At 34.3% G+C, this 57,671-nt stretch carries 54 protein-coding genes (2 of these 54 cut by a window edge); 28 read left to right on the forward strand and 26 right to left on the reverse strand.

Features of this window, described 5'->3' with window-relative positions; translation table 11 throughout:
- The 7 genes from AC2A1D_RS05590 to bglX form a co-directional block, all read left to right on the forward strand.
- Window positions 1-2,759, forward strand: partial view of a SusC/RagA family TonB-linked outer membrane protein gene (locus AC2A1D_RS05590; RefSeq protein WP_484042643.1) — the 3' portion only. Its footprint begins 70 nt before the window's first position; only the last 2,759 of its 2,829 coding nucleotides appear in the window; its start codon lies beyond the left edge, outside the window; its stop codon occupies window positions 2,757-2,759.
- Between the two features lie 49 nt (window positions 2,760-2,808).
- Window positions 2,809-4,260, forward strand: a complete 1,452-nt coding sequence (locus AC2A1D_RS05595) for a RagB/SusD family nutrient uptake outer membrane protein (protein ID WP_484042644.1) — start codon at window positions 2,809-2,811, stop codon at window positions 4,258-4,260.
- A 13-nt stretch (window positions 4,261-4,273) separates the two neighbouring features.
- Complete coding sequence (locus AC2A1D_RS05600) at window positions 4,274-5,107, forward strand: LamG domain-containing protein (protein WP_484042645.1); 834 nt, start codon at window positions 4,274-4,276, stop codon at window positions 5,105-5,107.
- Window positions 5,107-6,495, forward strand: a complete 1,389-nt coding sequence (locus AC2A1D_RS05605; protein WP_484042646.1) for a glucoamylase family protein — start codon at window positions 5,107-5,109, stop codon at window positions 6,493-6,495. The genes AC2A1D_RS05600 and AC2A1D_RS05605 overlap by 1 nt, the downstream gene beginning before the upstream one ends.
- A 68-nt stretch (window positions 6,496-6,563) precedes the next feature.
- Window positions 6,564-7,940 carry a glucoamylase family protein gene (locus AC2A1D_RS05610; protein ID WP_484042647.1) on the forward strand — a complete coding sequence of 459 codons (1,377 nt, stop codon included), beginning with the start codon at window positions 6,564-6,566 and terminating at the stop codon, window positions 7,938-7,940.
- Between the two features lie 201 nt (window positions 7,941-8,141).
- A complete protein-coding gene (locus tag AC2A1D_RS05615; protein ID WP_484042648.1) occupies window positions 8,142-8,843 on the forward strand; it encodes a carboxylesterase family protein in 702 nt (233 codons plus the stop codon).
- Between the two features lie 64 nt (window positions 8,844-8,907).
- Window positions 8,908-11,232, forward strand: a complete 2,325-nt coding sequence (bglX, locus tag AC2A1D_RS05620; protein WP_484042649.1) for a beta-glucosidase BglX — start codon at window positions 8,908-8,910, stop codon at window positions 11,230-11,232.
- A gap of 99 nt (window positions 11,233-11,331) precedes the next feature.
- Here the strand turns inward: bglX and AC2A1D_RS05625 are convergent, their stop codons facing one another.
- The 15 genes from AC2A1D_RS05625 to AC2A1D_RS05695 form a co-directional block, all read right to left on the reverse strand.
- Entirely contained in the window at window positions 11,332-11,760 is a 429-nt protein-coding gene (locus tag AC2A1D_RS05625) for a DUF1801 domain-containing protein (protein ID WP_484042650.1), read from the reverse strand.
- A gap of 187 nt (window positions 11,761-11,947) precedes the next feature.
- Window positions 11,948-12,370 carry an organic hydroperoxide resistance protein gene (locus tag AC2A1D_RS05630; RefSeq protein ID WP_484042651.1) on the reverse strand — a complete coding sequence of 141 codons (423 nt, stop codon included), beginning with the start codon at window positions 12,368-12,370 and terminating at the stop codon, window positions 11,948-11,950.
- Between the two features lies 1 nt (window position 12,371).
- Entirely contained in the window at window positions 12,372-12,806 is a 435-nt protein-coding gene (locus AC2A1D_RS05635) for a MarR family winged helix-turn-helix transcriptional regulator (RefSeq protein ID WP_484042652.1), read from the reverse strand.
- Between the two features lie 307 nt (window positions 12,807-13,113).
- A complete protein-coding gene (locus AC2A1D_RS05640; RefSeq protein ID WP_484042653.1) occupies window positions 13,114-13,746 on the reverse strand; it encodes an NAD(P)H-dependent oxidoreductase in 633 nt (210 codons plus the stop codon).
- Between the two features lie 174 nt (window positions 13,747-13,920).
- Entirely contained in the window at window positions 13,921-14,967 is a 1,047-nt protein-coding gene (locus AC2A1D_RS05645) for a DUF2971 domain-containing protein (RefSeq protein WP_484042654.1), read from the reverse strand.
- A 177-nt stretch (window positions 14,968-15,144) separates the two neighbouring features.
- Window positions 15,145-15,876, reverse strand: coding sequence for a lipoyl(octanoyl) transferase LipB (gene lipB / locus AC2A1D_RS05650; protein WP_484042655.1), 732 nt, complete (start codon window positions 15,874-15,876; stop codon window positions 15,145-15,147).
- 32 nt (window positions 15,877-15,908) lie between these two features.
- Entirely contained in the window at window positions 15,909-16,643 is a 735-nt protein-coding gene (trpA, locus tag AC2A1D_RS05655) for a tryptophan synthase subunit alpha (RefSeq protein WP_484042656.1), read from the reverse strand.
- An 80-nt stretch (window positions 16,644-16,723) separates the two neighbouring features.
- A complete protein-coding gene (gene trpB, locus AC2A1D_RS05660; protein ID WP_484042657.1) occupies window positions 16,724-17,911 on the reverse strand; it encodes a tryptophan synthase subunit beta in 1,188 nt (395 codons plus the stop codon).
- Window positions 17,912-17,986: 75 nt separating this feature from the next.
- The gene (gene tnpA / locus AC2A1D_RS05665; RefSeq protein WP_484042658.1) at window positions 17,987-18,439 is read right to left on the reverse strand and encodes an IS200/IS605 family transposase; all 453 of its coding nucleotides are present in this window, start codon (window positions 18,437-18,439) and stop codon (window positions 17,987-17,989) included.
- Window positions 18,440-18,496: 57 nt separating this feature from the next.
- Window positions 18,497-19,228, reverse strand: coding sequence for a phosphoribosylanthranilate isomerase (locus AC2A1D_RS05670; protein ID WP_484042659.1), 732 nt, complete (start codon window positions 19,226-19,228; stop codon window positions 18,497-18,499).
- Window positions 19,229-19,246: 18 nt separating this feature from the next.
- Window positions 19,247-20,014 carry an indole-3-glycerol phosphate synthase TrpC gene (trpC, locus tag AC2A1D_RS05675; RefSeq protein WP_484042660.1) on the reverse strand — a complete coding sequence of 256 codons (768 nt, stop codon included), beginning with the start codon at window positions 20,012-20,014 and terminating at the stop codon, window positions 19,247-19,249.
- 72 nt (window positions 20,015-20,086) lie between these two features.
- The gene (gene trpD, locus AC2A1D_RS05680) at window positions 20,087-21,076 is read right to left on the reverse strand and encodes an anthranilate phosphoribosyltransferase (protein WP_484042661.1); all 990 of its coding nucleotides are present in this window, start codon (window positions 21,074-21,076) and stop codon (window positions 20,087-20,089) included.
- A gap of 293 nt (window positions 21,077-21,369) precedes the next feature.
- Window positions 21,370-21,936, reverse strand: a complete 567-nt coding sequence (locus AC2A1D_RS05685; protein WP_484042662.1) for an anthranilate synthase component II — start codon at window positions 21,934-21,936, stop codon at window positions 21,370-21,372.
- Between the two features lie 19 nt (window positions 21,937-21,955).
- A complete protein-coding gene (locus tag AC2A1D_RS05690) occupies window positions 21,956-22,312 on the reverse strand; it encodes a four helix bundle protein (protein WP_484042663.1) in 357 nt (118 codons plus the stop codon).
- Window positions 22,313-22,329: 17 nt separating this feature from the next.
- Window positions 22,330-23,754 (reverse strand): anthranilate synthase component I family protein, encoded by a 1,425-nt coding sequence (locus AC2A1D_RS05695; RefSeq protein ID WP_484042664.1) that lies wholly within the window; start codon window positions 23,752-23,754, stop codon window positions 22,330-22,332.
- A gap of 313 nt (window positions 23,755-24,067) precedes the next feature.
- On the opposite strand from AC2A1D_RS05695, the gene AC2A1D_RS05700 reads away from it, so the two are divergent.
- The 6 genes from AC2A1D_RS05700 (at window position 24,068) to AC2A1D_RS05725 (ending at window position 29,542) form a co-directional block, all read left to right on the forward strand.
- Complete coding sequence (locus tag AC2A1D_RS05700) at window positions 24,068-24,271, forward strand: hypothetical protein (RefSeq protein WP_484042665.1); 204 nt, start codon at window positions 24,068-24,070, stop codon at window positions 24,269-24,271.
- On the forward strand, window positions 24,271-24,663 hold the full coding sequence (locus AC2A1D_RS05705; RefSeq protein WP_484042666.1) for a c-type cytochrome: 393 nt from the start codon (window positions 24,271-24,273) through the stop codon (window positions 24,661-24,663). Before AC2A1D_RS05700 ends, AC2A1D_RS05705 begins: the two co-directional genes overlap by 1 nt.
- Window positions 24,664-24,672: 9 nt before the next feature.
- Window positions 24,673-25,596 carry a 23S rRNA (adenine(1618)-N(6))-methyltransferase RlmF gene (rlmF, locus tag AC2A1D_RS05710; protein ID WP_484042667.1) on the forward strand — a complete coding sequence of 308 codons (924 nt, stop codon included), beginning with the start codon at window positions 24,673-24,675 and terminating at the stop codon, window positions 25,594-25,596.
- A gap of 292 nt (window positions 25,597-25,888) precedes the next feature.
- Entirely contained in the window at window positions 25,889-27,586 is a 1,698-nt protein-coding gene (gene lysS / locus AC2A1D_RS05715) for a lysine--tRNA ligase (RefSeq protein ID WP_484042668.1), read from the forward strand.
- Between the two features lie 218 nt (window positions 27,587-27,804).
- The gene (locus tag AC2A1D_RS05720; protein ID WP_484042669.1) at window positions 27,805-28,623 is read left to right on the forward strand and encodes an OmpA family protein; all 819 of its coding nucleotides are present in this window, start codon (window positions 27,805-27,807) and stop codon (window positions 28,621-28,623) included.
- 52 nt (window positions 28,624-28,675) lie between these two features.
- Window positions 28,676-29,542, forward strand: coding sequence for a mechanosensitive ion channel family protein (locus AC2A1D_RS05725; RefSeq protein WP_484042670.1), 867 nt, complete (start codon window positions 28,676-28,678; stop codon window positions 29,540-29,542).
- A gap of 13 nt (window positions 29,543-29,555) precedes the next feature.
- Here the strand turns inward: AC2A1D_RS05725 and AC2A1D_RS05730 are convergent, their stop codons facing one another.
- On the reverse strand, window positions 29,556-30,560 hold the full coding sequence (locus AC2A1D_RS05730; protein WP_484042671.1) for a cytochrome d ubiquinol oxidase subunit II: 1,005 nt from the start codon (window positions 30,558-30,560) through the stop codon (window positions 29,556-29,558).
- Entirely contained in the window at window positions 30,557-31,900 is a 1,344-nt protein-coding gene (locus tag AC2A1D_RS05735) for a cytochrome ubiquinol oxidase subunit I (protein WP_484042672.1), read from the reverse strand. The genes AC2A1D_RS05730 and AC2A1D_RS05735 overlap by 4 nt, the downstream gene beginning before the upstream one ends.
- Before the next feature lie 264 nt (window positions 31,901-32,164).
- On the opposite strand from AC2A1D_RS05735, the gene gyrB reads away from it, so the two are divergent.
- From gyrB to AC2A1D_RS05765, 6 genes are all read left to right on the forward strand, one after another.
- Complete coding sequence (gene gyrB, locus AC2A1D_RS05740) at window positions 32,165-34,099, forward strand: DNA topoisomerase (ATP-hydrolyzing) subunit B (protein WP_484042673.1); 1,935 nt, start codon at window positions 32,165-32,167, stop codon at window positions 34,097-34,099.
- Window positions 34,100-34,220: 121 nt separating this feature from the next.
- The gene (locus tag AC2A1D_RS05745) at window positions 34,221-36,113 is read left to right on the forward strand and encodes a DUF3857 domain-containing protein (RefSeq protein ID WP_484042674.1); all 1,893 of its coding nucleotides are present in this window, start codon (window positions 34,221-34,223) and stop codon (window positions 36,111-36,113) included.
- 2 nt (window positions 36,114-36,115) lie between these two features.
- The gene (locus AC2A1D_RS05750; RefSeq protein WP_484042675.1) at window positions 36,116-38,053 is read left to right on the forward strand and encodes a transglutaminase-like domain-containing protein; all 1,938 of its coding nucleotides are present in this window, start codon (window positions 36,116-36,118) and stop codon (window positions 38,051-38,053) included.
- 2 nt (window positions 38,054-38,055) lie between these two features.
- Window positions 38,056-39,960 (forward strand): hypothetical protein, encoded by a 1,905-nt coding sequence (locus tag AC2A1D_RS05755; protein WP_484042676.1) that lies wholly within the window; start codon window positions 38,056-38,058, stop codon window positions 39,958-39,960.
- A gap of 58 nt (window positions 39,961-40,018) precedes the next feature.
- Window positions 40,019-40,840, forward strand: coding sequence for an RsiV family protein (locus tag AC2A1D_RS05760; protein WP_484042677.1), 822 nt, complete (start codon window positions 40,019-40,021; stop codon window positions 40,838-40,840).
- 5 nt (window positions 40,841-40,845) lie between these two features.
- A complete protein-coding gene (locus AC2A1D_RS05765; RefSeq protein ID WP_484042678.1) occupies window positions 40,846-41,736 on the forward strand; it encodes a diacylglycerol/lipid kinase family protein in 891 nt (296 codons plus the stop codon).
- 288 nt (window positions 41,737-42,024) lie between these two features.
- Here AC2A1D_RS05765 and AC2A1D_RS05770 read toward each other — a convergent pair whose 3' ends face one another.
- From AC2A1D_RS05770 to ggt, 4 genes are all read right to left on the reverse strand, one after another.
- On the reverse strand, window positions 42,025-42,372 hold the full coding sequence (locus AC2A1D_RS05770; RefSeq protein WP_484042679.1) for a cyclic nucleotide-binding domain-containing protein: 348 nt from the start codon (window positions 42,370-42,372) through the stop codon (window positions 42,025-42,027).
- Window positions 42,373-42,393: 21 nt separating this feature from the next.
- Window positions 42,394-42,606: a hypothetical protein gene (locus AC2A1D_RS05775; protein ID WP_484042680.1), complete on the reverse strand. Its 213-nt coding sequence runs from the start codon at window positions 42,604-42,606 to the stop codon at window positions 42,394-42,396.
- Window positions 42,607-42,671: 65 nt separating this feature from the next.
- On the reverse strand, window positions 42,672-43,949 hold the full coding sequence (locus AC2A1D_RS05780; RefSeq protein ID WP_484042681.1) for a dicarboxylate/amino acid:cation symporter: 1,278 nt from the start codon (window positions 43,947-43,949) through the stop codon (window positions 42,672-42,674).
- A gap of 134 nt (window positions 43,950-44,083) precedes the next feature.
- Window positions 44,084-45,769, reverse strand: coding sequence for a gamma-glutamyltransferase (ggt, locus tag AC2A1D_RS05785; protein WP_484042859.1), 1,686 nt, complete (start codon window positions 45,767-45,769; stop codon window positions 44,084-44,086).
- A gap of 93 nt (window positions 45,770-45,862) precedes the next feature.
- Between ggt and AC2A1D_RS05790 the strand changes: the two genes are divergently transcribed.
- Both AC2A1D_RS05790 and AC2A1D_RS05795 read left to right on the forward strand, forming a co-directional pair.
- Window positions 45,863-46,825 (forward strand): NAD-dependent epimerase/dehydratase family protein, encoded by a 963-nt coding sequence (locus AC2A1D_RS05790; RefSeq protein ID WP_484042682.1) that lies wholly within the window; start codon window positions 45,863-45,865, stop codon window positions 46,823-46,825.
- An 86-nt stretch (window positions 46,826-46,911) separates the two neighbouring features.
- The gene (locus AC2A1D_RS05795; protein ID WP_484042683.1) at window positions 46,912-47,664 is read left to right on the forward strand and encodes a polysaccharide deacetylase family protein; all 753 of its coding nucleotides are present in this window, start codon (window positions 46,912-46,914) and stop codon (window positions 47,662-47,664) included.
- 152 nt (window positions 47,665-47,816) lie between these two features.
- Here AC2A1D_RS05795 and AC2A1D_RS05800 read toward each other — a convergent pair whose 3' ends face one another.
- Window positions 47,817-49,022, reverse strand: a complete 1,206-nt coding sequence (locus AC2A1D_RS05800; RefSeq protein WP_484042684.1) for a metallophosphoesterase — start codon at window positions 49,020-49,022, stop codon at window positions 47,817-47,819.
- 64 nt (window positions 49,023-49,086) lie between these two features.
- Entirely contained in the window at window positions 49,087-50,154 is a 1,068-nt protein-coding gene (locus AC2A1D_RS05805; RefSeq protein WP_484042685.1) for a 3-oxoacyl-ACP synthase III family protein, read from the reverse strand.
- Window positions 50,155-50,255: 101 nt separating this feature from the next.
- On the opposite strand from AC2A1D_RS05805, the gene AC2A1D_RS05810 reads away from it, so the two are divergent.
- The 6 genes from AC2A1D_RS05810 to rny all read left to right on the forward strand — a co-directional run bounded on the left by AC2A1D_RS05810 (window position 50,256) and on the right by rny (window position 54,848).
- Window positions 50,256-50,825 carry a hypothetical protein gene (locus AC2A1D_RS05810; RefSeq protein WP_484042686.1) on the forward strand — a complete coding sequence of 190 codons (570 nt, stop codon included), beginning with the start codon at window positions 50,256-50,258 and terminating at the stop codon, window positions 50,823-50,825.
- On the forward strand, window positions 50,822-51,553 hold the full coding sequence (gene ubiE, locus AC2A1D_RS05815; RefSeq protein ID WP_484042687.1) for a bifunctional demethylmenaquinone methyltransferase/2-methoxy-6-polyprenyl-1,4-benzoquinol methylase UbiE: 732 nt from the start codon (window positions 50,822-50,824) through the stop codon (window positions 51,551-51,553). Before AC2A1D_RS05810 ends, ubiE begins: the two co-directional genes overlap by 4 nt.
- 3 nt (window positions 51,554-51,556) lie before the next feature.
- Window positions 51,557-52,339 carry a type IX secretion/gliding motility protein PorT/SprT gene (gene porT, locus AC2A1D_RS05820; protein ID WP_484042688.1) on the forward strand — a complete coding sequence of 261 codons (783 nt, stop codon included), beginning with the start codon at window positions 51,557-51,559 and terminating at the stop codon, window positions 52,337-52,339.
- A gap of 123 nt (window positions 52,340-52,462) precedes the next feature.
- Window positions 52,463-52,765 (forward strand): hypothetical protein, encoded by a 303-nt coding sequence (locus AC2A1D_RS05825; RefSeq protein ID WP_484042689.1) that lies wholly within the window; start codon window positions 52,463-52,465, stop codon window positions 52,763-52,765.
- Window positions 52,765-53,052, forward strand: coding sequence for a cell division protein ZapA (locus AC2A1D_RS05830; protein WP_484042690.1), 288 nt, complete (start codon window positions 52,765-52,767; stop codon window positions 53,050-53,052). Before AC2A1D_RS05825 ends, AC2A1D_RS05830 begins: the two co-directional genes overlap by 1 nt.
- Window positions 53,053-53,276: 224 nt before the next feature.
- The gene (gene rny, locus AC2A1D_RS05835; RefSeq protein ID WP_484042691.1) at window positions 53,277-54,848 is read left to right on the forward strand and encodes a ribonuclease Y; all 1,572 of its coding nucleotides are present in this window, start codon (window positions 53,277-53,279) and stop codon (window positions 54,846-54,848) included.
- A 96-nt stretch (window positions 54,849-54,944) separates the two neighbouring features.
- On the opposite strand, the gene AC2A1D_RS05840 is transcribed toward rny, so the two are convergent.
- Both AC2A1D_RS05840 and AC2A1D_RS05845 read right to left on the reverse strand, forming a co-directional pair.
- Window positions 54,945-55,736, reverse strand: a complete 792-nt coding sequence (locus AC2A1D_RS05840; RefSeq protein WP_484042692.1) for a sugar phosphate isomerase/epimerase family protein — start codon at window positions 55,734-55,736, stop codon at window positions 54,945-54,947.
- Window positions 55,737-55,816: 80 nt separating this feature from the next.
- Window positions 55,817-56,284 (reverse strand): acyl-CoA thioesterase, encoded by a 468-nt coding sequence (locus AC2A1D_RS05845; RefSeq protein WP_484042693.1) that lies wholly within the window; start codon window positions 56,282-56,284, stop codon window positions 55,817-55,819.
- Between the two features lie 109 nt (window positions 56,285-56,393).
- On the opposite strand from AC2A1D_RS05845, the gene AC2A1D_RS05850 reads away from it, so the two are divergent.
- Window positions 56,394-56,747 (forward strand): arsenate reductase family protein, encoded by a 354-nt coding sequence (locus tag AC2A1D_RS05850; protein WP_484042694.1) that lies wholly within the window; start codon window positions 56,394-56,396, stop codon window positions 56,745-56,747.
- Window positions 56,748-57,025: 278 nt separating this feature from the next.
- Here AC2A1D_RS05850 and gcvT read toward each other — a convergent pair whose 3' ends face one another.
- Window positions 57,026-57,671, reverse strand: the 3' portion of a protein-coding gene (gene gcvT / locus AC2A1D_RS05855; protein WP_484042695.1) for a glycine cleavage system aminomethyltransferase GcvT. It continues 428 nt past the right edge of the window; the window shows 646 of its 1,074 coding nt (coding positions 429-1,074); the start codon falls outside the window, past its right edge; its stop codon occupies window positions 57,026-57,028.

The raw sequence follows: 57,671 nt of genomic DNA on the forward strand, positions 1-57,671 counted from the left end.
AGACTGCTCCGAAAGACACTCTTGCAAAAGAGCAAAAAATTGAGGAAGTAGTAATGATTGGGTATGGTACCGCTAAGAAAAGAGATCTTACGGGATCGATTGTAAAAGTAGATGGAGCAGAAGTTGCAGACAAGCCAGCATCTAACCCAGTAAACTCTTTGCAAGGTAAAGTAGCCGGTTTGTCGGTTGTAAACTCTGGTCAACCAGGTTCGCAGGCTGATGTTAGAATTAGAGGTACAGTAACTATTAATGGTGTTAACCCGGTTTACATTGTAGATGGGGTTTTTGCAAATAATATTGACTTTCTAAACCCTGCAGATATAGAGTCGATGGAGATTTTGAAAGATCCTTCATCACTTGCAATTTTTGGTAGCCGTGGTGCAAATGGAGCAATCATCGTTACTACCAAAAGAGGAAAAGCGGGTAGAACTAGTGTGAGTTTATCTTCATCAGTTGGAGTAAAATCTTTAGATAACCGTCCAAATATTACCAATGCAGAGCAATTTAGAACTTTGTATAATGAAGATTTGATTAATCAAGGGTTGCCTGCTTACAATTTATTTAATGTTTTCAATGCAGATACAAATTGGGTAGATGTTATTCGCAATAAAGGCGGGATGATGCAACAGCACAATATTACCATCGCAAACGGTAGTGAAAATAATAGAGTGAGTTTTTCATTCGGGTATCAAACGGAAGAGGGGTCTATTAAGTATGAAGATTACGAAAGACTTACGATGAAGTTTAATGATGATTTGAAAATTAGCAAAGGTTTAAGAGCAGGTTTTGGTTTTACTGGTGCTTACGGAAAACTTCCTCAACTAAGAGGTTTCACATCTTCTCTAAATGCTACGCCAGTAGTCGCTCCTATCAATTTGAATCCAGGTCAATACTATGGTTTATATAACTCTTTACCACAACAGATTGGAGCTGCACAAATTGGAAACCCTTTAGCTCTTGTTGAAGGACACAAGTATACTCAATTAAATAAAGACTTTCAATTTAACCCTAATGCTTATTTAGAATTCGATTTCTTTAAACATTTTACGTTTAGATCTAATTATTTTTTAACTTATAGAAACGGAACTGGAAGGGGGTACGAGCCAATTTTCAATGTCTATATTTCTGAAACCAATAGTGTTTCACCTTATTCAGGTAGATTACTTACATCGATCAATCAATTTGAAAACAGAGACTTATCTTTCCAACAAAACCAGTTATTGACTTATAAGAACAAGTTTGGAGGTCATGATTTGACAGTAATGGCAGGTTTCGAAACTATCAATCGTGAATATAACAGCATGTCTGGAAGTGCAAGAAGTAGTCTTTCTAATCCGTTGGGGCAAATACCTAATAATCCAAGGTTTTGGTATTTAAATTCGGATTTTGTTGATTCTACCACTAGAACTGTCAACAGCAGCCAATATAAGCAAAAACAAGTTTCTTATTTCGGAAGAGCGTTATATAGCTTCAATAATAAATATATGTTGAATGCATCATTAAGAAATGATGGTTCTTCAATGTTAGCACCTGGTAACAGATTCGATTGGTTCTGGTCAGTTGGAGGAGCTTGGGAAGTTACAAAAGAAGATTTTATGAAAAATGTTTCAGGTATTAATTTATTAAAACTTAAAGCATCATACGGAGATTTAGGTAATCAATTTACACCTTATAGTTATTTTGGTTATCCAGTTTATGTAGAAGGAGGTACAGGAGTATTTAATGGAAACTTATATCCTGCATTTGTTAAGCAGTTTGAGGAAGCTACAGATCTTACATGGGAACATTTAAAATCTTATGAATTTGGTTTAGAGTCTATGTTCTTCAATAGAAAATTATCATTTGAAGCAGCGTATTATAACAAAAAAACAGAAGATCTGTTGAATTATGTTATTGGAAACCCTAATTATTTTATGAATGCTGGTTCTATTGAAGCCAAAGGTTTCGAATTTACTGCAGGATGGAAAGATAGTTTAAAGGGAGGTGATTTTTCTTACTATATTAACGGAAATTTAACTACTACAAAAACTAAAGTTTTAAATACGCTTGAAGATGGTTACCAAACTTTCTATGGACCTGCTATTTACAAAGCTGGTTTACCTGTAGGAGCTTTCTATGGGTATGTTGTTGAGGGAATTTATCAGACGAAAGCAGATATTTTATTGTCACCTACATCAACGATTGGAAATCCTGCTCCTGGTGATTTTAAATATAAAGACGTAAATGGAGATGGACAAATTACACCAGCTGATAGAACGATGATTGGTAATCCTACTCCTGATTTTACGTACGGATTTAGTGTAGGAGCTGATTATAAAGGTTTCTTCTTGAATGCTGATTTCTATGGTGTTTATGGTAATGAAGTATTTAGAGATTGGGGTAATGGAAACTCTTTTGCTCCTTTTAATTATAGAACAGAAAGATTAGATCGTTGGACTGGTGCGGGAACTTCGAATTGGGAACCAAGAAGTTATTCAGCTTCTGCATATAACAGAGAAAACTCTACATATATGATTGAAGATGGAAGCTTTTTTAGAATTAGAAATGTTCAGTTAGGATATAATTTTGATAGGGAAATGGTATCAAGATATAAACTACAAGGATTAAAAATCTACTTTAACGTACAGAACCTGAAAACATGGGATAATGTAAATGGTTTTACTCCTGAATTTGGAGGTTCAGCTACACAATTTGGTGTTAATACCAGTGGTTATCCAAACCCTAGAATTACAAGTTTAGGAATCAACGCAACTTTTTAAATGAATCATAATGAAAATTAATTATAAAAAAATTGCCATAATTGGCGCAATGTCTGTCGCAGCACTTTCTTTTAATAGCTGTGGTGATGATTGGTTAGATGAAAAACCTGAAGGAAGACCGGTTCTTGATGAAGTACCCGTTGGAGGTTTTGAAGCTCTAGCTTTCGGTTTGTATGCTAGTTTTAGAACTGAGGGAGGCGTGAGTGATTTTAGTTATGTTTGGACCCACTGTATTAGGGCTGACGATAACGAAAAAGGTAGTACAGCCTCGGATGCATCCGCAGATGGAAATGTTTTTAACAACTTTGGATATGTAGCAACTAATGGGCACATTAAAAATGATTGGAATGGTCATTACAAAATTATTTATGATTGTAATGAATTAATAAATACTGCTGTTGCTAGTGGGGATACATCTCAAGGAACCTTAACAAATATTGCAGAAGCAAAAGCATTAAGAGCATTTTGTTATTTCGAATTAAGAAGAGATTTTGGAGAGGTGCCAATAAATCTTAAGACAATTGATATTCCTCAGGATGAGATTGCAGCAAAAAATACAATTGCCCAGGTAGATGCACAGATTTTGAAAGATTTAACTGAAGCAGAACCTTATTTACCAACGCAGTGGGCAAGTGTTTATCTTGGACGTGCCACAAAAGGAATGGTAAATACATTAATGGCTAAGCTATATTTATATCAAGGTAACTGGGCAAAAGCTTTACAACATGCTGAAATTGTTATCAATTCTGGCGCTTATACCTTAAATTCATCTTACGATAATGAGTTTACTAAGGCAGGCAATAATTCAAAAGAATCAATTTTTGAAATTCAGAAAACTTATGATTATCCAACTAAATATAGTAACAATTTTTATGAATGTCAAGGTGTAAGAGGTTCGGGAACTTGGGATTTAGGATGGGGATTCAACGTTCCTTCAACAAATTTAGTAAGTGCTTATGAAACAGGGGATTTAAGAAAACAAACAACAATACTAGTTTCAGGAGGACCAGATATTTACAATACATCAGGATACACTTTACCTGCGGGTCCAAATAATACAAATCCTGTTTTAGCACAACAATATTGGAATGGGAAAGCATATACTTTACCTGCAGAAAGAATCCAATATGCTCAGAATAAAAATCACTGGGAAAATATCAAGATTTTGCGTTACGCAGATGTAATTTTAATTGCAGCAGAAGCAGCAAATGAATTAGGCCAAACAGCAACAGCAACTACTTATCTTAATAGAATAAGAACTCGTGCAGGATTAAGTGGTACGACTGCAACTACTCAGGCAAACATTAGAACTGCAATTAAACAAGAAAGAAGAGTAGAATTTGGGATGGAATTTGAAAGATTTTATGATCTAGTAAGATGGAATGATGCAACAACAGTTCTAGCATCTTACGGTTATGCTGATCGAAATAAGCATTTCCCTATTCCTCAAGAAGCTATAGATAAGGCTCAGGGAGTTTTAGTTCAAAATCCTAACTATTAATATTTAATTTAAAATGAAAAGAAATATTTTAAAATTTTCAGGATTGGTTGCGCTTTTATTTGCGTTTTCTGCTTGTCAGGAGTTAGACCAACCAGAGTTGGGAGAATATCCCTTAGATAATGCGGTTTTGCCAGCAGGAAGTTTGAGGTTTTACGTACCATTCGATAAAGAAGATACAAGACTAAGGTATCAATTTGCTGAAGAGTTATCTACCTACCCGTCTTTCACTCCAGATAAATCAATTACTTCTGAAGCGGGAATTACTGGAAAAAGTTATAAGGGGTCTGCTACTGCATTTTTGAAGTATCTTAATCCAAATGATTTTGTACAAAAAGCACAAAGTTTTACTATTTCATATTGGTTTAAGCATGGTGCTACTACTACTAGTGCAGAACATATTTTTAGCATACCTTCATCAAATGGTCACTGGACAAAAGGATCGATGATGTTAATGAATGAAGCTACTACAAATGGAATAGCAGTAAAAATGATTATTGTAGATAAAAATAAAGCAGATACTTGGCTAACTTGGGAAGGTGCTGCAAATGCAGTTCCAGTTGCAGGTTTTTTTGATAACCAATGGCATCATTGTGCTTTCGTTTACAATGCTAGTAACTCTTCATTAACATTCTATAAAGATGGAGTACAATTTGGTACACCAAAAACATGGGGTACACACGGAGGCGTAAATATGGATGATACCAAAGTAACTGGTTTTAACTTAGGAGGACAGTCTGGTACTGATAGCTGGATGAAACCATGGAAAGGAAACTTAGATCAATTTAGAATGTATGATTCTGCTTTAACACTTGCAGAAATTACTGATTTATATACAAATAAAAAATAGTGTTAAAGAAATCATCAATATTAACTATTACAACTGCCATATTTTTATGTGGCAGTTGTTCTTCTGATACTACTCAAGTTTCAGAACCTGTTATAGACACTCCTACGCCCACACAAAACAACTACACAGATACGCAGTTGTTGGAAATGGTACAAAAAGATGCGCTCAAATATTTTTGGGATTATGCAGAAACTAACTCAAAATTAGCTAGAGAAAGATATCATACCGAAAATCCGGGACAAGATGCTCAAGTGGTTTCCGCGGGAGGATCTGGTTTTGGATTAATGACAATTTTGGTAGGTATCAAAAATGGTTATGTGAGTAGAAGCGAAGCCGTTTCAAAATTATCTACCGCACTCAACTTTTTGCAAACAGCCAACCGATTCCATGGAGCATGGCCCCATTGGATGAACGGAACTAATGGTCAAGTTATCCCTTTTAGTACAATGGATAACGGTGGCGACCTTGTAGAAACGGCTTTTTTAGCACAGGGATTAATCTGTGTGAGAGAATATTTTAAAACATCTACAGATAATACAGAATTAGCTTTATCTCAAAAAGCAGATACGCTTTGGAAAGGAATCGAATGGAATTGGTACACACAAAACCAAAACGTTTTGTATTGGCACTGGTCGCCTAACTATAATTTCCAGATGAATCATCAATTAAAAGGATTTGATGAAACATTAATAACCTACGTTTTGGCAGCTGCTTCTCCCGATTATTCGATAGCAAAATCGGTATACACACAAGGTTGGGCAAGAAACGGAAGTATTGCCACAGGGGGAAGTTTATATGGGAATCCACTCGTTGTCGCTCATAACGGTGCATCAGGAAGTGTGGGGCCAATGTTTTGGTCACATTATTCTTTCTTAGGTTTAGACCCGAGAGGTTTAACGGATGACTATGTGAACTACGGAAATGCAACAACCAACCACGCGAAAATAATGTATCAATATTGTTTAGCAAATCCAAAAGGTTGGCAAGGGTATAACTCTAAAAGTTGGGGGCTTACTGCAAGTTACACAAGAAACTCAGATGGAACTACGGGATATGCAGCACATCAACCAGGAAATGATTTAGGGATTATTTCTCCTACAGCAGCATTATCCAATATGCCATATACACCCACAGAGAGTTTGCAAATGCTGAGATTTTTGTATAATGAAAATTACAGTAAATACGTTGGAGTTGCAGGACCTTATGATGCTTATTCTGTACACTACAATTGGGTTACGCCGAGATATTTAGCAATCGATCAAGGTACGATTGCCCCGATGGTCGAAAATTATAAAAATCAATTTTTGTGGAATTTGTTTATGAATGCTCCAGACGTAAGACAGGGCCTTCTAAAGCTAGGTTTCCACTCTACACAGCACGGATTTTAGAATTTAAAACTTTGTCAAAGCTTAAAAACCTTGGCAAAGTTTTTAGTTTTCCGTAAAAATTTTAAAAAATGAAAAAAGTGTTACTTACAGGATGTTTGGCTTTTGCCGTTCTTTCCTGCAATACATTACAAAAACCTGCTCCAAGTGAGCAAAATTCTATTGCAAAACTTTCAGATGCGCAGCTTTTAGACAAAGTTCAGCAACAATCTTTAAAATATTTCTGGGAGTATGCAGAGCCAAATTCTATGTTGGGACGAGAGCGTTATCACGAAGATAATATTTATCCTCACAACGATAAGCACGTGGTTACTACGGGAGGTTCTGGTTTTGGCTTAGCAACTATTTTAGTAGGTATTGAGCGTGGTTTTGTGCCGAGAAAAGAAGCTGTAAAAAGGTTAAATACCATGATGGATTTCCTTGCAAAAGCAGATCGTTACAAAGGAGTTTGGTCGCATTGGATTAATGGAGAAACCGGTAAAACTGTCCCATTTGGGAAAAAAGATAATGGAGGAGATTTGGTAGAAACCGCTTTTCTTACTTCCGGAATTCTCATGGTACGAGAATATTTCAAAAACGGAAATGCCGAAGAAAAAGCTTTAGCAAAAAAATGCGACGAGCTTTGGAAAGGTATTCAATGGAATTGGTACACTAAAGGTGGCGAAAAAGTCTTGTATTGGCATTGGTCTCCTGAATATCAATGGGAAATGAATTTTCCGCTTCAAGGCTATAACGAGTGTTTAATTACCTATATTTTGGCGGCTTCTTCACCAACGTATTCAATCGATGCAGAAACCTATTACAAAGGTTGGTCTCGAAGCGGGACTTATCTGTCGGACAACGAAAAGTATGGTCTTCCAATGTATGTAAAACACAATGGAGCAACCGAATATGGAGGTCCTCTATTTTGGGCACATTACTCGTATATCGGTTTAGATCCTACCAATTTATCAGATAAATACATCAAAAATTATTTCGATTTAAATAAAAATCAAGTACTTATCGATTACAAATACTGTGTAGAAAACCCAAAACAATGGAAAGGCTACGGCGAAAATTATTGGGGTTTAACGGCAAGTTACAGCAGAAATAAAGATGGTGGAGTAGGTTATGATGCCCATTTTCCGCAAAATGATCACGGCGTAATTACCCCGACTGCTGCTTTGAGTAGTTTTCCGTATTCACCAAAAGAATCTATGAATTTTTTAAGGTTCATTTATACTCAAAAGCCAGAATTTATCGGTTCTGCAGGTCCTTATGATGCCACATCAATTCATTATGATAATTGGACAACGCCACGATATTTAGCCATCGATCAAGGTACGATTGCTCCCATGATTGAAAACTACAGAACAGGATTTTTGTGGAAATTATTTATGAACGCCCCAGAAATTCAACAAGGTTTGAAAAAATTAGATTTTAAATCTTCAAAATATAATATTAAATAATTTTTAGGAGTTTTTTTTTGACTACGTCGATTGTTTTTAGAAGCTATTCCCGCTGTACACTGTATCTTATTTGTTACGGGCTCCGCTTCGCTCCGCCCGCAACAAATAAGGATGCCGTTTCCATCGGGGCTATGAGAAAATTACGTCATAGATTTAAGATAATCGAAAAAAATAAAAGCATTTATTAAAATTAAAAAATTTATGAAACTAAAATATCTTTCACTTGTACTTTTATCATTGTCTTTTACTGCAAAAGCACAAGAAATAAAAGCAGAACTTAACAAAGAGATCAAAAGACAAGAAAAAATGTCTTACATCTTCGATTATCCTGAGAAAGCAAAAGGAGAAGTTCCTTTAATCGTTTTTCTTCACGGTTCTGGAGAAAGAGGAAATGATTTAGAAAAAGTAAAAGCGCACAGTCCGTTTACCTATAAAAATTTAATTAAAGAGCCGGTTGCTATTTTGGCGCCGCAATGCCCTGCAAATACTTGGTGGGATACGGTTACAGTGTATCATCTCATCAAAGAAATTCAGCAGAAATATAAAATTGATGCCTCTAGAATTTACCTTACGGGTCTTTCTATGGGAGGTTGGGGAACTTTAACTTTAGCCATGCAACATCCTGAAATGTTTGCGGCTGTAGTTTCAGTTTGTGCGCCTACAGATAGAGTAATGTATGCAAATATTCATCAGTACAAAGATTTAAACATGAAAATCTTTCACGGTGGGATGGACGATGTAGTTTTACCTGAAAATGCTTTCAAATTTTACCAAAAACTACATCCGATTAATCCTACTGCAGAATTAACTATTTTCCCAAATGATAATCATAACTCTTGGGATTCTACCTACTCAAATCCTGCATTATACGATTGGATGTTGAGCAAAAGAAAGCAGAAATAATTTACTGAGTAGAATAAGATTTAGAAAAAACAAAAAGAAAAATATAATTAAAGAAGTTAGATTTATGAGAAAGTTAATTGTAATGGCAACTTTAGCTCTTGCTCCAATGTTTTTGGCGCAGGAAGTTACCAAGCCTGTACAGGCATTTCAAACAGAGCAGTACAACGCAAAAAAGAAAGCTTTTGTAGAGGCTCTTTTGGCAAAAATGACTTTAGACGAGAAAATCGGACAGCTCAATTTACCAAGTTCTGGAGATTTTACGACGGGTTTGGCGAAAAGTTCAAACATTGGTAAAAAAGTAGAACAAGGTTTAGTTGGTGGTTTATTCAACATAAAAGGAGCAGATAAAATCAGAGCAGTACAAAAAGTAGCGGTAGAAAATAGCCGTCTAAAAATTCCTTTGATTTTTGGGATGGATGTAATCCACGGTTACGAAACAACTTTCCCAATTCCTTTAGGTTTAGCCGCTTCTTGGGATATGAATTTGGTGCAGCAATCTGCTAAAATTGCAGCAAGAGAAGCAGCAATCGACGGAATTAACTGGACGTTCTCGCCAATGGTGGATATTTCTCGCGAACCAAGATGGGGAAGGGTTTCTGAAGGTTCTGGTGAAGATCCATATTTAGGAAGCGAAGTCGCTAAAAATATGGTGTACGGATATCAAGGTAAAGATTTGGCAGATAAGTCTACAATTCTTGCGTGTGTAAAGCATTTCGCGTTATACGGTGGCGCAGAAGCAGGGAGAGATTACAATACGGTAGACATGAGCCACGTAAGAATGTTCAACGAATATTTCCCACCTTACAAAGCAGCTGTTGATGCAGGTGTAGCTTCTGTAATGGCTTCTTTCAACGAAGTTGATGGAATTCCGGCAACAGGAAACAGATGGTTGCAAACGGAAGTTCTTAGAAATATGTGGAAATTCAAAGGTTTTGTGGTAACCGATTATACGGGAATCAACGAAATGGTAGACCACGGAATGGGAGATCTTCAGCAGGTTTCAGCGCAAGCTTTAAAGGCTGGAATTGATATGGATATGGTTGGTGAAGGTTTTTTAACGACGTTAAAAAAATCTTTATCTGAAGGAAAAGTTACGCAAGCCGAAATCGATATGGCTACCAAAAGAATCCTTGAAGCCAAATATGATTTAGGTCTTTTTGATGATCCTTACCGATATGGAGATTCTAAAAAAGCAAGCAAAGAAATTTATAGCAACGAAAATCGTGAAATCGCAAGAAGTGCAGCAGCACAATCTATGGTTTTGCTTAAAAATGAAAACCAAGTTTTACCTTTGAAAAAAGGAGGTACTGTCGCGGTAATCGGTCCGTTGGTAAACAACTCTATGAATATGGCAGGAACTTGGAGTGTTGCTACAAAACATGCCGCTTCTGTAAATTTAATGCAAGGTTTGGAAGCAAACTATGGTAAAGACGTTAAATTTATTTCTGCAAAAGGGGCAAACATCGATTATGATTCAAAATTAGAAGATATTTATGCAGCTCACGGGAAGAAAACCGACAGAGACAGCCGTTCTAAAGAGCAATTGCTAAAAGAAGCAGTAGATGTTGCCAACAAAGCAGACGTTATCGTTTTAGCGATTGGTGAATCTGCGGAAATGAGCGGTGAATCTTCTTCAAGAACTGAAATCACAATCCCTCAATCTCAAGTAGATTTGTTGAATGAATTGAAAAAAACAGGAAAACCAATTGCAATGGTACTTTTCACAGGTCGTCCTTTAGCTTTAACGAATGTAAAAGATGCTCCAGATGCTATTTTAAACGCATGGTTTGCCGGTTCTGAAGCTGGAAATGCTATCGCAGATGTTCTTTTCGGCAAGGTAAATCCTTCGGGTAAACTTCCGATGACTTTCCCAAGAAGTTTAGGGCAGGTTCCAATTTATTATAACGCGAAAAATACAGGTCGCCCACTTGACCAAAAATTGGTTGATAAGTGTGAGTATCAAAGATTCCGTTCAAATTATATGGACGAGTGTAATACGCCATTGTATCCGTTCGGTTTTGGGTTAAGCTATACAAAGTTTGATTATTCTGATGTTAAAATTTCTAACGCAAATCCTAAAGGAAATCAAACCATTCAAGCTTCTGTAACTGTTACGAATACTGGAAATTTTGATGGAAATGAAGTTGTGCAATTGTACATCAGAGACGTAGTTGGAAGCATGACAAGACCTGTAAAAGAGTTGAAAGGTTTCCAAAAAGTAATGCTGAAAAAAGGAGAATCTAAAACGGTTACCTTCAACATTAGCCCGGAAGATTTGAAATTCTATAACAACGATTTAAAATTCGATTGGGAAGCAGGAGAGTTCGACATTATGATTGGAACCAATTCTGAAAATGTAAAACATTCAAAAATCAATTGGACTAAATAAAATGTTCAAGTAATTAATAGTAAAGCCATTCGAAAGAGTGGCTTTTTTTATGAGTAATGGGTGATAATTGATAAGTAATGGAAGGTTTTATTAATTTTATTAATGCGGAAATTTCTGAAATCCAAAAGTAATAATTTCATTCAAAACCTGTAAATTGAGGTCTTCCAATTTTTTAAATTTAATGCAATAACCTGTGATAGAAGCTTTCCCGAGATGTTCTCCAAATTTTTCTGAAAGAATTTTTTTGTCATCAATTCCCATGATGTAGATTGAAATTCCGCTTGTATTGGCGCTTATCCCGATTTGATAAAAGTCTCTGGAACTTCCGTCTTTATAGTTTATTTTCAAGCGACCGTAGCCAATATTAGGGTTGGAAACCGTTTTTCCTTCTTCATTTTTCCCATCCAAAAACCAAAGCTCAGCTTGCGGATTTTTAGCAAGAATGATTTCATGTAAAGCCTCCAAATCTTTACTTTTTTGCGCAATCTGACTTGAAATATAGTTGGAGATTTGTTTTTGGATGTTCATTTCTGAAAATGATGATTTTAAAAATTGGAAAATGGATTTTCAAGCTACGCCTTGCTATTACTTTTTTAACATATTAAAGGCACTTCATTTCACACAACACGCAAATCCAAATTATAATTCTCTAAAATAAAAAAAAATCTGCTTTCCGAAGAAAACAGATTTCATATAACAAGATTAAAAAAATAGATTAGTGGTTGGTAACGCTTAGTTTTACCTCCATATTATTTCGGGTTGCGTTAGAATAAGGGCAGATTTCGTGGGCTTTTTCGGTTAAAGCTTGTGCTTCTTCCAAAGAAACTCCAGGAATATTGACTTCCAGTTCTGCGGCTAAACCAAAACCACCGTTTTCAATTTGCCCGATGCTTACTTTTGCTTTTACGGTTGTTTCTCCGGTTTCAATTTTAGATTTGCTGATGATGAGGTTCAAAGCGCTATCAAAACACGCTGAATACCCTGCTGCAAAAAGCATTTCCGGGTTGGTAAAATCGTCGCTAGAACCGCCCAAAGCTTTTGGCATTCTTACTTCAAGGTTTAAAATTCCGTTATCGCTTTCTACATGCCCGTTTCTTCCGCCTTTTGCGGTAACAGCAGTGGTGTATAATGTTTTCATTTTAATGTTGTATTTTGTTTAGTATTTTGTCTACAGTTTCCTTTAATTCAAGAAAATCTGCTTCGGTAAGACTCAATTTTTGTTGTATTTTACCTGGAATTTCGCACGCTCTGGATTTTAGACTTTTTCCGGCTTCATCCAAAAAAATTTCTACCACTCTTTCGTCTTCTTTTTTTCTTTGTCGGATGATGAATTTTTTGGTTTCAAGTCTTTTTAAAAGAGGCGTTAAAGTTCCGCTATCGAGGTAAAGTTTTTCGCCAATCTGGTTTACAGTCAAGCCATCTTGTTCCCAAAGTACCATCATCACGAGATATTGAGGATAGGTAATATCCAGCTCATCAAGGAAAGGTCTGTACAAACCTGTGATTTCTTTCGCAATGACATACAAAGGAAAACAGAGTTGATTGCCCAATTTGGGAGTGTTTGGAGTGTCCATAATTCAGATTTTTAATTGAAATAAATTTTAATGACAAAAGCTACAAAAGATTTTTTGATTTTGTGTAGTTTGTCATATTTGAAAGTCAATGTTAGTTTTTACCACGACGAACACAAAGGTTTTTCACAACGGCCACAAAATTTGTGTACTTTGTGATACTATTGTGCACTTTGTGGTTAAGCCAGAATATGCTCAATAAGAACATTCAAAAATTGACTTTTCTATAAAGTAAGACAGAAGATTGCAAATAATAAGTATGAATGTAAACTTCCAACTTTCAACTTCGACCTTCCAGCTTCTAACTTCCTTATTTCTTCACAATAAATTCTTCCATTGGAATTCTCACTTTTTTCATGTGAGAAAGCCAGTCGTTGGCTTCGTCTCTGTAGCCTAAATAAAGAAGCGTTACACTTTTCAGACCGAGTTCTTTAAGATTTAAAATTTCGTCTACAACTTCATTGTTGAAACCTTCTGCAGGTGTAGAATCTACTCTTAATTCCGCTGCTTGTGCCATTGCCAAACCTAAAGCAATATAAGTTTGTCTCGCCGTGTGTGCGAAATGCTCTTCTGGAGTTTGCGCTCCGTACATACCTTTGATTAAATCGGTGTAGCTGGAAAAACGACCTCTTGGAAGTTCTCTTACATCGGTATGATGGTCGTAGACTTTATCGATTTTTTCGTTGGAATAGCTGTCCCAAGCTGCAAAAACCAATACGTGCGAAGAATCTCTCATTACTTCTGGGTTGAATGCGCCTTGAACCATTTTTTCTTTTAACTCTTGGTTTTCTACCACAATCACGCGGAAAGGTTGCAAACCAGATGAAGTAGGAGCTAATCTTGCAGCTTCTAAAATTTTATTGATATTTTCTTCTGATACTTTTTTGGTTGGGTCGTATGCTTTTACGGCGTGTCTCCAATTTAGGTCTTCTAATAATGACATTTTTTATTTTGTTTTAAATTGATGAGACAAAGGTATGAAACAATTATATTGCACACAATTTAATTTTACAAAATACAATTGTAGATAAAATCTATAATGTTTGAGGGGGAAATGAAAAACTCAGTAAATTAATATGTTTTGGATGCGATGTTAAATTAATAAAGAATTTATCTATTATTGATTCAATTTTTTTAGTTCCTTATAATGATAATCCTTAAAAGGATGTAAATATATTTCATCATCACAATCAAAAGGAAATTCTGCAATTACAGTTTCTGCCCACTCTATATATTCTCTATTTGATTTTGGATATTTTCCAATTAGCTTAATTGTATTTTCTGATTTTGAGTTTAAAAAAAATAAGTTTGATGGTTTAAAATTATATTTTTCTAAAAATGCTTTACTAAGTTCTTTGAGCTCTATTTTTGAATAGGAATCTTTTAAATAAATATAATAGTTGTAAATAGTAGAATTTTTTTTTGTATAGATTAATTCAAATTTGAATTTGTTTAGGTCAAAAAGAAGTTTTTTTGAGAATTTTTCAATTTCAATATATTCTAAAATATTGGAAAATCTATTTGGTTTCATTTGATAGAAAGTAATATTCCTATTCATGAATTTCTCACGAAACTTTTCAATTAAATTTTTGTCTGCTTTATGACCAAAGTATATTCCTGTTATTGCAGATTCATGATGTTCTTTTAATGATGCTGAATCAAAAATTAATCTTATTTCTTTTTCATACGACCAAAATTCTTTTTTTGTCCCAAACATTTTTGAAGGTAGATTTCCATCTTTGATATCATTAATTGTTATTATTGGTAGTAAATCATTATATCTAACATTAAGATTAAAAGCTAAATCATAATTTTGGCTTCTTTCATTAATTTTCTCTAAATCATATTCAATACAATAACCATAATTTGAATTAGAATAGTGAGCCCACATTTGCTCACTCAAGACACTTGTAGAAAGTGAAAATATACCCAATTTATCTTTATATTCAACAATTGTTTCAAGATTTTTTACAACATCTTGTAGGTTTATATGAAATTTTTTTTCAAGAATATTTATACTATCTGTGATTAATTCATTGTAATTAGCTTCAAATGGATCATTTAGGTTTTCAAATGTGGAAGCAAAAAAATTATTTCTGGAAAAAGTAATCAAATCACGTTCAATAAACCTTTCATCATTACTTCTGTATTTATAGACTTTCATTTATTTATGTTTTTGTCAAAGTTGAAGACTGAAGTTTATTAATATGTCACCTGTACAATAATATTTAGTTTTCATAAAAATACTGAATTACTGATTAATCCCAAAATTATTTCTAACCACAATGAAAAAAAATCTGCTCCTCAAGAAGCAGATTCGTATTCTATATTTTAAAATTTCTTAAGCTTTTGCAATCAATTCAGCTTCAAAAACTTCTTCAAAATGCTTTTTGATGCTGGTTTTTACCTGTTCAACTTCTTCGGGAGTTAATGCTCTTTCAAGTTCTCTTTGTAAAGAAGTCACCTGTTTGTCTTTAATTCCGCATGGGATAATGTATTCAAAATAACGCATATCGGTATTTACATTCAAAGCAAAACCGTGCAACGTAACCCAACGAGAAGCTTTTACGCCCATCGCACAGATTTTTCTGGCGTAGGGTTTTCCTACATCAAGCCAAACTCCGGTTTCACCTTCAGAACGCTCGCCTTTTAAACCAAACTCGGCAATGGTTCTAATGATTACTTCTTCCAGATTTCTCATGTATTTGTGGATGTCGGTAAAGAAGTTTTCCAAATCGAGAATCGGGTAGCCTACAATTTGCCCAAAACCATGATAGGTAATGTCTCCGCCGCGGTTTACCTTTACAAAAGTAGCGTCTATTTCGTTGAGTTTTTCCAAACCGGCAAGAAGGTTTTCTTCATGTCCGCTTTTTCCCAAAGTATAGACGTGAGGATGCTCTACCAAAAGAAAATGGTTGGGCGTTGTGATATGTTCTTCAGCAGGGAGGTCTCTGTTTTTGATTTTAATATCGATGATGTTTTTCATCAATTGTTCCTGATAATCCCATGAAGGTTGGTACTCTTTGGTTCCCAAATCTTCAAATTCTACTGATTTATTCTGATGTGTATTCATTTACTTTTATTGACGCACAAATTTACTAAATTTTACGCTTTTATGGAATGGATGAAATCTATGGCTTTGGTTTCCCAATCTCTATTTTGTAAAAGAATGTTTACGAAAGCGGTTCCGATAATTCCGCCTTGTGCTTTTTCGGTTACGTTTTCGAAATCGTTTTTGTTTTTAATTCCGAATCCGATAAAAACTGGATTTTTCAAAGCTAAAGAAGCCAATCTGTTGAGATAATTTTCGTTTTTTAAAACCGCATTATCATTTCCTGTTGTGGAAGACGAACTTACTGCATATAAAAATCCCGAACTCAAAGAATCGAGATATTTGATGCGTTCTTCCGAAGTTTCAGGCGTTACGAGAAATGTGAAATTTAGGTTGTGTTTTTTAAGAATTTCGCCGTATTGAGTTTCGAATTCAATAGGCGGTAAATCTGGAATAATCAATCCTGAAACGCCAACTTTCGCACATTTTTTGCAAAAGTTTTCAAACCCAAATTGAAGAACAGGATTCAGGTAACCCATTAATATCTTAGGAATCGTCACCGCATTTTTAATTTCTGCCAATTGCTCGAAGAGTTTTTTAATAGACATTCCGTTTTTCAAAGCTAAAGAATGCGCCTCCTGAATGACAGGTCCATCCGCAACTGGGTCAGAATAAGGAATCCCTATTTCCATCATATCTGCTCCCGAATTTTGAATTAATTGAGCAATTTTTCCAGTATCTTCCAAAGATGGAATTCCTGCGGTGAAATATATGTTTAGTTTTTTCATAGAATTGTAAAAGGTAAAAGGTAAAATGTACAAAGTACAATGTGTTTTAAAATTAATTTTTATTAGATACTTTGTACATTTTACATTGTACTTTGTACCCGAAGGTATGTTTCCATATCCTTATCGCCACGTCCGGAAAGACAAATGACCACTACATCATTTTTTTCAAATTTCTTTTTATCTAAAACTGCCAAAGCGTGTGCACTTTCCAAGGCGGGAATAATTCCCTCAATTTTTGTGAGTTCAAAAGCGGATTTTAAAGCTTCATCATCATTAATACTAAAGAATTCTGCTCTTTTTTGTTGAAATAAATTCGCGTGCATCGGTCCAATTCCCGGATAATCCAAACCCGCTGAAATGGAATGTGGCTCAATAACTTGTCCGTCCTCCGTCTGCATTACGAGACTTTGGCTTCCGTGCAAAATTCCCAAAGTTCCTAAGAAGGTTGTTGCCGCAGATTTTCCCGAATCAACGCCAAAACCTCCTGCTTCTGCAGCAATAATTTTCACGTTTTCTTCATTCACAAAATGATAAAAAGTTCCTGCAGCATTGCTTCCGCCACCAACGCAGGCAATTACGTAATCGGGATTTTGTCTGCCGATTTTCTCGTTCAATTGCTCTTTAATTTCTTTGGAAATTATCGATTGAAATCTCGCCACCAAATCTGGAAACGGATGCGGTCCAACGACGCTTCCAATAATGTAATGCGTGGTTACAGGATTGTTAATCCAATCTCTTAAAGCTTCGTTCACGGCATCTTTCAACGTTTTTGAGCCTGAAGTTGCGGGAACAACTTTTGCACCCAACATTTTCATTCTTGCCACATTCGGAGCTTGCCTTTCGATATCGATTTCGCCCATGTAAACAATACATTCTAAGCCTAAAAGTGCACAAGCTGTTGCAGTTGCCACGCCGTGTTGTCCGGCTCCGGTTTCTGCGATAATTCGGGTTTTTCCTAATTTTTTGGCGAGTAAAGCTTGTCCTAAAGCATTGTTTATTTTGTGCGCTCCGGTGTGATTCAAATCTTCTCGCTTTAGATAAATTTGAGTTTGATATTTTTCGCTTAAATTTTTCGCAAAATACAATGGTGTAGCGCGACCAACATAGTTTTTCAATAAATCCTGAAATTCATTTTGGAATTCTTCAGATTCGATGATTTTTATATAATTTTCTTGTAATTCGGCAATGTTTGGATACAGCATTTCAGGGATGAATGCTCCTCCGAAATTACCGTAATATCCGTTTTTATCTGGAGTTTGGAAGTTCATAATGTTTATATTTTGAGCCACGAAGTGGCGATTTATTAAAGAATGGGACGCAAGTCCTATTATTTCGTGTGAAAATTAATCCCAAAGGTATTTTTCATCATATTTAGTTTCATATTTTTTCAAAATGGTTAAAAATTCATCTTTGAAATCTTCATTTTGATGATGTTCTTTTTGATTTTTAATGTAATTTATAGTTGCAAATACATGTTTTTGACTTACAGAAAATGCACCATAACCATCTTGCCAAAAGAAGTTTTCATATTTTTTTCCTTTTGTTTTAATCCATCGTGATGAATGAGCTTTTATTTCTTGAATTACATGCATCAACGCATATTTTCTTGACAATGTTAGCAGGATATGAATGTGATTTTCCGTGCCTCCAATTTTAATTGCAGGACTGTCATTATCCTTACAAATTATTGAAATATAAGAGTATAGTTCTTTTTCGATTGCATTGTCAATAAAATCATTTCTATGTTTTGTGGTAAAAATAATATGAACGTAATTTTTAACTAATGACTGTGCCATTTTTATCTTTTTGTGTTTTTTTGAAGATAGGACTTTATCCTATCCTTTACTAAGTCGTCACTTCGTGACTCCTATCAAATTTATAAATGTTTTTATTTTTCCTAAATCTTTATTTCCTGCGTCGATTTCAAATTTTGAATTAATGTCGATTGCGAACGGGGAACTCAACTTGTTCAAATTTTTATTTTCCTGTTGATTAACTTTGACAAAGTTTTTCAATTCTTCCACATTTTCCAACGAAATTCCGCCACTCAAAAAGTAGGGAAGAGGGATTTCGATTTTATTTAAAATATTCCAATCAAAAGTTTTTCCTGTTCCTCCATAAACTTTGGAATCCGTGTCGAATAAAATGTAATCAATGTCATTTCGAGGAACGAGGAATCTCAGAGATTCTTCACTGTACTTCGTTTCGTTCAGAATGACAGAGTTTATTCTTACCACTTTAATAATCCCAATTCTTGGATTCAGTTGTTGTCTTAGTTTTGAAATAAAATCTTCATTTTCATCGCCATGAAGTTGAACAAAATTTAAATTTGCTTTTTTTGAGATTTCAATAATTTTTTCAATTGACTCATTTACAAAAACACCAACTTTTCCTTGATGATTAATTTCTGAAATTTGCTCTAAATTCAGATGATTCAGAACATATCTCGGAGATTTTTCGTAGAATATAAATCCTAAAAAATCAACTTTCAACTCAATCAATTCTTTAATTTGATTGAGCTTTGTCAAACCGCATACTTTAATTTGCAATTGACTTTTAGTTTCTGGCTTTTGGCTTTCCATCATTGGTAAATTGTTAGATTCTTACATTGCTACATTGGTAATGAATTCGGAGAATTTATTACCTCTCATAAAATATTCGCCCATCAAAAATCCATCAAAGCCTTTTTCTTTTAAAAACAGGAAGTCATTTTCATTATAAATTCCGCTTTCGGCGATGCTGAAAATATCTTTTGGAAGCTGATTTTTCAACTCTACAGAATGTTGTAAATTCACTTTGAAATCTTTTAAATTTCTGTTGTTGATTCCGACAAAATCAATGGCTGGATTGATGTGTTTTAATTCTTCTTCAGAATGAATTTCTAATAAAACTTCAAGGTTTAAAGAATGAGCCAATTCTGTAAATTCTAAAACCTGATTGGGTGAAAGGCAAGCCGCAATCAACAAAATAACGTCTGCTCCGATAGATTTTGCTTCATAAAATTGATATTCATCAATCATAAAATCTTTCCTTAAAATCGGGACGTTAATATGATTTCGAACGCTCAAAATATCATTAAAACTTCCTCCGAAAAAATCGTTATCCGTCAAGATTGAAACCGCACTTGCTCCATGTTTTTCATAATCTGAAACGACTTCCAAAGGCGAAACTTTATCATTAATAATGCCTTTGCTTGGCGATTTTCTTTTAAATTCTGCAATAATTCCAGATTTTGATTTCAAAGTTTCTTTCAATGAAAAAGTTTTCCTTTCAAAAAATTCGGAATCTTTTAGCTGTTCCACAGAAATTTTAGATTTTGCTTCTGAAATTTCCTGTTTTTTTCTTTCTATGATGGTATCGAGGATGTTCATTTTTAATAATTATCAATTGTAAATTATTAATTGTTAAAATTTTAAATAATATTTTTTGCTAATCATTAACCATTAATCATTAATAATTGAACGAAGTGATTTCAATGCTTTCCCGCTCTCTAAACTTTCCTTTGCTAAAGCCAAACAATTTTCATAATTTCCGTATTTTCCTGTGTTTTCTAAAGCAATGGAAGCATTGGCAAGAACAACAGAATTTTGTTCCTCCGTTCCGCTTCCTTCTAAAATTTTCATAAATATTTTTGCAGCTTCTTCTTTCGTTTCGCCACCGAAAATACTTTCTGAAGAAATGTTTTTAAACTTTAAATCTTCCGCAGAATAGATTTTTTCACCAGTTTTGTTGAATATTTTTGTGTCTCCCGTTAATGAAATTTCATCATAACCATCCAAAGCATGAACGAGCATAAATTCATTTTTTTGCTTTTGTAAAAGATATTGATACACTCGTGCAATCTCTAAATTGGCAACTCCAATCATCGTAAAATTAGGACGAGCCGGATTTACCAATGGACCCAGCAAATTGAAAAAAGTTTTCAAACCGAGCTGTTTTCTAAGCGGAGCCACAGATTTTAAAGCGGGATGAAACAAAGGAGCGTGAAGAAAACAGATATTAGCTTTCTCTAAATCGGCTCTCAAATCTTCAGAATTGTCTTTGAATTTGTAACCCAATTCTTCCAAAACATTGGACGAACCTGAAATGGAAGAAGCTCCGTAATTGCCTTGTTTTGAGACTTTTTGACCAGTTCCTGCAACAATAAAACTCGCTAAAGTTGAAATATTAAACGTGTTTTTTCCGTCGCCGCCGGTTCCCACAATGTCTACCAAATCATGAGTGCCCAAGTCAACAGGTTTTGCCAATTGTAGCAATGCTTCACGGAAACCTTCCAACTCCTGCAAAGTAATGGTTCGCATTAAAAATACCGTGATGAAAGAGATAACCTCGCTTTCGTTGAATTTATTTTGTGAAATTTCAATCAAAATGGCTTTTGCTTCGGCTTTTGTCAAAGTATGATGATTGAAGAGATATTGTAGGATTTGTTTCATTGTTTTGGAGCGTTTTTATTTAGAATGAGTGATGTATTAATCTATTCTCTAACTTTTGTAAAATATTTTTACTGTTTTGTAAATGATAAAACTAGTTATGATTATGGAAATAATACTTAAGAAGCCAAATATTTCTTTAGACTGCTCTTCATAAACAACCGTCGATATTTCGTCAAAATATCTGCCTTCCTCATTATAATTCATATTTAATCTTTTAATAAAGGTTGTTGTCAGGATTATTGTCAGAAAAAGAAAAATCAATGATAATATTGATAGAATATATTTTTTCATAGTCAATCATTCAAAAAGTTTTCTAAAATCTGTTTTCCATCGGGCGTTAAAATACTTTCAGGGTGATATTGAACCGCATGTACATCGTAAGTTTTATGTTTTAAACTCATAATCATTCCGTTTTGGTCAAGACTTGTTACTTCAAGTTCGTTTGGAAAGTCTTTAGGATTCACCGCCCAAGAATGATAACGCCCGACTTCCAAAGTTTTAGGTAAGTTGCGGAAGAGTTTGTGTTCTTTGGTTTGAGTTGCTTCCGTTGCTACTCCGTGATAAATTTCCGAAAGGTTCATCAAACTTCCGCCAAAAGCTTCTGCAATGGCTTGTTGCCCCAAACAAACACCGAAAATAGATTTTGTAGGCGCATATTTTTTAATTACATCCAATAAAATTCCGGCTTCTTCGGGAATTCCAGGTCCGGGAGAAAGAATGATTTTATCATATTTTTCAATCTCTTCTAATGAGATTTTATCGTTTCTAAAGACATCTACTTTTTCGCCAACAATTTGCTCAATCATTTGCACAAGATTGTAGGTGAAACTGTCGTAATTGTCGAAAACTAATATTTTCATAATTGTTAATTATCAATTGTTAATTGTTGTTTTTAGTCGTTTTAATGATCCTTGTTATTAGCTTAATAATTTCAACTGCATTTTCATTAATACTTTCAAATTCCTGAGGTGAAAGGTAATTAGTTGCTTGAAATAATTCTAGCCAATAAATTGTTTCATTAATCTCCTTTTGGGCGATAGATAATTTATGAATAAAATCAGCCCTGCTTTGTGCGTGCTCACTTTCTCTAACCATTGCTCCAACACTTGTTCCGCTTCGCAAAATTTGTTTACTTAGAACAAATTCTTTTTTATCATTTGTCAAATATTGATAAAGCTTGATAATTAGGATAGCAAAATCAAAACTTTTCTTTTTTATAATGTTATTTTCCTTCATTTTATAACAATTAATAATTAACCATTAACAATTTTTTTAGCCTTGCTAATCGCTTTTTTCAAAGCGCCTAATTTATTATTAACTTCCTGAAGTTCGCTTTCTGGATTAGATTTCGCGACGATTCCGGCTCCGGCTTGATAGAATAGGGTGTTGTTTTTACTTAAAAATGTTCTAATCATAATCGCTTGGTTGCAGTCTCCGTTTAAGCCGACCATTCCTATGCAGCCACCGTAATATCCTCGGGAATCTTTTTCATATTCATCAATTAATTCCAAAGCTCGGTATTTTGGAGCTCCGCTTAAAGTTCCTTGCGGAAAGGTGTTTCCGACGATTTCAAAAGGGTTTGTGTCTTCTTCAAGTTCAGCGGTAACTTCACTTACCATGTGAATAACGTGCGAGAAAAGTTGAATTTCTTTGAGTTTGGTAACGGTTATATTTTTTCCATTTTTTCCTAAATCGTTTCGCGCCAAATCGACGAGCATTGTATGTTCAGCGTTTTCTTTTGGGTCTTTTTTGAGTGCTTCAATAGACTGTAAATCGGTTTCAAAGTCGCCGGTTCTTTTAAAAGTTCCAGCAATAGGATGAATTACCGCTTTTTTGTCTTTTATAATAAGCTGACTTTCTGGGCTGGAACCGAAAATTTTATAACTTCCATAGTCAAAGTAGAAAAGGTAGGGTGATGGATTGATGTTTCGCAAAGCCCGATAAACATTGAATTCATCTCCCTGAAATTTTTGTTCGAACCTTCTGCTTAAAACCAATTGAAAAACATCGCCTCTCATACAGTTTTTCTGTGCAGATTTTACCAAATTTAGATATTCTTCATCAGTTAAATTAGAGGTTTCTTCAGAAGTTTTTTCGAATGGATAAACTACGGCGTTTTTGTTTTTAATTAAATCTTCAATGGTACGCAATTCAGATTTTAAACCGCTGATTTCGTTTTCAATAAGATGCATTTCGTCGTTAAAATGATTAATGGCAATCACGTATTGATACAATCTGTAGCGCATTAATGGGATTTCAATTTCTTTAGATTGAGGTTTAAATTCAATACTTTCAAAGAATTGAACCGCATCAAAACTGGTATATCCGAATAGACTTTGCGCCGTTTTTTCTATTGCATCTTTTGTTTCGGCACAATCAAATGCTTTCGAAAATTCAAAAAGCAAATCGGTAAGTTGTATGTTTTCTAAAGGTTTTTTTTCTGGGTCTTGGTTTGGAAATTTGAGTTCAAATTCAGAGCGATTTCTAATTTCAATTCCTGCAATGGCATTGATGGCGATAAAAGAGAAATTACCATCTATATTTTTAGAATCTGAGCTTTCCAAAAGAATCGTATCTCTGTATTTATCCCGAAGCTGTAAGTAAATATTCATTGGCGTTTGCAAGTCGCCAAGCATTTTTTTTGATGAGGTTTTTATTTTAATTTTTTCTGCAAACATTTTTTTTGATTTTTTTTTAAGGATGGAAAATAAAAAAGACTTCAACGCAATCGTCAAAGTCTCTGTATATTTTTCTATAAATTTCTGGTTGTATTTTAACAACAAGACAATAGCTTCAGACCCGACGAAGAGTTTGAAAGCCACCACCAATTTCTGTTGTTTGAAATAATCATACTGCAAATGTAGAAAATTTTTCTTTACTACAAATTAATTTGAAATTAATCTTTAGATGATTTTTTTAATGCGGTTAATTTCCTTTACCGAACATTATTTTTTATACTTTTGCTAAAGTTTAGAAAAAATAATTTTAAATATGAAAAAAGTATTAGCAATCGCATTTATCGGAGGTTTAGTAATGGCAAGCTGTTCTAAGAAAGCAGACCACTCTTTACAAGACAGTAACACTATGTTAGAAGAGCCAGAAGCTCAAGTTGTACCTGCAGATTCTACAAAAACTGAAGTTGTAGCAACTCCTGCAGCAGCACCTGCAACAACAGATTCTACAGCAGCAAAATAATGAAAAAACTGTTTTATTTCAGCGGTTTATTTTTGGCGCTTTCTTGTTCTAAGAAGGAAGAAAAAGTAGACGAAAATGCATTGCGAAACCAAGAAATGCAAAAACTGAATGAGCAAACTTCTTCTTCTGCGGTTTCTTCTCCAGAAGATGAGGGTAAAATCCTTATTGAATCTGCAGATTGTTTGGCGTGTCATCAAATCAATGAAAAAATGGTGGGGCCAAGCTACAAAAGTGTAGCACAAAAATATTCTGAAAAAGATTTAGACAATTTGGCAGATAAGATTATCAACGGAGGAAGCGGTGTTTGGGGCGAAGTTCCAATGGCTGCACATCCAAATCTTAGTAAGGATGATGCTAAAAAAATGGTAAAATATATTCTTAGCCAGAAGTAATTTTTTTGTATGACTTCTGAAAAATCAACTCTGCACACAAGAAATCTGCATCGCAATTCGTATGATTTCGCCGACCTTATTTCTTGTGTGCCAGATTTGAAACACTATGTTTTTAAAAATGCTTATGGTAATTTTACCATCAATTTCAGCATTCCAAAAGCTGTAAAACTTCTTAATAAAGGACTTTTACAACATTTTTACGGCATTAAAAATTGGGATATTCCAGATTCTAATCTTTGTCCGCCCATTCCCGGAAGAGCAGATTATGTGCATTATATTGCTGATTTGCTTAAAGAAACTTTCAATGAAATTCCTAAAAATATAAAAGGTTTAGACATCGGAACGGGCGCAAGTTTGGTTTATCCGCTTCTAGCGCATCAAATCTATGGTTGGAAGATGGTTGGAAGTGATATCAGCAAAGAATCTTTAGAAAATGCTGAAGCAATTTTAAGTCAAAATTCAGGCATTCAATCGAATGTGGAGTTGGTACACCAAAAAGACTCTCAATTTATTTTTAAGAACGTCATTTCTGAGAAAGATAAATTTACTTTTTCTATGTGTAATCCGCCTTTTCATGAGTCTGAAGAAGCTGCTTTAAAAGGAAATTTTAGAAAAACAAAAAATCTAAAATCTTCAAAAAAGAAACCCACAAATTTCAATTTTTCTGGTCAGCACAACGAATTGTGGTGCGATGGTGGAGAAATTGCTTTTGTAAGCAAAATGATTGAAGAAAGCACTCTTTTTCAGTCGAATGTATTGTGGTTTACTTGCCTTATTTCTAAAAAAGAAAATCTTCCAAAGCTCAATTCTTTGCTTAAAAAAGTAAAAGCAATTGAAGTGAAAACCATAGACATGGCTCAAGGTCAGAAAATAAGCCGTTTTTTGGCTTGGACTTTCGTTCCGAAATCCGAAAGGAACAGTTGTTTCGATTAATTTTTTTGTTAGGGCAGCTTTTCCGCCTTCCACTCCCAATCTTTTTTGGTAGCTTCGACTACGCTCAGCCACCAAAAAAGGATTTCCGTTCAAGTCGGGCTGCGATTCCGGAGTAATAAAAGATTTTTTCACCAAGAATTTTACGATTTTATTTATTTGAACTTTAAAGCTGAAACCATATTATCTTTAGTATAATATAAAACTTTTATAACTTTTGTGGTTAAAATAAATTTGAGGTTTCATAAACAGCTAAAATTCACTATTTTTGCAATTCGAAAAAAATCGAAGCAAAATGCAATTATCAGAACAGGAAATCATTAGAAGAGAAAAGCTGAATAAGCTTGTTGAAATGGGAATCAACGCATTCCCAGCGGAAGAATACAAAATTACAGATACTACAGAATCTATAAAACAGGATTTCGCAGAAAGTAAACAGGTGAAAATCGCGGGAAGATTGATGTCTCGTCGTATTCAAGGGAAAGCTTCTTTTGCTGAATTGCAAGATTCTACAGGGAAAATTCAGGTGTACTTCAACCGTGACGAAATCTGTACAGGTGAAGACAAAACTTTATATAATGACGTTTACAAGCATCTTTTAGACATCGGTGATATTATCGGTGTTGAAGGAGAGTTGTTCACTACTCAAGTTGGAGAAAAAACGGTTTTGGTTAAAAACTTTACCCTTTTAACAAAAGCTTTAAGACCTTTACCACAAGCAAAAACAGACGAAAATGGAGTAGTTCATGACGGGTTTACAGACCCAGAATTGAGATACAGACAACGTTATGTAGATTTAACGGTGAATCCTCAAGTGAAAGAAATTTTCGTGAAAAGAACAAAATTGTTCAACGCGATGAGAACTTTCTTTAATGATGCAGGATATTTCGAAGTTGAAACGCCTATTCTACAGGCAATTCCTGGTGGAGCTGCTGCAAGACCTTTCATTACACATCACAACGCTTTGGATATTCCGTTATACATGAGAATTGCCAACGAATTGTACTTGAAAAGACTTATTGTAGGTGGTTTTGATGGAGTTTATGAATTCTCTAAAAACTTCAGAAATGAAGGAATGGATAGAACGCATAACCCAGAATTTACGGCAATGGAAATCTATGTGGCGTACAAAGATTACAATTGGATGATGGATTTCACAGAAAAACTGTTGGAATTCTGTGCAATGCAGGTAAATGGTACTACTGAAGCTACTTTCGGAGAGCATAAAGTGAATTTCAAAGCACCTTACGAAAGAATCTCGATGACGGATGCTATTTTGAAATTTACTGGTTTCGACATCACTGGAAAATCTGAGCAGGAATTGTTTGACTTTGCAAAATCTATCGGAATCGATGTAAACGAAACGATGGGGAAAGGAAAATTAATCGACGAAATATTTGGCGAAAAATGTGAAGGAAACTTCATTCAACCGACTTTCATTACAGATTATCCGATTGAAATGTCTCCGCTTACCAAGAAACACAGAAGCAAAGAAGGTCTTACTGAGCGTTTTGAATTAATGGTTTGTGGTAAAGAAATTGCCAACGCATATTCTGAGTTGAACGACCCAATCGACCAAAGAGAACGTTTTGAAGAGCAGTTGAAATTATCTGCAAAAGGTGATGATGAAGCTGGGCAATTTATCGATGAAGACTTCCTAAGAGCTCTAGAATACGGAATGCCGCCAACTTCTGGATTAGGTATCGGTATGGATAGATTAATTATGTTCTTAACGAATAATCCATCAATTCAAGAAGTGTTGTTTTTCCCGCAAATGAAGCCGGAAAAAGCAGCTCCTCAAATTGAATTGGGTGAAGATGAAAATATTATTTTAGATATTCTAAAATCAGGTGAGCAAATTGCTTTGGCTGATGTAAAAACTCAGTCTAAACTTTCAGGAAAGAAGTGGGACAAAGCTTCAAAAACACTTACAAAAGGTGGTTTGGTGAAAGTGGAGAAAATTGATGAGGTTTTGTTGATGAAATTGGTGTAATATCATATACAATATACTTTTAGTTCGGGCGGAAGCAAAGCTTCCGCCCGAACTTTTTTTATAATAAAGTCCTACAGAAAATTGCTTTCGCAGATCAAAATCTGCGTAGCAAAAAAAATATTTCAATGCAGAATTTTTATGGAGTATAACCTTTTGTAAATTTAAATAATTAAAAAAATAATTAATTAATTTTCACGTTAACAAGAAAAACTATCACGATGAAAACTCTTTTGCTGCTTCTTTTCTTTTCTATAACTGTGAATTCGCAGATGCTTTCTTCTATCTATTTTGAGAATAACAGTTCAGATTTAAGCCAAAATTCAAAAAAGAAACTTGATAGTTTAGCAAAGCTAGATTCAAAACTGATGTTTAGAATTTTCGGGAACGCTAATCCGCTTGGAAATGAGGCTTTAAACAAATCTTTATCGGAAAATCGAGCAAAAAAAGTTACCGATTATTTAAAGAAAAAAATAGGCAATAATATTCATCTCGCAAGTTCTGTAGGCTTGGGGATTTCAAAGCAAATCAATGATAATAGTTCTGAAGATTTATTGGGGAAAAACCGACGTGTTGATATTTTTATCGAACGATATTTTGAAGAAGGTGAAAAGATTTCCAGAGCACCTTATCCCAGATTTTTTGATGTGAAAATTGCTCAGATGAAAGTGAAAGATACTTTTTCTTTGCCTGATGTGAATTTTATTGGAGGTCGCCACGTTTGGCTTTCAAAAGGGACTTCTAAGTTGTATTTGTTATTTGAGATTTTAAAGAATAATCCAACTTTAGAAGTAGAACTTCAAGGTCATATTTGTTGTGATTATGAAAATTTTGATGGAGAAGATGTAGATTTGAAAACGTTTAATCTTTCTTTTACCAGAGCGGATGCTATTCGTAAGTTTTTAATTAAAATGGGTATTGATTCGCAAAGAATTAAAGCTGAAGGTTTAGGTCATCTCAATCCTGTTGTTTATCCCGAAAATACGGAAGAAGATCGTCGTAAAAACAGAAGAGTTGAGCTGGTTTTAGTTAAAAAGTAGTTTGTTTGTAATAAATTCATTATTTTAGTTCTTATTCTAAATTTTTTTAACCATGTTTGATTTGAATAAAGCAATAGATCTTCTTAATACTAAATTGGAGCTTTGGCTTAGTGAGTTAGTAAAAATTTTACCTAATCTTTTTATGGCGGCTTTAGTCGTGGTAGGTGGTTTTTATATTGCTAAATATGTTCGCAGATTTGCAGAAAAAGTCTTTAATAAAATCTCGAAAAATATTACTATAAATACGCTTTTTAGCACATTTGTCTATATTTTATTTCTAGGAATTGTTTTTTTTACCGCCTTAAGTATTTTAAAATTAGATAAAGCAGTTACTTCCATTCTTGCGGGTGCGGGAATTCTTGGTTTGGCGTTGGCTTTTGCTTTTCAAGATATTGCAGCAAATTTTATTTCTGGTATTTTTATCAGTTTCAGAATGCCTCTCAAGATAGGAGATATTGTATCGATTAATAATTATATGGGAAGAGTGGTGGAGATTAACCTTCGTGATACGGTGATTAAAACTTTCCAGGGTAAAATGGTAATTATCCCGAATAAAGATGTGTTCCAGAGTCCGATAGAAAATTTTTCTATTTTGGGTAAAAGAAGGATAGATCTGCAAGTTGGAGTTTCTTATAATGACGATTTAGAATTTGCTGCTCAAACCGCTATCGATGCTGTTAAAAATATAGAAGGACTCGATAGATCTGAAGAAATTACCTTGTTTTATACAGAATTTGGAGATAGTTCTATTAATTTTACCATTAGAATGTGGTGTAATTCTACAGAGCAAATCGATTATCTAAAAATAGGGCATCATGCAATTATTGAGATTAAAAAAGCTTTTGATCTTAACAAAATAAGTATACCTTTCCCAATAAGAACCTTAGATATTTCTTGGCCAGAGCAAAAAACTTTGTAAAATTTAGTTTACATTATTTCCTTTGCTTGCTGAATGAGATCATAAGGTAAAATAAAAACGGTAAAATAAAGACTGAGCCTAAAACCAAAGCCCATCCCAAAGCTGAAATTGTTTTAGCAGCTGCAGAATATTCTAATAAGGATAAATGATTTCCGTTGCCAAAAAGAATGATATTCGGGTTGTGTTGATAAGTTGCGGCTACCAAAATCATGATAATTTGAAATCCTGCTAAAGCTCTTACGGGAAGTAATTTTTGCTTATGCATGGCTCTTAAGATTAATAATAAGCAAATGGTAGCAAAAGATACTGCCATAACTCCTAAAGGTTTAGAAAAAATCCAGGACAAAAGCGGAATGTTTGAAAAATAAGCCGTTACAAATACTAAAACTCCGGTTACCACCACAAAAAGCATGGTTTGATGAGATTTCTTGATCATTAAACCCAATTCTAAACGATCGGTAGTTTCTCTTAAAGCAAAAATCGAAGCCAAATAAGCACAAATAGAAACTGTAAACAATCCCACCGCAACGCCAAACCAATTGAGCCAGCTGAAAATATATAAATCAACAAAGCTTTTTGCATCTGGATTGATGGATCTTGAAACGGTTGCAGCTGCAATCAATCCTAGAAAAAAAGGAGTAAGCAAACTTGAGTAATAAAATATTTGAGTATATACTTTTTGCCAATCATCATTCACGGCATCATAATGTCTGAAAGTAAGAGCGGTTCCTCTCGCAATAATTCCTACCAATAGTAAAACTAAAGGAATGTGAAGGTAGGTAGAAAGCGTGGTGTAAATTTCTGGAAATCCTACAAAAAGAATCACAATGGCAATGATAAGCCACATGTGATTGGCTTCCCAAACCGGCGCAATAGATTCGTACATGATTTCTTTGGTGCGGGTTTTTGCTTTTCCTTTCGTGAAAAGTTCCACAATACCTGCACCAAAATCGGCTCCTCCTAAAATAACGTAAGCACAAATAGAAAGCCATAAAAATCCTATAACTACGTAAATCATGAGTTCGTTTTTTTAGCGTTAAACTTAGGGTCTGTAGGATCGTAAAGTTTCGGAACCATTTTAATTTGTCGGTTCAAAAGAAACACAATAATTAATGATAAGGAGACAAAAATTGCTGTAAAAAAGTAAAATGAGTATTGAATTCCCGGCATTGGCGTTACTGCGTCTGCAGTTTTCATAATACCATAAATAATCCATGGTTGTCGTCCTACTTCAGTTACGGTCCAACCTGCTTCCAAAGCGATGTATCCGAAAGGTGTTGCGATGAAAAAGGTTTTGAGCAACCAATTTTTAGTAAGCCATTCTTTTTTGAAAAATTGTGCGTACAAGTAAACCGAACCAATCAAAATCATAATCACTCCGAAGAAAATCATGATCTGAAAAGAGTAATGCACAACAGCAACAGGAGGCCATTCTTCTTTCGGAAAATCTTTTAAACCTTTTACTTCAGAATTGAAATCATTACTTACCAAAAAGCTTAAAACTTTCGGAATTTTTACCGCATATTTTATTTCGGCTTTTTCTTCGTCTGGAATTCCGCCAATAACGAATGAAGCACCTTTCTCTGTTTCAAAATGAGCTTCCATGGCTGCCAATTTTATAGGTTGTCTTTTGGCTACAGATTTTGCAGCAATATCTCCGCTAAGAGGAGCGCCAAATGCACCAATTAAAGCAAAACCAGCGGCTATTCTAAAAGCTTTGGTATGAAATTCTACATTTTTCTTTCGTAAAATTAAAAGAGCATGAACCCCTGCAACGGCAAAACCAGTCGCACAAAACGCAGCAACCGTCATGTGCAAGGCTTGTGGAAACCAAGCTTCATTAAACATGGCTTTAATAGGGTCTATATTAAGGTATTGCCCGTCAACATAATCAAATCCTGCAGGAGAGTTCATCCAAGCATTCGCGGCAACCACTAAAATACCAGATGCTAAACCACTTAAACCCACCAAAAACCCACAAAACCAATGAAACCATTTATTGAATTTATCCCAACCATAAAGAAAAAATCCGATGGCAATTGCTTCAATAAAAAATGCAGTTCCTTCCAGTGAAAAAGGCATTCCGAAGATGGGACCTGCGTGTTTCATAAATTCTGGCCATAAAAGTCCAAGCTCAAAAGAAAGCATCGTTCCGGAAACTGCTCCTGTTGCAAAAAGTATGGCTACACCTTTGCTCCAGGCTTTTGTTAGTCCTTTGTAAACTTCATTTTTTGTTTTGAGATATTTCCAATGGGCAAAAGCCATTAAGAAAGGCATTACCATACCAACACACGAAAAGATAATGTGAAACCCGAGAGACATGGCCATCTGCGCGCGGGCGGCAAGAAAGTCGTCCATATGTATTTGAATTTTTCAGGTTAAAGTTAGCGATTATTCATGTGGAAATAGCATGATTTAAAACAGTTTAAAGAGTTTTGCTTAGGCATTGCTTTTGATATTGAAAACTTTTGTTTTTGATTCTCAAAATTCTTTTTAGTAAACCTTATTTTTTGGCGATTTTTAACTTTCATAAACCGAAAAATTTCACGATATTTGTGAGCATTTTAACTAAAAAATAAACTTTTAAGCTATCTGAAATTTGTTGGTAGCAATCACTTAAATATGAGTCAGAAACAATATACAGCAAGTAGTATTCAGGCATTGGAAGGAATGGAGCACGTACGTATGCGTCCTTCGATGTACATTGGGGATGTAGGTGTAAGAGGGCTTCACCACTTGGTTTACGAGGTGGTAGATAACTCGATTGATGAGGCTTTGGCAGGATACTGCGACAACATTACGGTTTCCATAAAAGAAGGAAACGGAATTGAGGTGATGGACAACGGTAGAGGTATTCCGGTAGACTTTCACGAAAAAGAACAAAAATCTGCGCTTGAGGTTGTAATGACCAAAATTGGAGCCGGAGGTAAATTTGATAAAGATTCTTATAAAGTTTCTGGTGGTCTTCACGGTGTTGGGGTTTCGTGTGTGAACGCGCTTTCTAACGAAATGGTGACTACGGTTTACAGAGACGGAAACGTTTATCAGCAAATCTATTCTAAAGGTAAGGCGCAAACAGGCGTTGAAGAAATTGGAAATAGTGAATTAAGAGGTACTAAGCAGTTTTTCCAGCCAGATGATACCATCTTTACAGAGTTGGTGTACAACTACGATACTTTGGCAAACCGTTTAAGAGAACTTTCTTATCTTAATAAAGGAATTACGATTAGACTTACAGATGAAAGAGAAGTTTTGGAAGATGGCTCTTTCAGAACAGAAATTTTTCATTCTGAAGGTGGTCTAAAAGAATTCGTTGCTTTTATCGACGGAAACAGAGAATCTATCATGGAAAACGTAATCTTCATGGAAGGTGAAAGAGACGATATTCCGGTAGAAGTTGCGATGCGTTATAATACGTCATTCAACGAAAATCTACACTCTTATGTTAATAACATCAACACGCATGAAGGAGGAACTCACTTAGCAGGTTTCAGACGTGCTTTAACGAGAACGTTGAAGAAATATGCAGACGATTTGGGAATTCCACAGAAAGAAAAAGTAGATATTACGGGAGACGACTTCCGTGAAGGTCTTACTGCTGTAGTTTCTGTAAAGGTAATGGAACCACAATTTGAAGGGCAGACCAAAACAAAATTAGGAAACTCTGAAGTTTCTGGGGCTGTAGATAAAATTGTTGGGGAAATGCTTACCAACTTCCTAGAAGAAAACCCAAATGAAGCGAAATTAATCGTACAAAAAGTTGTTTTAGCGGCAAAAGCGAGACAAGCTGCGAAAAAAGCTCGTGAAATGGTTCAGAGAAAATCTCCAATGGGAGGTTCTGGACTTCCTGGAAAATTGTCTGACTGTTCTTCTAAAGACCCAGCAGAATCTGAAATTTTCTTAGTAGAGGGAGATTCAGCAGGTGGAACGGCGAAGCAAGGTAGAGATAGATTCTTCCAGGCAATCCTTCCGTTAAGAGGTAAGATTTTGAATGTTGAAAAATCTATGCTTCATAAAGTATATGATAATGAGGAGATTAAAAATATTTACACCGCACTTGGAGTTTCTGTTGGTACAGAAGAAGATTCAAAAGCGTTGAATATGGTAAAACTTCGTTATCACAAAATCGTAATCATGACCGATGCCGATATCGATGGTTCTCACATCTCTACGTTGATTCTTACATTCTTCTTTAGATATATGAAAGAATTGATTGAGAATGGCTACATCTATATTGCACAACCGCCTTTATATTTATTGAAGAAAGGTAACAAAAAAGTGTACGCTTATAACGAAAAAGAACGTGAAGAGTTTACTCTAGAAATGTCACCAGACGGAAAAGGAGTAGAGGTACAACGTTACAAAGGTCTTGGAGAGATGAACCCAGAGCAGCTTTGGGAAACTACTCTAAACCCAGAACACAGAATTCTAAAGCAGGTAACAATTGAAAATGCGGTAGAAGCAGACAGTGTTTTCTCTATGTTGATGGGAGACGAAGTTCCGCCAAGAAGAGAATTTATCGAGAAAAATGCAAAATATGCTAAGATAGACGCATAATTTGTTTAAAATATTTTTGAAAAGAGGCTATTCGTAGTCTCTTTTTTTTATTTCTCAAATTTTAGAATTGTAAGAGGTTTTCTATGAATATTTTTCTATTTTTGGGAAAATTAAAACACCCATGAAAATTTTTGTAGCCGGCGCAATTTTAGCGGCTCCCTTTTTTTATTCACAAAATTATCCTGTTTCGACAATCAATGAGACTTTAAAGAAAAACGCAAGTGCTGTAATTCGTGATGAAAGTATGCAAATTGAAATCAATAAAATTGATGAAATTGTCTATAAAAATCATTCTGTAGTAAGTGTCCTTAATAAAGAAGCGGTAGGATATGCGGCTCCAAGAATTTTTTACACAAAAGGAGATATTGTAAGCAATGTTAAAGTAATTGTTTATGATGAAACAGGCAAAAAAATAAAATCTTTTTCTAAAAGTGACTTTTTAGATGTGGCAGCCAACAGTCAAGGTGCTTTTTATTCAGACAGTAGAGCATTGATATTAAATTATACGCCTACATCGTTTCCTTACACAGTAGAATTTTCTTACGATCAAAAAGATGAAAATACAGTCTTTATTCCAGATTTTACGCCGTTTGGAAATTTTAATATTTCTTTAGAAAAAAGTTCTGTTTCTATTATTAATAATTCAGGAATTAATCTCCGTTCAAAAATCTATGATTCACCTTTTGGATATGCTTCTGTAAAGGCAAATGTTAATGGAAATGTAAAAACATATACTTATGAAAACATTCCAGCCTTAGATAATGAAGTTTTGGTTCCCAATCCACAAAAAATTTTACCAAAAGTAAGTTTTGCTCTTTCTAAATTTAATCTTGAAGGAAAGCAAGGAACTATCGACAATTGGAAGGATTTTGGAATTTGGTACCATAAAAATATTTTGGAGCCAGTATTTGTTTCAACACCTGCAATAAAAGCGGAAGTTGCAAGTCTAAATTTACAGGGATCTACAGAAGAAAAAGTAAAAAAAATATATCAGTATATGCAAAGTAAAACACGATATATTTTTGTGGCTTTAGGAATTGGAGGATGGCAACCTATGTTGCCCGATGAGGTTCAAAAAAAAGGTTATGGAGATTGTAAAGGTCTATCTACTTATATGAAAATATTATTAGACGAAGCAGGGATTCCTTCATATTATTGTAAAATAAATTCTGCCAATTCTTCGGTGTCTTTTGATGAAGATTTTCCAAAAATGGGAGGAAATCATATTATTCTAATGGTACCAACAGAAAAAGGGACAATTTGGTTAGAAAATACTTCCCAAGATATTGCATTCAATCACTTGAGTTATAGTACAACAGACCGTAATGTTTTAGCGGTAAAACCAACTGGGATAGAAGTTGTTGAAACTCCGGTTTATACAGCAAAAGAAAACAAAGAGAAACAAATAGTGGATATTGTAATTAATACAGATAAAACCATTACCGGAAAAGCCAAATTTAACTATACCGGAAATCAGTACGATTTTAATCTGATGTTTTCAGGGCTTTCTCAAAAGGAAAGAAACGACGCTATTAAATCGAGATTGTCAACTCTTAATTTTGAAAATGTAGAGATGAACAATTTTACCAATAACCGAGATGTAGCCTCTATTCAGTACGACGTAGATTTTAAAGCTTCCAATTATTCTAAAATGGTAGGAAATAGCTTTATCTTTAGAGCGGTACCGATATATAGTGAAGGGTTTTATCACGAAAATGAAACCAGAAATCTGCCTTTTGAAACTCAATTTGCCTACGAAGACGAATCTGAAATCTCTTATGAGCTTCCCCAAGGATATTTTATAGAAGAACTTCCCCAAAATGGAACAGTTAGTTCAGAATTCGGAACTTATAGTCTTAATTTTGAGAAAAAAGACACCAAATTAATAGTAAGACGAACAATTCAAATAAAAAAAGGGATCTACGCTAAAGAAAAATTTAATGACTATGTAAATTTCAGAAAGAAAATTCTGAATGCAGATAATTCTAAGATCCTTATTTCCAAGAAATCCTAATCATGAAAAAACTAATGATCACTTTAAGCTGCGTTTCTGCAGCTTTTCTATATGCTCAAAAGCAAGAATTTTTAAAAATGCCGAAGTTTGCGATTGAAGATTTAAAAAAATCTAAATCTGACATCGATGAAAAAGCTCCTGCCGAAATTCTTTATCGTTCCGTGCATTATAGAATTGATAACTCATCCGGAGATTTACTTAAAGAAATTGCGTATCGAATAAAAATATATGATAAAGACAAGGTAGAAGATTGGTTAAACCTTGAAATTTCTCTTTATGATGATAATATCGGAAATAAAGAAATTTTAAGGTCAATGAAAGCGTTTGTTTACAATCTTGAAAATGGTAATATTGCTGAAACTAAGGTTGATAAAAGTTCAAAATTCAAATCGAAAGACAGCAAATATATTACAGTAAACAAATTTGCATTTCCGAATGTGAAAAATGGTTCGGTAATCGAATATAAATATGAGGTAAGTTCTCCGTTTGTTTATGAAGTTCCAATGGCTTACATTGAGCTCGATATTCCTTCAGAATATACAGAGTATGTTTTTGATTCTCCAGTTCAAATGTCTTATAATGTTGATTTTACAGGAAGTCTTGCTCCAAAATATCGCAAGGTTGAAGAAGTAACTCTCTATGGAAGTTCTACAAAAACCTATCGTTTTGCATATGAAGATTTAAAACCTTTTAAGGGAGAAAGTTTTGTGAAAAACGCAGATAATTATCGTACAAAGATTAGAGCCGAGCTCCATTCAACTTATTTTAATAATAATTTGAAAACATACACATCAACATGGGAAGATATCAGAAAAAAGCTTTGGGATCATGAAGATTTTGGTAATCAATACAGAAAAGACCGTATTGCAAAAGATATTCTTTCTACTGAAATGATTGCTGAAAATGATGAAATGAAAAAGGCGCAAATGATTCATAATTATGTTAAAAATAATTACACATGGAATCATAATAACGGGTATTATACGGAAAACGGAGTAAAAGATTTAATTAGAACCAAGACAGGAAATGCAGCTGATGTAAATCTCTTACTTCTCAATATGTTTAGAAGTGCAGGCTTAAAAGCGTATCCAATTTTGGTTTCCACTGTTAAAAATGGTCAGGTAAATATTACGTTTCCTAATCTAGGAAATTTTAATTACGTAATTGTTTGCGCAGAAGCCAAAGGACAGTTATATCTTTATGATGCAACTTCAAAGCAATCTTCAGAAGGTATTTTGCCATCAAGAGTTTGGAATAATACAGGATTGTTGATAAAAGACGATAAAGCAGATGTTATCACATTAAGCAATGTAAAAATGTCTTATAGTAATCTTACTACCAAAGCTAAGATTAATGAGGATGGAAGTGTAAGCGGAATATATGAAGACCGTGATGTAGGTCTTTTTGCTATGAACGCCAAAGAAAATTATGATGAAAATCCTGAAAAATACAAGAAACAATACAAAGAAAACTTCTCAGTAGATTTTACCGATATTAAAACGAATCTTCTGGATAACGGCGATTTTGAAGCTAAAATGTCTTTCACTTCTAATAATATGATTGATAATATTGGGAAAAAGAAAATTTTCAATCCGCTTTTGTTTTTACATTCTAATTCTAATGATTTCGACCAAACGGAAGAAAGAAAGTATATGATTGATTTTATTTCGCCAGTTACAAAAACTAAAACTGTAGAAATTGAAATTCCAGAAGGATATGAAGTTGCAGATCTTCCTAAAAGCAAAAGAATTGTAACAGAAGATAAACAAATTAGCTACTCTTACATCGTAGAAAAAACAGATAAAAAAGTTACGGTAACTTCTCAATACAAAATTGCAAGCGCCGATTATCCTAAAGAATATTACCCTGCCTTCAAGCAAATCTGGAAAACTATTTCCGATAGCGAAAACCAGGTGATGAGTTTAATAAAAAAACAATGATTATGAAAAAGATTTTTCTAGTTTTTTGTTTTGTTTCGGTACATGTTATCGCTCAAAATTTTGTAATTGATCCTGGAACAACTGAAGAGGAAGTTAAAAAAACAGCTTCTTTAATAGATAAAAACGCAGAAGCGGAAATATTATATACAAGAACTTTTTATGATATAAATTCTGATTTTCATGTTAGTAAAACGGTTTTTACGAAGGTGAAAATATATAAGAAAAATAGAGCTGAAAATTGGCTAAATGTGAATATTCCAGTAAGGGATGGCCAGACAATAAATAATTTTGTTGGTAAAGTAAGCAATTGGAAAGATGGAAAGGTTGAAATTGTTTCTGTGGATAAACAAGAACAGCTAAAGGAAAATTTAGTTAAAGGTTTGAAGATTTTTAAGCTCGCATTTCCTTCTGTGAGTGATGGTTCTGTATTAGAATACGTATATACTGTTGATAATGCAGGAGGTATGAAAATTATTGAGAACTTGGAATTCGATATTCCTGTTGTCTATAAATTGTTTATGATGGAGTATCCTGAATCGTTGTTTTATAATTTTATTCATACAGCAAAAACCATTACACCTACCCAAAAGACAAGTAAACCTGTTATGCGGGCAGGAGGAAGTCATATGGAACTTCAGATGCTTTACGAAAATATTTTGCCTGTTAAAAATGAAGATTACATAAAAAATATAGATAATTATAGAGCTAAATTAACTCCAGAGGTAAGATCAATTGATACAAAAAATTATTGGTATACTACCTCAGAAAATTGGACAGAAGCTACTAAAAAACTTCATCAAAATGATACATTTGGTTTGTTTTTGAAGGCTAATGTTAGCGATGTTTTTCCTTCTGAGATAAGAGCGATTACTGATCAGAAAACTAAAGCCGATAAGATTTTTTCATTTGTAAAACAGAATTATAAATGGAACCAAGAAAATTCAATTTTGGCAAGCCAATCTTTTAAGCAATTTTTAAAACAAAAAGGAGGAAATAGCGCAGATATAAATCTTTTCTTAATTAATCTTTTTAGAAATTTGGGGTTACAATCGGATCCTGTATTGATTTCTACCGTGTCAAATGGGTTGCTTAATTATCTTGTTCCAGATTTGGGAAATGTGGACAAGGTCATTGCTTCGGTCAAAATTAATAATAGCTATTTTTTTTACGATGCTACTTCCTTTGCTTCACAAGCGAATGTTTTGCCAGAAGAAGATTGGAATTATAACGGAGTATTGGTTTTACCAAAAGAATCAGCAGATATTTCTTTTTCTAATACTTTTTTAAGTAAGTCTGAAGAAAAAATAAACTGTAAAATAGATATTCAAAATTCAAAAGTTTCAGGTGAGTTTAAAAAAAATAGCTCAGGAATGTTTGCAATTTCAGAGTATGATGAATTTGATAATAATCGTTTAAAGTACAATGATTATTTTAAGGAAAAATACCCCTTGAAAATTTCCAACGTAAATTCAGAACTTCTTAAGAATGGGAGTTTTGAATCTACTATACAATTTTCTTCTGAATCTTTAATAGATGTTGTTGGAAGTAAAATAATTTTTAATCCTCTGTTATTTTTAGTAGGTACTGAAGAAAATTTTAATCAGACTTCGCAGCGTCAATTTGATATAGATTTTCCATCACCTATTAATCGATCTAAAATTATAGAGATTGAAATTCCTGAAGGTTATAAAATAGATATTTTACCGAAAAATAAAATATTAGAGACTGATGATAAAGAGATTTCTTTTAACTACAAAACTGAAATTGTTGATAATAAAATTAGGATAACATCGAATATTTTAATCGCAAGTACAAGTTATCCAAAGGAATATTATCCTATTTTCAAACAAATTTGGAAAACCATTGCGAGTACAGAAAATCAAGTAGTAAGTTTAACTAAGAAATAATTTTCGCAAAACCATTCATTTTGAATGGTTTTTGCATTCATCTGCAAAATATCATTTTATGAAAAAATCAGTTTTAGTTTTTGCGGCAATGGCAAGCATGTTTTTCGTTTCATGTAAAAAAGAAACAACAACAGAAAAAACAACCAATGTTGCAGTAGTTTCCAAAAAGTTTGTTGTAGATTCTATTTTTGTAAAAGATTCTTTGAAGGTTAGTGAAAAACTCAATATAGAATATAGTTCTGATGTTTATGTGTACCCTTCCATAGAAAAGAAAGCGCTTTTAGACAGTATTTATTTTATTTATAAAGGAATTTCAGATTATTCTAAAAAAGGTTTGCAAGAGTTTCTTCAGAAAAATAAAGATCACTATTTTAATGAAACAAAATCACAAAGCAAAGATTGGATTGCGGATTTACAGTATCATCAAAATTGGTATACAAGCTTTAAGATGAAGCAGATTTCGCATCAAAACGATTTTTTACAGTTAGAATATCTTTCTTCTGCATATGAAGGCGGTGCGCACGATAATTATTGGTTTTCAAACCGTGTTTTCGATTTGAAAAATGAAAAAAAACTCGTTCTCTCTGATATTACAACTATGCCCAAGGCGAAATTGTCTCAAATTCTCAGAAAAAATTTAGATAAAAAACCTAGCGGAACTACCGATTCTAAAGGTGATGTTAAAAACTCAAAAATGCTGTTAGTGGAGGTTATTGAACCGAACGAAAACTTTTATTTTGACGATAAAAATCTGTATTTCCATTACAGTCCCTACGAAATTGCGGCTTTTGCAGCGGGAGATATTGTGATTCCGGTGTCTTGGCAAGATTTAAAAGGAACTTTAAAACCAGAGTTTATGAGCCGACTAAAGATTAATTAATATTAATGCTTCCCAATCAGGAAGCATTTTTTATTTTTGCATTAATGGAAAAAGTAGCTTTCATCATCAATCCTTTTTCGGCGAAAAAGAATTATCAACCGTTTTTGAACGAGTTGAAATCTAAAATCGTAAATCCTCTGTATTACATCTCAGATTCTATTGAGGGAACGGATAGGTTTATCCATGAAAACTTTGAAAATATTGATGTTTTCGTAGCCATTGGAGGAGATGGAACCATTTCTACTGTGGCGAGTAATATTATTAATTCAGAGAAAATTTTGGCAATTTTTCCGGCAGGTTCGGGAAATGGTTTTTCAAACGAAACGCAATTCAGTAAAAATTTAGATGAGCTTTTGGAAAAGATTAAAGCTAAAAATTCTAGAAAAATAGACACGTTTACGGTGAATGACAAGCTTTCTATTAATGTTTCAGGAACTGGTTTTGATGGTAAAGTGGTGAAGGAGTTTGAAAAAACGACTCGTGGTTTCAAAAATTACATTAAAGTTACGCTGAAGACTTTTTTCAGCTATAAACCTATAAAAATTAAATTTTTCGACGAAAAATATAAAGAGCATAACGGTAAATATTTAATGATAAATATTGCCAACACAAGACAATTCGGTAACCACGCTTACATTGCTCCGATGGCGAGTAAAAGTGATGGTTTGGTGGATATGGTTTTGGTGAAAAAGTTTCCGATTACGTATTCGCCACTTTTCGCTTATCGCATGTTTACAAAAAAGCTTAAAAGTGATGACTATGTTACGTACATCCCGATTTCAGAGATTGAATTTAAAGTAAATACCAAAAATTGGCATCTTGATGGTGAGTTTAATAAAATAAAATCTCCGATTCGCGTTAAAGTTCAGCCCTCAAGTTTAAGGATATTGGTGTAATTTTTAAAAGAAAACCTCACACATCATTCAATGTAAGACTTTTAAATTAATTTATTGCATTTTATTGCAAAATTTATCGACAAGATGGCTAATTAAAACAAGTCACTTATAATAATAAAAAAATTCGTGCACAATATTTTGTGCACGAAGAAAAAATATTTTTTTTTCATAATCATTTGCGTTCAGGTTTATTTATTTGTGTTTTTTTTACCGTGAAGATGAAATTTTCACAAATTTAGATTCTCCTTGCTTAAAACACACTATGCAAATGTTAAGAAATGATGGCCTTTAGCTTTTGTTTGCTCTAATTCTTGAAATAGTAACTGGAGAAACATTAAATCTCGATGCGATATGTTTTAGAGGAACAACTTGTAAAAACCTTGGAAATTGCTGTTCAATTAAGGAATAATTTGCTTTTGCATCATTATCAACCATCAAATTGGTCATGTAAAAAATGTAGATTAAATATTCTTCTACTATTGAAACACCAAATCTAGCCCAATCGTGATATGTAGTATATAAATGTTTTAAATCTTCAGTTTTAATAAGAAAGACTTCTGAATCTTCATATAAATGAATGCTATAAATACTGGGAGTGCCAAATTTATAACTTGAAAAATCTGTTATGAATTTCATTTCAGGCTCTATCCACATAGTTTATTCTTCACCATTTTCTTTCATTTGGTAAGCTCTGCTAATGGATTTTTCTGCAATAAAAACCCCTTTCGCAACTTCTCCCGCTTTTATTAGATATTCTCCTGCAGAAAATTGCTGTAATTCAAATTTTTCTAAGCCTTTTTCTAATATTTCAGGATTAAAATCGGGCAAGTAATAAAGAATTTTCTCTCTAAGTTTATCTTTAAAATTCATCGCAATTTATTTCACTTGTATAAACTCAAAAGTAAGAAAATTTAAATATTTGATTTTTAGTACGTCTAAAGTTCAAGTTTTTCCTCTATTTTACTAGGATTAGCTAAGCAATATTGTAATTGTTCTTTATCGAGTTGTTTCTCCCAATTGGCAACGACAACTGTCGCTACAGAGTTTCCTATAACGTTTGTTAAAGCACGACATTCACTCATAAATTTATCAATTCCTAAAATTAAAGTCATTCCCGCAATAGGAATTTCCGGAACAACGGCTAAAGTTGCGGCTAATGTTACAAAACCAGCTCCTGTAACTCCTGCAGCGCCTTTTGAGCTTAACATTGCAACTAAAAGTAACATCAACTGTTTTTCTAAAGAAAGGTCGATATTTAAAGCTTGTGCAATGAATAGTGAAGCCAAAGTCATGTAAATATTGGTTCCATCTAGATTGAAAGAATATCCAGTCGGGACAACCAGTCCAACAATCGCTCGAGAGCATCCTGCTTTTTCCAGTTTTTCCATAATTCCCGGAAGAGCTGACTCGGAAGAACTTGTTCCTAAAACCAAAAGAAGCTCTTCTTTTAAGTAAACCATCAGTTTAAAAATATTAAACCCGTTGTACCATGCAACAGCCCCCAAAACTAAAGTTACAAATAGGAAAGAGGTGATGTAAAAAGTTCCGACAAGAAAAATTAAATTGATAACAGAGTCAAGACCGTATTTCCCGATGGTGAATGCCATTGCTCCAAAAGCCCCAATTGGAGCCAGTTTCATCAACATGTGAACGATTTTGAAAATAGGAGCAGATAAAACTTGTAAAAACTCGGTTACTTTTCCGCTTTTTTCTTTGGTTAGAACTAATGCAACTCCCATTAAAATGGCTACCAAAAGTACCTGTAAAATATTTTCTCCAACCAACGGACTAAACAATGTTTCAGGAATGATATTCATGATGAAACCTGTTAAAGTGGTTTCATGAGCTTTTTGTTGATATTCAGCAATGTCGCCCGAAAGAGTAGCAGGGTCGATATTTAAACCTTCACCTGGCTTAATGAAATTTCCTACGATTAAGCCAATAATTAAGGCTAAAGTAGAAAATGTAAAAAAATAAATCATTGCTTTTACGGCAATTCTTCCTACTTTTTTAAGGTCGGTCATGTGTGCGATCCCCAAAGTAAGGGTAATGAAAATGACCGGCGCGATAATCATTTTCACGAGTTTAATAAAACCATCTCCTAAAGGTTTCATTTTTTCGCCCAGTTCGGGATAGAATTTTCCTAATAAAATCCCTAAAACAATGGCTACAATTACCTGAAAGTATAAATGTTGATAGATTTTCTTTTTCAAAATGAAGTATTTTGGGCGAAAAATAAGAAAATTTGATTTAAAACTGTATTGATTGGGTGAATAAATTCGGCGGAGCCTTTGGCTCCGCCGAATTTATTCTCATCAAAAACTTTAAACCTAAAACTTCAAACCTTTTATTCCACAGCAACAGAATCATCACCTCTGCCATCTGCAACCGCATGAATTTCTCCGTTTTCATCAATCAAAATCATTTCTACACGTCCCAATTGTCCCCATCTTTCAGATTTGTAACCTAAATTATCAAGTTTTTTAATGGTAGATTCTGGGAAGTTTTTTTCAAAAGCAACCCATTCAGGAAGCCATTGATGATGAAATTTCGGACTGTTTACGGCTAGATTTGCATTCAATTTAAAATCCAAAACATTTACTATAGATTGAAAAACCGAAGTCGGAATTGTCGTTCCTCCTGGTGTTCCAACAACCATGAAAGGTTTTCCGTTTTTCATTACAATTGTTGGTGTCATAGAAGAAAGCATTCTTTTTCCGGGTTGTATTTCGTTGGCTTTTCCGCCAACGGCGCCAAACATATTGGGAACTCCTGGTTTTATAGAAAAATCATCCATTTCATTATTAAGGAAAAATCCGGCGCCAGAAACAACGACTTTGCTTCCGTACAAGCCATTTAAAGTTGTGGTTACAGCGGCAGCGTTTCCATCTTTATCAATTACTGAAATGTGAGTAGTTTCTGTTGATTCTTTCGGCATGGAAACTACTTTTCCAACCTCAGAACTTGGGGTTGCTTTGCTAAAAGAGAAATTTTTCCAGCGTTCTTTTAGGTAAGATTCGGAAATTAAATAAGAGGTTTTGTCATCAATAAATTGTGGGTCGCCCATGTATTCTGCGCGGTCTGCGTAAGCTCTTCTTTCAGCTTCCACCATAATTTGAACGGCTTCTGGAGAGTTTAGTTGATATTGTTCAAGATTTTCAAAAGAAGACATTTTGAGCATTTGTGCCAAAAGAATTCCTCCGCTGGAAGGCAAAGACATTGAAATAATTTGGTTGTTTTTGTAAGAAAATTGCAAGGTTTTTCTTTCTAATGCTTTGTAGTTTTTAAGGTCGTTTAAGCCGATAATTCCATTTCCGTTTTTCATTTCATCAACGATGAGTTGTGCGGTTTTGCCTTCGTAAAATCCTTTTAAACCTTCTTTTTGAATTCTCTTTAAAGTTTCTGCCAATTGAGGTTGAATTAAAATATCCCCTTTTTTCCATTCAGAATTTTTAATAAATGCAATGGCGTTTTTATTGTGTTTTTCAAAATATTGTTTTTGGCTGTTTAAAAGTGAAGCTTCTTGTGAGGTAATAGAAAATCCTTTTTCAGCTAAATCAATTGCAGGTTGAATAAGTTTTTCCATCGGAAGTTTGCAATATTTCAACGTGGCATAAAAACCGGCAACAGAACCTGGGATTCCAACTGCTAATCTTCCATTTTGAGATAAATCTGTGTTGGCTTTTCCATTTTTGTCGAGATACATATCTTTTGATGATTTTTGGGGCGCAGTTTCCCGATAATCGATGCTAAAACTTTCGCCATTATTTTTTACACCCACCAAAAAACCGCCTCCACCAATGTTTCCGGCTTGTGGATACACCACAGCAAGAGCATACTGTGTTGCTACAACCGCATCATAAGCGTTTCCGCCCATTTTCAGGATTTTTGCACCGGCTTCACTCGCTAAAGGATGAGCGCTTACCACCACGCCTTTTTGCGAAACTTTTACTTCCTTTACAATGTTGATGTCTGTGTATTGCGCTGAAAATGAATATCCAAGCAATAAAATAAAGTAGGCGATTTTTCTCATCATTAAATTTTAAGGTCTAAATTACACTTTTTGTTTTATGGAAGTATCTAAAATATTTACTTTTGCCTTCAGTCTATAAATAAAAAGTAAATAATGGAGTCTTTTACAGAAAAAATACTTATTACAGGTGCTTTAGGGCAAATCGGAACGGAGCTTACCAACCGTCTTGTAGAAATACACGGTGCTGAAAATGTAGTAGCATCGGGTCTCGACAGATATCAAAAGGGGATTACTTCTGCCGGATATTACGAGAGAATGGATGTTACCAACACTCAGTTGGTAAGACAGGTGATTCAGGATTACGAAATCACGACGGTGTATCACCTGGCTTCACTTTTGTCTGGAACTTCAGAAAAGCAGCCAATTTTCGCTTGGAAACTTAATCTTGAACCTCTTCTTCATTTTTGTGAATTGGCTAAAGAAGGGTTGCTTAAAAAGATTTTCTGGCCAAGTTCTATCGCTGTGTTTGGGAAAGGAATTCCTAAGCATGATGTTGGGCAAGATGTAGTTTTAAACCCTACAACAGTGTACGGAATTTCTAAAATGGCGGGTGAAAAATGGTGTGAATATTACTTCGACAAGTATGGAGTAGATGTAAGAAGTATTCGTTACCCTGGTTTGATTTCTTGGAAAACTCCTGCAGGTGGAGGTACTACAGATTACGCAGTAGAAATTTTCTACGAAGCGATTGAAGAAGGGAAATACACAAGTTTCATTTCTGAAGATACAGGAATGCCGATGTTGTATATGGATGATGCTATTAACGCAACTTTGAAATTAATGGATGCTCCGAAGGAAAATGTAACCGTTCGTTCGTCTTATAATTTGGGTGGAATGTCTTTCACACCGAAAGAATTGGCGGCAGAAATTAAGAACGAAATTCCAGAATTTGAAATTGATTATAAGCCAGATTTCAGACAGGCAATTGCAGATTCTTGGCCTGCTTCAATTGATGATTCTGTGGCGAAAAAAGATTGGGGATTGTCTTACGATTTCGGAATTTCTGAGATGACTAAAGACATGATTAAGAACCTTAAAGTAAAATTGAATAAATAAATTAGTAGTTAAATTTAACTTTAATTAAAAGTGTTTTTAACGTCTGATTTTTAAATAATTATAAATTTTATCTAAAATTAAGTTTAATGATTTTGTTAACCTTTAATATCGTAAATTCTACTGCTGAAACCGAAAAGTCGGCAGGAATTTCTCTTCAGGAAAGACTGAAAATTACGGAAGGAAATACGAAATCTATTTTACATATTTTAGAACATTATGATACAAAAGCAAGTTTTTTTATTGAAGTTTCTATCGTAGAAAAACTGCAAAATTTAATAAAAGCAATTTCGGCTCAAGGGCACGAAATTGCTTTTTATAATGAAGACGCAACTCTTGAAAAAATTGAGCAAGTAAAAAAGCAAACTCAAGATTTTTTAGAAAAACAAATCAGAGGAATTCGACAAAAAAATTCTAATTATTCGTTGGAAGATTTGAAAGCTTTAGAATTTACTTACGTCTCGAATGTGGAGCATTCTAATATTCTTTTTCCTTTTAAAAGATTAAAAAGAGATACAGAAATTGTTGAAGAAAACGGGGTAAGTATTGTACCGGAAAGTATCTCGCCTTACAGTCAATTACCGTATAATGATTTTGTGTTTCAGGCTTTGCCGATGCAGTATTATCAAAACATGGTTTTTGAGACGTTGAAAAACGAAGAATTCGTCTTGATTTATCTCAACACTTGGCAATTTACCGATTTTAAAAAATTTGGCTTAAAAATGCCTTTTTACAGACGTTATAATTCGGGCAAAAAAATGGAGGACAAATTACATGACCTCCTTTCTTGGATTAACGAGAAGGAATTAGCGACTTCCCGCATGAAAGATTATATTTTTTAGTTTTCGGGATTCGGGATTCGGGATTCGAGATGCGAGTTTCGGATTTCGAGATTCGTTGCAAAAGTTAAAAATACTGAACTTTGTATTTCTTATTCCTTGTTCCTTATTTTGTAACACGTAACAGGTAACACGTACCTCGTAACACGCACCAATTAACTCAACTCAAAAAGTGTAATTTCAGGCAAAACACCGACTCTTCCAGGGTACGCCAAAACACCAAAACCTCTGTTTACGTACAGTAATTTACCTTCACTTTCGTATAAATCTGCCCATTTTGGGTATTTATATTGAACGGGCGACCATTTTACGTTTTTCAAATCTAAGCCAAATTGCATTCCGTGTGTATGTCCTGCAAGTGTTAAATGAACGTTTCCTGGATGTTTTTTTACGACAGCATCAAAATGAGAAGGGTCGTGGCTCATTAAAATTTTTGGAGCAGATTCTGGGATATTTCCTAAAGCTTTATCTAAATCGCCATATTGTGGAAACGGTTTTAAACCCCAGTTTTCAACGCCTAAAATGTATAATTTGTCCCCGTTTTTCTCGATTACACGGCTTTCGTTTCTAAGGTTTTCAAAACCTGCTTGTTTTTCATATTCAACAAGGGTTTTTAAGTTTTCAGATTTTTCTTCTTTAGATTTCCAATCTACATAATCTCCGTAATCGTGATTTCCTAAAGTGGCTAATTTTCCATCTTTCGCTTGGATGGTAGAAAAAAGAGGAATGAATGGTTTGAATTCTTCGGCTCTGTTGTTTACCATATCGCCTGTAAATAAAACTAAATCAGGTTTTTGCTCATTAATTAAATCAATCGCGTGTTGTAGTTTTTCGGGATTGTCGAAACTTCCGCTATGAACATCAGAAATTTGAATGATTTTATATCCTTTAAAGCTTTTACCCAATCCTGGGATTTTCACTTTTACCTTTCTTACTTTGTGGCGGTATTTTCCTAGTGTAATTCCGTCAACAAATAAGGTAGAAAGTGCTCCTCCTAAACCTAGACCTACTAGACTTAGGAATTTTCTTCTTTCAGGAAAGAAATTTTCGCCAGGTTTTGTAAAATTGAAAAGAAAAGTTCCTGTTCTGAAAAGATCATCAATCAACAAAAATAGGACGACAAATAATTTCGGTAAAATAAAAACCAAAAATAAAGAAACAACCACATGAAGTCGGGTAGGATCCTTATCCGAACGAGACATGTTGGAGATTTCGTACGCGAAAACTCCGTAAACAGTTAGGGTGATTGCCCAATACGCAATTCTTATCCAAAAATTATCGGTAAGTGTTCTTACTGCTTGGTAAATATATACTTCCAGAAATAGAAATATCGCGGTAATGATTAAAAAATTCTTCTGCATAAGTCTAAAAAAAGCACAAAAGAGATAACCTTTGTGCTTTTATATTTTTAATTAAAATTAAATTTTAAGGAAATCTGTAAACGATAGCATTAATGTTCATTCCGGCTCCAACCGAAGTCATCACAATGTTACCTTTTTCTTTAAACGATTGACCTTCCATTTTTCCTTTAATTATTAAATCGTACATAGTAGGAATGGTTGCAACAGAAGAGTTTCCAAACTCCTGAATTGTCATTGGAGAAATTGCGTGGTCGTATTCTTTAATGTCGTAAAGTCTGTGAAGTCTTTCAATCATTGCATAATCCATTTTTGCATTTGCTTGGTGAATCAATACTTTGTTGATGTCTTCAATAGAAAGACCTGCGTCTTCAATAGTTTCTTTAATCGCAACAGGAACGTTTTTTAATGCGTACTCGTAGATTTTTCTACCCTGCATTCTTACGAAAACTCTGCTTTGATCTGCATCTTTGTTAATTGATGAGCCGTTTGCTAAATATTCCAACTCCGGTCCGTTATCGCAGATGGTATTGTGTGCAATAATTCCTACATTTTCTTCGTCGGTTGCGGTAACAACAACTGCACCAGCTCCATCAGCAAAAATCATTCTGTTTCTGTCGTGCGGATCAGTAACTCTGCTTAAGGTTTCAGCACCCACAACAAGGATGTTTTTTGCCACGCCAGCTTTTATAAAATGGTTAGCTAAAATCATAGCTTCTACCCAACCTGGGCAACCAAACATCATATCGTAAGTGATGCACTTTCTGTTTTTAATACCTAATTTATTTTTTACGCGAGCTGCCATATTCGGCATGAAATCGGCGTATCCGTTTACGGTAACTTCACCAAAATTACTTGCGTAAATAATATAATCTAAAGTTTCTGGATCTATTTTTGCGTCTTCAATAGCGATTTTAGCAGCTTCGTAACCAATTTTAGAATTGCTTAGATCGTCTTCAATAAACCTTCGGTTTTCAATTTCTGTAATCTCTACAAATTTTGAAATAGTTTCTTCTGCAGGCTTGTCAATTTTTTGTCCGTCCTCTGCGTAAAATTCAGAATCTAAGAAATAATCTCTACCGATAATTCTGTTTGGAAGATAAGATCCTGAGCCGATTATGATCGTATTAGGCATTATTTTATATAATTTTTTTGAGGTTGCAAAGTTAATAATTAATATTAATAAGAAAGAATTAAAATTATTATTAAATTTGCAAAAATTGTACTTTACATTCTATGAAAAATAATCCTTCATTAAAAGGTCTTTTGATTGCATTGGTGGCGTTTATAGGAGCCTTTGGGATTTATTTCTTTTTTCTGGCGAAGAAAAATTATTATGTTGTAGACAACCCAACTCCCAAAACTTTTTACTTTAAGATTAATAATGGCAACGAAAGCGTTATTTCTGCAGGACAAACTGTGCCCGTAGATCTTGAAAAGGGTAAAAACAGCATTAAGGTTTTCGACCAAAATAAGAAATTAATATACGATTCTGCATTCGAGGTGAATAAAGTTAGGGGGTTAATTAATCTTGCCCATCAAGATTATTACATAAATGAGCAATTTTATGGGTACAACCTAAAGAAAGATTCATTACTTTTGGCACTTGATAAGACTGTGATTGATGGTAAAGCATATTTTGGAGGTGCAAAACGTTTCAATAAGCTTTATTCTGAAGATTTTTATTACAATGTAGATGAAGAGTATGACAAGCTTATCAAGAATGTACAAAAAGTAGAGTCTCGCTCAAAAATTTTTAGAAAGCAAGATTACCTTAATTATTATAACGAATATTACAAGTTTTGACAAAAGATATCAACGAAGTAACGCCTTACAACTCGGAGGCTACGAAGAAAAGCCAGGTGGAGGATATGTTTGATAATATTGCTCCGAAATATGATTTGCTGAACCATGTACTTTCAATGAAAATTGATGTTTTGTGGAGAAATACTTTGGTAAATTGGATGAGGAAAGATGCTCCGCAAGAAGTTCTCGATGTAGCAACAGGAACTGGAGATTTGGCAATTGCTGTACAAAAAGGAACGCAAGCAAAAGTGGTAGGTTTAGATTTATCGCAACAAATGTTAAATGTTGGCGTTATTAAAATAAAAAAACTTAAATTAGACGGCAAAATTTCTATGCAGAAAGGCGATGCAGAGAATCTTCCTTTTGAAGATAACAGGTTTGATGCGGTGTCTGTAGCTTTTGGAGTAAGAAATTTTGAAAACCTTACCAAAGGTTTAGGTGAGTTAAGACGAGTAGTGAAAGAAAACAAAAGTGTTTATATTCTAGAGTTTTCAAAAGTTGAAGGGTTTATGGGGCCATTATATATGTTTTATTTCAAAAACATTTTGCCGGCAATTGGCAGATTGGTTTCTAAAGACAACAGGGCTTATACTTACCTCCCAGATTCTGTGAACGCTTTCCCGTTTGGTGAAAAGATGAAGCAGATTCTTTTAGATACAGGATTTAAAAAAGTTGAATATAAAAAACTAAGTTTAGGTATAGCCACAATTTATAAAGCAACAAAGTAACCTATGAATAAATTTTTATTAAAAGCACTGGTTTTTGCCTCCGTAAACATCGCAGTTTTTGCAGATGCACAATTTAGAACCCGTAACAGAATGGATAGAAATGAAAGTTTCGACCAGCAAAAAGTAAGTTGGGGTTTTTATCTTAATGGCAACATGCTAGATTACCACCTCAATTTAAACCCTACCTATGGTATGGATGGGAATACAAGTCTAGTTACTTCAAAACCAAGCTATAGCTTTGGAGCAGGGCTTATCGCAAAAGTTAGAATCAACGATAATTTGGACCTTAGAATGGAACCAGGTTTACAGTTTGGACAAAGACAAATTGTGTTTTATACCCAACCCAATGATAAATATAAGGAAGGAACTTTAACAAATGCACCTTTCAATCCAATTGGCTTAGCTGAAAAAGATACTCATAGAGACATTAAATCTACTTTAATTGATGTGCCTGTTTTAATAGAACTTCATGGGGACAGATGGTATAATTCAAGACCATACGTCGCAGCGGGTGTTAATTATATTGTAAATCTTCAGTCAAACTCAAGTTCTACAGAAGATAACTTACAGGGGGTTTTCAGATCTACAACGCATAACTTTGCATGGTCTGCAGAGATGGGAATTCAGTTTTATTTCAATAAATTTAAACTAACTCCGGCTGTAAGAGGTACATTCTTTATGAATAATGAAATTGTAGCAGATAATGCAACAACTCCTCCTTATTGGACAGCGGCGATGTCTACATTACAGACAAGAGCAGTGATGTTTGTACTTAAATTTGAATAATTTAATTAAATGATAGTAAGGGAGATACAGAAATGTGTCTCCTTTTTTTGTTTTAAACCTAAATATCCTTGTTTTTAATCATTATTTTGCTATTTTTGTGAGTAGTTAGAATAGTAACCTGAAATGCTTCAAGAATTAGAAACTCAATTTTCGGAACTGGAAAAAAAGATTCAGAATCTTCACAAAAGTTATCAGAATCTTTCAGAGAGATTTTCAGAATTAAATGCCGAGCATAATGAGCTGAAGAAGAGATATGATGAGGAAAGAAAAAAGAATCAGGTTTTAGCAGAAGAACAGAAAAATATAAAATTGTATTCCGCAATATCAGGAAATCCTGAACACAATAGACTCATGAAAAACCACATCAATAGATTGGTGAAAGAAGTAGACTTTTGTATTGCACAGCTTCAAAACAGTGGATTGTAATGGACGTAAGAAGAATTACCATTAATATTGCAGGAAGAGTATATCCTCTGAATGTACCCGCAGCTGAAGAAGAAACGTTGCGTAAAGTAGGGAAGCAGATTGAAAATATGATTAAAGATTTTGAACAGAATTTTGACGTAAGAGATAAACAAGATGCTTTAGCAATGTGTGCCCTAAAACTAGGAACCAATGCTGAAATGCTTGCTCTTACCAACGAAAAAAATATAAAGTCTGCCAACGAAAGATTAGTGAAAATTAATCAAATGTTGGAAGATTCCGGGAAATAGATTTTTTTTCCTGACAAACCACTGCCTACAATAATTCTAACACATTAAAGGTAAACTCAACGCTAAACAATTACCGAACAAATGTCTCCTGAATGGCGCGCCGACTCGCTCGGATTACAGACAGAAGAAATCAGTTCAAATCGTGTTGATTAGGAGTTTACTCTCAATCCCTGAATTGTTGTAGGCTTTTTTTATGTATTAAAAGACAATTAAACTCAATATATATGACAGCAACAGCTATTATCATAGGTGTGATTTGCCTAGTAATTGGTGCAGCGGTAGGAATTTTATTTTCCAAAAGCTCACTCAATACAAAGGCAAAATTCATCATCGATGATGCCAAGAAAAACGCAGACAACCTTATTGAAAAAGCCACAGTACAGGCTGAATCTATAAAAAAAGAAAAACACCTTCAGGCAAAAGAAAAGTTCTTGGAACTGAAGTCTCAGCACGATGCAGACATTCAATCTCGCGAAAAGAAAATGCAAGAGGCTGAAAAACGTACAAAAGACAAAGAAAATAAGCTTAATGATGAGCTTAGCAAGACTGGAAAGCTTGAGAAGGATTTAGACCGTCAAATCGCAGATTATGCTAAGAAAAACGAGATTCTAGACAAAAAGCAACAAGAACTTGATTCAGCAACTGCAAAGAAGGTAGAAATGCTGGAAAAAATCGCAAACTATACCGCAGATGAAGCTAAAGCAGAATTGGTAGAAACCATGAGAGCAGAAGCTAAAACTAGAGCTCAGGCGCACGTGCAGAGCATTATGGAAGAAGCTCAGCTTAATGCTAAAAATGAAGCTAGAAAAATCGTTATTCAAACGATTCAGAGAATTGGTACAGAACAGGCAATTGAAAACTCTGTTTCTGTTTTCAATATTGAATCAGACGAAGTAAAAGGTAGAATTATCGGTAGAGAGGGTAGAAATATCCGTGCTTTAGAATCTGTAACGGGTGTTGAAATTATCGTAGATGATACTCCTGAAGCAATTCTTCTTTCTTGTTTCGACCCTGTAAGAAGGGAGATTGCAAGATTGTCACTTCACAGATTAGTTACAGATGGTAGAATTCACCCTGCAAGAATCGAAGAAGTTGTTGAAAAAACAAGAAAACAAATCGAAGAAGAAATTATCGAAGTTGGAAAAAGAACCATTATCGATTTAGGAATTCACGGTCTTCACCCAGAATTGGTAAAAATCGTTGGTAGGATGAAGTATCGTTCTTCTTACGGGCAAAATTTACTTCAACACTCAAGAGAAGTTGCGAATATCGCTGCAACAATGGCTGCAGAATTAGGCTTAAATGTAAAAATGGCGAAAAGAGCAGGTCTTCTTCATGATATTGGTAAAGTTCCGGAGCAAGAATCTGAACTTCCGCACGCTTTATTAGGAATGCAGTGGGCTGAAAAATACGGTGAAAATCCTGAAGTAGTAAATGCAATCGGAGCTCACCACGACGAAGTAGAAATGACATCTTTATTGTCTCCAATCATTCAGGTTGCCGATGCAATTTCTGGAGCAAGACCAGGAGCAAGAAGACAGGTTTTAGAATCTTACATCCAAAGATTGAAAGATTTAGAATCTGCTGCATTAAGCTTCGACGGAGTTTCTTCAGCATACGCAATTCAGGCAGGTAGAGAGTTGAGAGTAATGGTAGAAAGCGGAAAAGTGAACGACGAGCAATCTGCACAACTTTCTTACGACATCTCAGAGAAAATTCAGAATGAATTGACGTATCCAGGACAAGTAAGAGTTACTGTAATTAGAGAAACAAGAGCCGTAAATATCGCAAGATAATTTTCAGCTTTACAATAGCTAAAAACCCTTTCAAGAAATTGAAAGGGTTTTGTTTTTACCTAAAATAGGTTTGAATTTTTTTGAAATCAGTTTAAATTAAAAAGTAAAATAAGTGTTTTCGAGTATGTATTTTTTGCTTTGCTTAATGCTTTCAAAAATATCTTTATCACTAGAATCTTGTTCAACAAACCAATGTTTTAACCCTGCTTTTTCACGCATGGCAAAAATTCTTTTAAAATCTATTGTTCCGCTTCCTACTTCTGCAAAGTTTTGAGATTGCGCTTGCATATCCTTCACATGCCACAAAGGGAAACGTTTGGGATACTTTTCGAAATAATCTAAAGGATCTAAGCCTGCCTTGGAAATCCAATATAAATCTAGTTCCATCTTAACTAGATTTTCTGGGGTGTTTTTTAAAATAAAATCATAAAAAGTATTTTCGGCATCCATTTTTTCGAATTCAAAATCATGGTTATGATACGCTAGTTGAATTCCTTTTTGATGGGCGGTTTCGCCTGCTTTTTCTAGAATTTCAGGCAATTTTTTATAATTTTCCAAGGTGCGTTCTGCTTCTGGTAAATAAGCACAAACTGCATATTGAGCATCAACAAAATTTAAGTCGTCTAAAGTTTCGTTCCAGTTTTTTAAGAGTGTGCCGTTGCCGTGATCGGTAATTCCTGTTACATGATGAGAACTGATAATTTTTTGACCGTTGTTATCTAAAATTGTTTTAAACTCTTTAGGCGTTTTTCCAAAAAAAGTGCCGTTGTAACCATAAATTTCTAAATCTTTAAAGCCTAAATTTGCGAGTTGCTCTAAGGTTTTTTCTAAATTTTGATTAATAGAATCTCGTACAGTGTATAGCTGAATTGCCAGTTTTGTTTTCATCGAAGATGATTTTGAAATTCCGCAGGAATAAAGACCTAAAATCCCTAAAGAAGATAATTTGATAAACTCTTTGCGATCCATTATAAAAACGGCTTCATTTCGTCTTCTATTTGAGTTCTAAGCTGCATTAAGCGGATTGCATATTGCTCTTGCTGTTTTTCTTCGTCGGTTTCAGGAATCCACTTTGGGACGGTAAGTTTTTTACCGTTTTCGTCTACCGCAACAAATACAATAATGCAATGTGTTTTTTTATCGAATTTTGGCTGTTTTAAACTCCTTGAAAATACATTTATCGAAATATGCATACTCGAAGAACCGGTGTAAATTACCTGTGCTTCTACTTTTACCAGTTCACCAATTTTGATGGGTTCGTAAAAACGAATTCCTCCCACGTAAACGGTTACAGAATAATTTCCGCTCCATGTTGTTGCGCAAGCATAACCGGCTTGGTCAATCCATTTCATAACGCTTCCTCCGTGTACATTTCCTCCGTAATTTACATCTGATGGCTCAGAGATAAACTGGAAAGTAATAGGTTTGTTGTCCATTAATTCTAATTTTTATTAAAGGTATTTAATATTTTTTGAATTACTGATTTTTAATGGTCATTTTGTAGATTTCTTAATTTTTCCCTTATTTTTGGGCTAAATTTTATTTATGAAGAAAGTTTTTCACCTTAATACTTGCGATACTTGCAGGAAAATTTTAGCACAGTTCGATTTATCTGATTGGGAAAAAAGAGAAATCAGGAAAGAGCCAATTACCAAAGAAGAATTAGACGAAATGTACCAACATACAAAGTCTTATGAAGCTTTATTCAGCCGAAAATCTACACAAATTAAATTGAGAGGTTTGGATGTGAAATCTTTATCGGAAAACGATTTTAAAGACCTTATTTTAGACCATTATACTTTTTTGAAGCGCCCGGTTTTTATAACTGATAAAGAGATTTTTATTGGAAATGAAAAGAAAAATGTTGAGGCTTTGAAAGTATTTTTCGGAGTGGAGTAGGATTGTACGAATTTTTTAAGTTAAACCTAACGGGGTTTTCAAAACCCGTTAGGTTTTTTTGCCAACAGCAAAAAGTTGTTCAAAATAGACAAAAAATGAAAAAGAAAAACAACTTGTAACTAGCCCGGATAGAAACGGCATCCTTTTTTGGTAGTTGGCGGAACGAAGAGAAGAACACTACCAAAAAAGATACAGTGGATAGCCGGATTAAGCTCCTGAAAAAGAAAAAATCCGCTCTGCAAAACTGCAAAACGGATTTTCAAAATATCTAAATTTCCTTATACAAAAGGCGCTTTCACCACTTTTGCAGGAATATTTTTGTTTCTTACTTGGATGAAGATTTCAGAACCCAATTTGAAGTGTGGTTTGTCTACATAAGCAAGACCTAAACCTACTTTTTTCATCGGAGACTGCGTTCCAGAAGTTACTTTTCCGATTACGTTTCCTTCTGCGTCTACAACAGGGTAGTCGTGTCTTGGAACTCCTTTGTCTGTTAATTCAAAACCTACTAATTTTCTGGTAACACCTTCTTCTTTTTGCTTAGCGAAAGTTTCTTTAGATACGAAATCTTTATCGAATTTTGTAATCCAACCTAAACCTGCTTCAATAGGAGAAGTAGTGTCGTCGATATCGTTTCCGTAAAGGCAGAATCCTTTTTCAAGTCTTAAAGTATCTCTTGCAGCCAATCCGCAAGGAATGATGTCTTCTGCACCAGCGTCGATGATGGCGTCCCAAAGTTGTTCTGCAGCTTCGTTTTTGAAATAAATTTCGAAACCACCGCTTCCTGTGTAACCTGTGTTTGAAATAATAACATCTGAAACTCCTGCAACAGAACCTACCGTAAAGTTGTAGTAAGGAATTTCTGAAAGGTTAGTTTCTGTAAGTTTCTGAAGAATTTCAGTCGCTTTTGGACCTTGTACCGCC

The sequence above is a fragment of the Chryseobacterium sp. HNCC26DJ239 genome (genome assembly GCF_057180445.1).

Bases quoted from the DNA above. Each gene is read 5' to 3' on its own strand.
- gyrB (WP_484042673.1), top strand. From the start codon at position 32,165: ATGAGTCAGAAACAATATACAGCAAGTAGTATTCAGGCATTGGAAGGA.
- AC2A1D_RS05840 (WP_484042692.1), bottom strand. From the start codon at position 55,736: ATGAAAACAAAACTGGCAATTCAGCTATACACTGTACGAGATTCTATT.
- AC2A1D_RS05825 (WP_484042689.1), top strand. From the start codon at position 52,463: ATGCTTCAAGAATTAGAAACTCAATTTTCGGAACTGGAAAAAAAGATT.
- bglX (WP_484042649.1), top strand. From the start codon at position 8,908: ATGAGAAAGTTAATTGTAATGGCAACTTTAGCTCTTGCTCCAATGTTT.
- AC2A1D_RS05610 (WP_484042647.1), top strand. From the start codon at position 6,564: ATGAAAAAAGTGTTACTTACAGGATGTTTGGCTTTTGCCGTTCTTTCC.
- AC2A1D_RS05705 (WP_484042666.1), top strand. From the start codon at position 24,271: ATGAAAAAACTGTTTTATTTCAGCGGTTTATTTTTGGCGCTTTCTTGT.
- trpA (WP_484042656.1), bottom strand. From the start codon at position 16,643: ATGAAAAAACTAAACATATATTTCACCGCAGGAATTCCATCTTTGGAA.
- AC2A1D_RS05850 (WP_484042694.1), top strand. From the start codon at position 56,394: ATGAAGAAAGTTTTTCACCTTAATACTTGCGATACTTGCAGGAAAATT.
- AC2A1D_RS05800 (WP_484042684.1), bottom strand. From the start codon at position 49,022: ATGCAGAAGAATTTTTTAATCATTACCGCGATATTTCTATTTCTGGAA.
- AC2A1D_RS05765 (WP_484042678.1), top strand. From the start codon at position 40,846: ATGCTTCCCAATCAGGAAGCATTTTTTATTTTTGCATTAATGGAAAAA.
- AC2A1D_RS05690 (WP_484042663.1), bottom strand. From the start codon at position 22,312: ATGAAGGAAAATAACATTATAAAAAAGAAAAGTTTTGATTTTGCTATC.
- AC2A1D_RS05630 (WP_484042651.1), bottom strand. From the start codon at position 12,370: ATGAAAACATTATACACCACTGCTGTTACCGCAAAAGGCGGAAGAAAC.
- AC2A1D_RS05595 (WP_484042644.1), top strand. From the start codon at position 2,809: ATGTCTGTCGCAGCACTTTCTTTTAATAGCTGTGGTGATGATTGGTTA.
- AC2A1D_RS05700 (WP_484042665.1), top strand. From the start codon at position 24,068: ATGAAAAAAGTATTAGCAATCGCATTTATCGGAGGTTTAGTAATGGCA.
- tnpA (WP_484042658.1), bottom strand. From the start codon at position 18,439: ATGGCACAGTCATTAGTTAAAAATTACGTTCATATTATTTTTACCACA.
- AC2A1D_RS05750 (WP_484042675.1), top strand. From the start codon at position 36,116: ATGAAAAAACTAATGATCACTTTAAGCTGCGTTTCTGCAGCTTTTCTA.
- AC2A1D_RS05760 (WP_484042677.1), top strand. From the start codon at position 40,019: ATGAAAAAATCAGTTTTAGTTTTTGCGGCAATGGCAAGCATGTTTTTC.
- AC2A1D_RS05730 (WP_484042671.1), bottom strand. From the start codon at position 30,560: ATGATTTACGTAGTTATAGGATTTTTATGGCTTTCTATTTGTGCTTAC.
- trpB (WP_484042657.1), bottom strand. From the start codon at position 17,911: ATGAACTTCCAAACTCCAGATAAAAACGGATATTACGGTAATTTCGGA.
- AC2A1D_RS05810 (WP_484042686.1), top strand. From the start codon at position 50,256: ATGAAAAATAATCCTTCATTAAAAGGTCTTTTGATTGCATTGGTGGCG.
- AC2A1D_RS05845 (WP_484042693.1), bottom strand. From the start codon at position 56,284: ATGGACAACAAACCTATTACTTTCCAGTTTATCTCTGAGCCATCAGAT.
- rlmF (WP_484042667.1), top strand. From the start codon at position 24,673: ATGACTTCTGAAAAATCAACTCTGCACACAAGAAATCTGCATCGCAAT.
- AC2A1D_RS05775 (WP_484042680.1), bottom strand. From the start codon at position 42,606: ATGAATTTTAAAGATAAACTTAGAGAGAAAATTCTTTATTACTTGCCC.
- AC2A1D_RS05755 (WP_484042676.1), top strand. From the start codon at position 38,056: ATGAAAAAGATTTTTCTAGTTTTTTGTTTTGTTTCGGTACATGTTATC.
- AC2A1D_RS05645 (WP_484042654.1), bottom strand. From the start codon at position 14,967: ATGAAAGTCTATAAATACAGAAGTAATGATGAAAGGTTTATTGAACGT.
- AC2A1D_RS05790 (WP_484042682.1), top strand. From the start codon at position 45,863: ATGGAGTCTTTTACAGAAAAAATACTTATTACAGGTGCTTTAGGGCAA.
- AC2A1D_RS05685 (WP_484042662.1), bottom strand. From the start codon at position 21,936: ATGAAAATATTAGTTTTCGACAATTACGACAGTTTCACCTACAATCTT.
- lipB (WP_484042655.1), bottom strand. From the start codon at position 15,876: ATGAATACACATCAGAATAAATCAGTAGAATTTGAAGATTTGGGAACC.
- AC2A1D_RS05795 (WP_484042683.1), top strand. From the start codon at position 46,912: ATGATTTTGTTAACCTTTAATATCGTAAATTCTACTGCTGAAACCGAA.
- lysS (WP_484042668.1), top strand. From the start codon at position 25,889: ATGCAATTATCAGAACAGGAAATCATTAGAAGAGAAAAGCTGAATAAG.
- AC2A1D_RS05805 (WP_484042685.1), bottom strand. From the start codon at position 50,154: ATGCCTAATACGATCATAATCGGCTCAGGATCTTATCTTCCAAACAGA.
- AC2A1D_RS05615 (WP_484042648.1), top strand. From the start codon at position 8,142: ATGAAACTAAAATATCTTTCACTTGTACTTTTATCATTGTCTTTTACT.
- AC2A1D_RS05770 (WP_484042679.1), bottom strand. From the start codon at position 42,372: ATGAAATTCATAACAGATTTTTCAAGTTATAAATTTGGCACTCCCAGT.
- porT (WP_484042688.1), top strand. From the start codon at position 51,557: ATGAATAAATTTTTATTAAAAGCACTGGTTTTTGCCTCCGTAAACATC.
- AC2A1D_RS05670 (WP_484042659.1), bottom strand. From the start codon at position 19,228: ATGATGGAAAGCCAAAAGCCAGAAACTAAAAGTCAATTGCAAATTAAA.
- AC2A1D_RS05720 (WP_484042669.1), top strand. From the start codon at position 27,805: ATGAAAACTCTTTTGCTGCTTCTTTTCTTTTCTATAACTGTGAATTCG.
- AC2A1D_RS05745 (WP_484042674.1), top strand. From the start codon at position 34,221: ATGAAAATTTTTGTAGCCGGCGCAATTTTAGCGGCTCCCTTTTTTTAT.
- trpC (WP_484042660.1), bottom strand. From the start codon at position 20,014: ATGAACATCCTCGATACCATCATAGAAAGAAAAAAACAGGAAATTTCA.
- AC2A1D_RS05735 (WP_484042672.1), bottom strand. From the start codon at position 31,900: ATGGACGACTTTCTTGCCGCCCGCGCGCAGATGGCCATGTCTCTCGGG.
- AC2A1D_RS05625 (WP_484042650.1), bottom strand. From the start codon at position 11,760: ATGAACATCCAAAAACAAATCTCCAACTATATTTCAAGTCAGATTGCG.
- AC2A1D_RS05600 (WP_484042645.1), top strand. From the start codon at position 4,274: ATGAAAAGAAATATTTTAAAATTTTCAGGATTGGTTGCGCTTTTATTT.
- AC2A1D_RS05725 (WP_484042670.1), top strand. From the start codon at position 28,676: ATGTTTGATTTGAATAAAGCAATAGATCTTCTTAATACTAAATTGGAG.
- AC2A1D_RS05830 (WP_484042690.1), top strand. From the start codon at position 52,765: ATGGACGTAAGAAGAATTACCATTAATATTGCAGGAAGAGTATATCCT.
- trpD (WP_484042661.1), bottom strand. From the start codon at position 21,076: ATGAAACAAATCCTACAATATCTCTTCAATCATCATACTTTGACAAAA.
- AC2A1D_RS05640 (WP_484042653.1), bottom strand. From the start codon at position 13,746: ATGTCATTATTAGAAGACCTAAATTGGAGACACGCCGTAAAAGCATAC.
- AC2A1D_RS05635 (WP_484042652.1), bottom strand. From the start codon at position 12,806: ATGGACACTCCAAACACTCCCAAATTGGGCAATCAACTCTGTTTTCCT.
- rny (WP_484042691.1), top strand. From the start codon at position 53,277: ATGACAGCAACAGCTATTATCATAGGTGTGATTTGCCTAGTAATTGGT.
- AC2A1D_RS05695 (WP_484042664.1), bottom strand. From the start codon at position 23,754: ATGTTTGCAGAAAAAATTAAAATAAAAACCTCATCAAAAAAAATGCTT.
- ggt (WP_484042859.1), bottom strand. From the start codon at position 45,769: ATGAGAAAAATCGCCTACTTTATTTTATTGCTTGGATATTCATTTTCA.